The organism is Rhizobium sp. BK008 (genome assembly GCF_014197345.1).
In the GTDB taxonomy this organism is placed as follows: domain Bacteria; phylum Pseudomonadota; class Alphaproteobacteria; order Rhizobiales; family Rhizobiaceae; genus Rhizobium; species Rhizobium anhuiense.
In genome coordinates this window covers 333,642-389,624 of sequence record NZ_JACIFK010000007.1, presented here as the reverse complement: position 1 = coordinate 389,624, position 55,983 = coordinate 333,642, and the positions used below count along the sequence as shown (strand labels likewise).

53 protein-coding genes, 1 tRNA gene and 1 pseudogene (1 of these 55 cut by a window edge) are annotated in these 55,983 nt (G+C 63.3%); 26 read left to right on the top strand and 29 right to left on the bottom strand.

Features of this window, described 5'->3' with window-relative positions; translation table 11 throughout:
• The 5 genes from FHT69_RS26035 to FHT69_RS26015 form a co-directional block, all read right to left on the bottom strand.
• A protein-coding gene (locus tag FHT69_RS26035; protein ID WP_028757473.1) for a UPF0262 family protein crosses the window boundary here: on the bottom strand, positions 1-316 show its 5' portion. The gene continues 158 nt to the left of window position 1, outside the view; 316 of the gene's 474 nt are visible here — the first part of the coding sequence; its start codon is at positions 314-316; its stop codon lies off the left edge, out of view.
• 4 nt (positions 317-320) lie between these two features.
• Positions 321-1,619: a histidinol dehydrogenase gene (gene hisD / locus FHT69_RS26030; protein ID WP_097544976.1), complete on the bottom strand. Its 1,299-nt coding sequence runs from the start codon at positions 1,617-1,619 to the stop codon at positions 321-323.
• 118 nt (positions 1,620-1,737) lie between these two features.
• On the bottom strand, positions 1,738-2,169 hold the full coding sequence (locus tag FHT69_RS26025; RefSeq protein ID WP_097544975.1) for a DUF2948 family protein: 432 nt from the start codon (positions 2,167-2,169) through the stop codon (positions 1,738-1,740).
• Positions 2,170-2,264: 95 nt separating this feature from the next.
• A complete protein-coding gene (gene murA, locus FHT69_RS26020) occupies positions 2,265-3,557 on the bottom strand; it encodes a UDP-N-acetylglucosamine 1-carboxyvinyltransferase (protein ID WP_028757476.1) in 1,293 nt (430 codons plus the stop codon).
• Positions 3,558-3,664: 107 nt separating this feature from the next.
• Complete coding sequence (locus tag FHT69_RS26015; protein ID WP_097544972.1) at positions 3,665-3,859, bottom strand: hypothetical protein; 195 nt, start codon at positions 3,857-3,859, stop codon at positions 3,665-3,667.
• 153 nt (positions 3,860-4,012) lie between these two features.
• Here FHT69_RS26015 and FHT69_RS26010 point away from each other — a divergent pair.
• Both FHT69_RS26010 and FHT69_RS26005 read left to right on the top strand, forming a co-directional pair.
• Positions 4,013-4,087, top strand: a tRNA-Thr gene (locus FHT69_RS26010).
• 315 nt (positions 4,088-4,402) lie between these two features.
• On the top strand, positions 4,403-4,645 hold the full coding sequence (locus FHT69_RS26005; RefSeq protein ID WP_003545294.1) for a DUF982 domain-containing protein: 243 nt from the start codon (positions 4,403-4,405) through the stop codon (positions 4,643-4,645).
• A gap of 293 nt (positions 4,646-4,938) precedes the next feature.
• Here FHT69_RS26005 and FHT69_RS26000 read toward each other — a convergent pair whose 3' ends face one another.
• Positions 4,939-5,199 (bottom strand): hypothetical protein, encoded by a 261-nt coding sequence (locus FHT69_RS26000; RefSeq protein ID WP_132573589.1) that lies wholly within the window; start codon positions 5,197-5,199, stop codon positions 4,939-4,941.
• Positions 5,200-5,294: 95 nt separating this feature from the next.
• Positions 5,295-5,555 (bottom strand): BON domain-containing protein, encoded by a 261-nt coding sequence (locus FHT69_RS25995; protein ID WP_183906158.1) that lies wholly within the window; start codon positions 5,553-5,555, stop codon positions 5,295-5,297.
• A gap of 126 nt (positions 5,556-5,681) precedes the next feature.
• Between FHT69_RS25995 and FHT69_RS25990 the strand changes: the two genes are divergently transcribed.
• Complete coding sequence (locus FHT69_RS25990) at positions 5,682-5,957, top strand: hypothetical protein (RefSeq protein WP_132573593.1); 276 nt, start codon at positions 5,682-5,684, stop codon at positions 5,955-5,957.
• Positions 5,958-6,064: 107 nt separating this feature from the next.
• Positions 6,065-8,125 (top strand): ATP-dependent helicase, encoded by a 2,061-nt coding sequence (locus FHT69_RS25985; protein ID WP_183903785.1) that lies wholly within the window; start codon positions 6,065-6,067, stop codon positions 8,123-8,125.
• 12 nt (positions 8,126-8,137) lie between these two features.
• On the opposite strand, the gene FHT69_RS25980 is transcribed toward FHT69_RS25985, so the two are convergent.
• From FHT69_RS25980 to mscL, 5 genes are all read right to left on the bottom strand, one after another.
• The gene (locus FHT69_RS25980; protein WP_132573597.1) at positions 8,138-9,190 is read right to left on the bottom strand and encodes an enoyl-CoA hydratase/isomerase family protein; all 1,053 of its coding nucleotides are present in this window, start codon (positions 9,188-9,190) and stop codon (positions 8,138-8,140) included.
• An 85-nt stretch (positions 9,191-9,275) separates the two neighbouring features.
• Entirely contained in the window at positions 9,276-11,237 is a 1,962-nt protein-coding gene (locus FHT69_RS25975) for a putative bifunctional diguanylate cyclase/phosphodiesterase (protein WP_028756820.1), read from the bottom strand.
• Positions 11,238-11,443: 206 nt separating this feature from the next.
• Positions 11,444-12,478, bottom strand: coding sequence for a UDP-glucose 4-epimerase GalE (gene galE, locus FHT69_RS25970; RefSeq protein ID WP_183906157.1), 1,035 nt, complete (start codon positions 12,476-12,478; stop codon positions 11,444-11,446).
• Positions 12,479-12,663: 185 nt separating this feature from the next.
• Complete coding sequence (locus tag FHT69_RS25965; RefSeq protein ID WP_183906156.1) at positions 12,664-13,830, bottom strand: pyridoxal phosphate-dependent aminotransferase; 1,167 nt, start codon at positions 13,828-13,830, stop codon at positions 12,664-12,666.
• A 120-nt stretch (positions 13,831-13,950) separates the two neighbouring features.
• On the bottom strand, positions 13,951-14,388 hold the full coding sequence (mscL, locus tag FHT69_RS25960; RefSeq protein ID WP_028756817.1) for a large conductance mechanosensitive channel protein MscL: 438 nt from the start codon (positions 14,386-14,388) through the stop codon (positions 13,951-13,953).
• Between the two features lie 320 nt (positions 14,389-14,708).
• Here mscL and FHT69_RS25955 point away from each other — a divergent pair, with 320 nt between their 5' ends.
• On the top strand, positions 14,709-18,227 hold the full coding sequence (locus FHT69_RS25955; protein ID WP_183906155.1) for a hybrid sensor histidine kinase/response regulator: 3,519 nt from the start codon (positions 14,709-14,711) through the stop codon (positions 18,225-18,227).
• Positions 18,228-18,235: 8 nt separating this feature from the next.
• On the opposite strand, the gene FHT69_RS25950 is transcribed toward FHT69_RS25955, so the two are convergent.
• A complete protein-coding gene (locus tag FHT69_RS25950; RefSeq protein WP_097594915.1) occupies positions 18,236-18,793 on the bottom strand; it encodes a TetR/AcrR family transcriptional regulator in 558 nt (185 codons plus the stop codon).
• 132 nt (positions 18,794-18,925) lie between these two features.
• Here FHT69_RS25950 and FHT69_RS25945 point away from each other — a divergent pair, with 132 nt between their 5' ends.
• Positions 18,926-20,128 carry an MFS transporter gene (locus FHT69_RS25945; protein ID WP_183906154.1) on the top strand — a complete coding sequence of 401 codons (1,203 nt, stop codon included), beginning with the start codon at positions 18,926-18,928 and terminating at the stop codon, positions 20,126-20,128.
• A 9-nt stretch (positions 20,129-20,137) separates the two neighbouring features.
• Here FHT69_RS25945 and FHT69_RS25940 read toward each other — a convergent pair whose 3' ends face one another.
• Together FHT69_RS25940 and FHT69_RS25935 are read right to left on the bottom strand one after the other, a co-directional pair.
• Positions 20,138-20,581, bottom strand: coding sequence for a nuclear transport factor 2 family protein (locus FHT69_RS25940; RefSeq protein WP_183906153.1), 444 nt, complete (start codon positions 20,579-20,581; stop codon positions 20,138-20,140).
• Positions 20,582-20,699: 118 nt separating this feature from the next.
• On the bottom strand, positions 20,700-21,104 hold the full coding sequence (locus FHT69_RS25935; protein WP_183906152.1) for a GFA family protein: 405 nt from the start codon (positions 21,102-21,104) through the stop codon (positions 20,700-20,702).
• Between the two features lie 58 nt (positions 21,105-21,162).
• Between FHT69_RS25935 and FHT69_RS25930 the strand changes: the two genes are divergently transcribed.
• A complete protein-coding gene (locus tag FHT69_RS25930) occupies positions 21,163-21,663 on the top strand; it encodes a MarR family winged helix-turn-helix transcriptional regulator (protein WP_183906151.1) in 501 nt (166 codons plus the stop codon).
• A 249-nt stretch (positions 21,664-21,912) separates the two neighbouring features.
• On the opposite strand, the gene FHT69_RS25925 is transcribed toward FHT69_RS25930, so the two are convergent.
• The 4 genes from FHT69_RS25925 to FHT69_RS25910 form a co-directional block, all read right to left on the bottom strand.
• Positions 21,913-22,122, bottom strand: a complete 210-nt coding sequence (locus FHT69_RS25925; RefSeq protein ID WP_003545273.1) for a cold-shock protein — start codon at positions 22,120-22,122, stop codon at positions 21,913-21,915.
• Between the two features lie 272 nt (positions 22,123-22,394).
• Positions 22,395-24,611: a 3-hydroxyacyl-CoA dehydrogenase NAD-binding domain-containing protein gene (locus tag FHT69_RS25920; protein WP_183906150.1), complete on the bottom strand. Its 2,217-nt coding sequence runs from the start codon at positions 24,609-24,611 to the stop codon at positions 22,395-22,397.
• A 66-nt stretch (positions 24,612-24,677) separates the two neighbouring features.
• Positions 24,678-25,886 carry an acetyl-CoA C-acetyltransferase gene (locus tag FHT69_RS25915; protein WP_183903776.1) on the bottom strand — a complete coding sequence of 403 codons (1,209 nt, stop codon included), beginning with the start codon at positions 25,884-25,886 and terminating at the stop codon, positions 24,678-24,680.
• 212 nt (positions 25,887-26,098) lie between these two features.
• On the bottom strand, positions 26,099-27,895 hold the full coding sequence (locus FHT69_RS25910) for an acyl-CoA dehydrogenase C-terminal domain-containing protein (protein WP_028756808.1): 1,797 nt from the start codon (positions 27,893-27,895) through the stop codon (positions 26,099-26,101).
• Positions 27,896-28,146: 251 nt separating this feature from the next.
• Between FHT69_RS25910 and FHT69_RS25905 the strand changes: the two genes are divergently transcribed.
• The 8 genes and pseudogenes from FHT69_RS25905 to FHT69_RS25870 all read left to right on the top strand — a co-directional run bounded on the left by FHT69_RS25905 (position 28,147) and on the right by FHT69_RS25870 (position 37,670).
• Positions 28,147-28,830 carry a DNA-3-methyladenine glycosylase I gene (locus FHT69_RS25905; RefSeq protein WP_097594991.1) on the top strand — a complete coding sequence of 228 codons (684 nt, stop codon included), beginning with the start codon at positions 28,147-28,149 and terminating at the stop codon, positions 28,828-28,830.
• Between the two features lie 73 nt (positions 28,831-28,903).
• Positions 28,904-29,605, top strand: a complete 702-nt coding sequence (locus FHT69_RS25900) for an SDR family NAD(P)-dependent oxidoreductase (protein WP_183906149.1) — start codon at positions 28,904-28,906, stop codon at positions 29,603-29,605.
• Positions 29,606-29,698: 93 nt separating this feature from the next.
• Positions 29,699-30,063 (top strand): annotated as a pseudogene (locus FHT69_RS25895) (VOC family protein).
• Positions 30,064-30,393: 330 nt separating this feature from the next.
• Positions 30,394-34,170 (top strand): peptidoglycan-binding protein, encoded by a 3,777-nt coding sequence (locus FHT69_RS25890; RefSeq protein ID WP_097631408.1) that lies wholly within the window; start codon positions 30,394-30,396, stop codon positions 34,168-34,170.
• Positions 34,171-34,468: 298 nt separating this feature from the next.
• The gene (locus FHT69_RS25885) at positions 34,469-35,392 is read left to right on the top strand and encodes a sulfite exporter TauE/SafE family protein (RefSeq protein ID WP_047617014.1); all 924 of its coding nucleotides are present in this window, start codon (positions 34,469-34,471) and stop codon (positions 35,390-35,392) included.
• Complete coding sequence (locus tag FHT69_RS25880; RefSeq protein WP_047617015.1) at positions 35,392-36,192, top strand: TIGR02186 family protein; 801 nt, start codon at positions 35,392-35,394, stop codon at positions 36,190-36,192. Before FHT69_RS25885 ends, FHT69_RS25880 begins: the two co-directional genes overlap by 1 nt.
• A 193-nt stretch (positions 36,193-36,385) precedes the next feature.
• The gene (locus tag FHT69_RS25875) at positions 36,386-36,943 is read left to right on the top strand and encodes a dihydrofolate reductase family protein (RefSeq protein WP_183906147.1); all 558 of its coding nucleotides are present in this window, start codon (positions 36,386-36,388) and stop codon (positions 36,941-36,943) included.
• A 145-nt stretch (positions 36,944-37,088) separates the two neighbouring features.
• Complete coding sequence (locus FHT69_RS25870) at positions 37,089-37,670, top strand: transglycosylase SLT domain-containing protein (RefSeq protein WP_025570306.1); 582 nt, start codon at positions 37,089-37,091, stop codon at positions 37,668-37,670.
• 44 nt (positions 37,671-37,714) lie between these two features.
• Here the strand turns inward: FHT69_RS25870 and pdeM are convergent, their stop codons facing one another.
• Genes pdeM through FHT69_RS25855 form a run of 3 tightly spaced genes read right to left on the bottom strand, consistent with a single transcriptional unit; the run spans position 37,715 to position 41,674 of the window.
• Positions 37,715-38,440 (bottom strand): ligase-associated DNA damage response endonuclease PdeM, encoded by a 726-nt coding sequence (pdeM, locus tag FHT69_RS25865; RefSeq protein ID WP_029875848.1) that lies wholly within the window; start codon positions 38,438-38,440, stop codon positions 37,715-37,717.
• Between the two features lie 43 nt (positions 38,441-38,483).
• Entirely contained in the window at positions 38,484-40,994 is a 2,511-nt protein-coding gene (locus tag FHT69_RS25860) for a ligase-associated DNA damage response DEXH box helicase (RefSeq protein WP_097544959.1), read from the bottom strand.
• Between the two features lie 47 nt (positions 40,995-41,041).
• Complete coding sequence (locus FHT69_RS25855) at positions 41,042-41,674, bottom strand: YitT family protein (RefSeq protein ID WP_025570301.1); 633 nt, start codon at positions 41,672-41,674, stop codon at positions 41,042-41,044.
• 133 nt (positions 41,675-41,807) lie between these two features.
• Here FHT69_RS25855 and FHT69_RS25850 point away from each other — a divergent pair, with 133 nt between their 5' ends.
• The gene (locus FHT69_RS25850) at positions 41,808-42,308 is read left to right on the top strand and encodes an RrF2 family transcriptional regulator (protein WP_025570300.1); all 501 of its coding nucleotides are present in this window, start codon (positions 41,808-41,810) and stop codon (positions 42,306-42,308) included.
• Positions 42,309-42,331: 23 nt separating this feature from the next.
• Positions 42,332-42,793, top strand: a complete 462-nt coding sequence (locus FHT69_RS25845; protein ID WP_025570298.1) for a carboxymuconolactone decarboxylase family protein — start codon at positions 42,332-42,334, stop codon at positions 42,791-42,793.
• Positions 42,794-42,860: 67 nt separating this feature from the next.
• Here the strand turns inward: FHT69_RS25845 and FHT69_RS25840 are convergent, their stop codons facing one another.
• From FHT69_RS25840 to FHT69_RS25830, 3 genes are all read right to left on the bottom strand, one after another.
• Positions 42,861-43,028: a hypothetical protein gene (locus tag FHT69_RS25840; RefSeq protein ID WP_155295742.1), complete on the bottom strand. Its 168-nt coding sequence runs from the start codon at positions 43,026-43,028 to the stop codon at positions 42,861-42,863.
• Positions 43,029-43,125: 97 nt separating this feature from the next.
• Entirely contained in the window at positions 43,126-43,761 is a 636-nt protein-coding gene (locus tag FHT69_RS25835; RefSeq protein ID WP_183906146.1) for a YitT family protein, read from the bottom strand.
• Positions 43,762-43,972: 211 nt separating this feature from the next.
• Positions 43,973-44,905: a class I SAM-dependent DNA methyltransferase gene (locus FHT69_RS25830; RefSeq protein ID WP_183903771.1), complete on the bottom strand. Its 933-nt coding sequence runs from the start codon at positions 44,903-44,905 to the stop codon at positions 43,973-43,975.
• Positions 44,906-45,045: 140 nt separating this feature from the next.
• On the opposite strand from FHT69_RS25830, the gene FHT69_RS25825 reads away from it, so the two are divergent.
• From FHT69_RS25825 to FHT69_RS25815, 3 genes are all read left to right on the top strand, one after another.
• Complete coding sequence (locus tag FHT69_RS25825; RefSeq protein WP_183906145.1) at positions 45,046-45,312, top strand: DUF6460 domain-containing protein; 267 nt, start codon at positions 45,046-45,048, stop codon at positions 45,310-45,312.
• A 1-nt stretch (position 45,313) separates the two neighbouring features.
• Positions 45,314-45,811 carry a CAP domain-containing protein gene (locus FHT69_RS25820; protein ID WP_047617023.1) on the top strand — a complete coding sequence of 166 codons (498 nt, stop codon included), beginning with the start codon at positions 45,314-45,316 and terminating at the stop codon, positions 45,809-45,811.
• Positions 45,812-45,898: 87 nt separating this feature from the next.
• Complete coding sequence (locus FHT69_RS25815; RefSeq protein WP_025570289.1) at positions 45,899-47,245, top strand: MATE family efflux transporter; 1,347 nt, start codon at positions 45,899-45,901, stop codon at positions 47,243-47,245.
• Here FHT69_RS25815 and FHT69_RS25810 read toward each other — a convergent pair.
• Together FHT69_RS25810 and FHT69_RS25805 are read right to left on the bottom strand one after the other, a co-directional pair.
• The gene (locus FHT69_RS25810) at positions 47,221-48,309 is read right to left on the bottom strand and encodes a quinone-dependent dihydroorotate dehydrogenase (RefSeq protein ID WP_183906144.1); all 1,089 of its coding nucleotides are present in this window, start codon (positions 48,307-48,309) and stop codon (positions 47,221-47,223) included. The genes FHT69_RS25815 and FHT69_RS25810 overlap by 25 nt on opposite strands.
• Complete coding sequence (locus FHT69_RS25805; protein ID WP_183906143.1) at positions 48,306-48,659, bottom strand: DUF952 domain-containing protein; 354 nt, start codon at positions 48,657-48,659, stop codon at positions 48,306-48,308. The genes FHT69_RS25810 and FHT69_RS25805 overlap by 4 nt, the downstream gene beginning before the upstream one ends.
• Positions 48,660-48,836: 177 nt before the next feature.
• Here FHT69_RS25805 and FHT69_RS25800 point away from each other — a divergent pair, with 177 nt between their 5' ends.
• The 5 genes from FHT69_RS25800 to FHT69_RS25780 all read left to right on the top strand — a co-directional run bounded on the left by FHT69_RS25800 (position 48,837) and on the right by FHT69_RS25780 (position 52,006).
• Positions 48,837-49,235: a hypothetical protein gene (locus FHT69_RS25800; protein ID WP_097544955.1), complete on the top strand. Its 399-nt coding sequence runs from the start codon at positions 48,837-48,839 to the stop codon at positions 49,233-49,235.
• A gap of 92 nt (positions 49,236-49,327) precedes the next feature.
• Complete coding sequence (locus tag FHT69_RS25795; protein WP_097544954.1) at positions 49,328-49,975, top strand: response regulator; 648 nt, start codon at positions 49,328-49,330, stop codon at positions 49,973-49,975.
• Positions 49,976-50,098: 123 nt separating this feature from the next.
• Positions 50,099-50,773, top strand: coding sequence for a helix-turn-helix transcriptional regulator (locus FHT69_RS25790; RefSeq protein ID WP_183903769.1), 675 nt, complete (start codon positions 50,099-50,101; stop codon positions 50,771-50,773).
• Positions 50,774-50,784: 11 nt separating this feature from the next.
• Positions 50,785-51,492, top strand: coding sequence for a thermonuclease family protein (locus tag FHT69_RS25785; protein WP_183903768.1), 708 nt, complete (start codon positions 50,785-50,787; stop codon positions 51,490-51,492).
• Between the two features lie 100 nt (positions 51,493-51,592).
• Positions 51,593-52,006 carry a tellurite resistance TerB family protein gene (locus tag FHT69_RS25780; protein ID WP_025570278.1) on the top strand — a complete coding sequence of 138 codons (414 nt, stop codon included), beginning with the start codon at positions 51,593-51,595 and terminating at the stop codon, positions 52,004-52,006.
• 24 nt (positions 52,007-52,030) lie between these two features.
• On the opposite strand, the gene FHT69_RS25775 is transcribed toward FHT69_RS25780, so the two are convergent.
• A complete protein-coding gene (locus tag FHT69_RS25775) occupies positions 52,031-52,906 on the bottom strand; it encodes a transporter substrate-binding domain-containing protein (RefSeq protein WP_047617030.1) in 876 nt (291 codons plus the stop codon).
• A 437-nt stretch (positions 52,907-53,343) separates the two neighbouring features.
• Between FHT69_RS25775 and FHT69_RS25770 the strand changes: the two genes are divergently transcribed.
• Positions 53,344-55,341, top strand: coding sequence for a methyl-accepting chemotaxis protein (locus FHT69_RS25770; protein WP_047617034.1), 1,998 nt, complete (start codon positions 53,344-53,346; stop codon positions 55,339-55,341).
• Between the two features lie 60 nt (positions 55,342-55,401).
• On the opposite strand, the gene FHT69_RS25765 is transcribed toward FHT69_RS25770, so the two are convergent.
• A complete protein-coding gene (locus FHT69_RS25765; protein ID WP_183906142.1) occupies positions 55,402-55,782 on the bottom strand; it encodes a VOC family protein in 381 nt (126 codons plus the stop codon).
• Positions 55,783-55,983: the final 201 nt, after the last annotated feature.

Sequence of the window (55,983 nt, the reverse complement as noted above, 5' to 3'; positions counted from 1 at the left end):
TCGCCGAACGGATCGCTTCGTAATAGCTCTCGCAGATCATGAAGTAATCCTTGACGATCCGCCGGAAAGGGGTGAGCGACAGGATATGGGTGGCGACGCCGCCGCCCTCGTCGGTGGTGATGGCGAAGACCAGCTTCGAATCGACCAGCGAGATGTTCAGCCGGTAAGGCCCGCCGGCGTGGCCGAGCGGCTCGAAGCTATTCTCCTCGATCAGATCGAAGATGGCGACAGCGCGTTCATGCTCGACGTCGGGCGTCGAACGGCCGATCGTATCGTCAAGGACGACGTCGCAAAGCCGGAATTCGCCCTTCGCCATGCCCTCACCTTTCGAGGTTGAGGCGGATCGCGACCGACCGCGCATGGGCATCGAGGCCTTCGGAAACCGCAAGCGCGATCGCCGCCGGGCCGAGGCTGCGCAGCTGCTGCGGGCCGAGGCGCAGGATCGAGGTGCGCTTGACGAAATCGAGCACCGAAAGACCGGAAGAGAAGCGCGCCGAACGCGCCGTCGGCAGCACATGGTTCGAACCGCCGACATAATCGCCGATCACTTCCGGCGTATGGGCGCCGATGAAGATCGCGCCGGCATTGCGGATGCCATCGAGCAGCCGGTCCGGATCGGCGACGGCGAGCTCCAGATGCTCGGCGGCGATACGGTTGGCCAGCGGAATGGAATCCTTCAGATCGGCGACCAGGATGACCGCGCCGAAATCGCGCCAGCTCGCCGCCGCCGTCTCGGCGCGGTTCAGCGTCTTCAGCTGGCGTTCGACCGCCTGTTCCACCGCCTTGCCGAACGCGGCATCGTCGGTGATCAGGATCGCCTGGGCGCTGACGTCGTGTTCGGCCTGCGCCAGGAGGTCGGCAGCGATCCAATCCGGATTGTTGTCCTTGTCGGCAATGACCAGCACCTCGGAGGGGCCGGCGATCATATCGATGCCGACGGTGCCGAAGACATGGCGCTTGGCGGCAGCGACATAGGCATTGCCGGGGCCGGTGATCTTGGCGACCGGGGCGATCGTCTCGGTGCCATAGGCAAGAGCCGCGATCGCCTGGGCGCCGCCGACACGATAAATCTCGGTGACGCCGACGAGCTTGGCGGCGGCAAGCACAGCCGGATTGACGGCGCCGCCGGTGGCGGGAACGGCGATGACGATGCGATCGACGCCGGCGACCTTGGCCGGCACGGCGTTCATCAGCACCGAGCTCGGATAACTCGCCGTGCCGCCCGGGACATAGAGCCCGACCGCTTCGATCGCCGTCCAGCGCGAGCCGAGGCCGACGCCCATGTCGTCCTCGTAGATATCGTCCTTCGGCAGCTGCCGGCGATGATGGGATTCGATGCGCAGTGCCGCAAGCTTCAGCGCGCCCAGCACTTCCGAAGGCACCGCCTCGACGGCGGCGTCGATCTCCTCTGGTGTGACGCGCATCGGCACGGTGGCGAAATCGATGCCGTCGAATTTCAGCGAATATTCGGCGAGCGCCACGTCGCCGCGGGCTCTGACATCATCGATGATGGCGCGAACGACGGTGTTCACATCCTCGGAGATTTCACGCTTGGTCGTCAGAAAGGCGGCAAAATGCTGCTCGAAACCTTCCGATGCCTGATCCAGCCAGATTGCCAAGGCCGATATTCCCTCTCAACTCGAAACTGCGATATTCAAACTTCAGGCGTCAAGCACTGAAGCTCTTTTTCTGCATGCCGTTATCCCGGAACCACTGCACACTTCCGGGCGACATGCACTAGCGGTGACGCGGCTTGGAAGAGGCCTCCCAGGCGCCGCCGATATCGGCCATCTGGACCTCGATGCATTCGACATCGAGCGCGATCGAGGCCGTGCCGGACAGCGACAGCTCGACGGTGCCATCCGGCCCCTCGCCTTTCGGTTCGAATCGCAGCGCCAGCAGTGACAGCACCTCGTCGCGTTTGCCACGATCGATGCCGAGCGACCGGACGGCCAGCACGCGCTTGAAGACCAGGGCAGCACGGCGGCGCTCGAAACCCCGGCGCTTGCGCTCGGCACCTTCCCAGACGAAACGATTGACGGCAAGCGCGAACTGCGCGTCGCGCGGCGACCAGTCGATGTCTCCGACCTTGAAGACACTGTCCTGCATATGCGCGGAAACGACCGCAAGGTCCTCGTCATCGAGCGCAACAAGCTTCAGGTCGGTCATTCAGCCTCATCCCCCGCGGGCACCGCCGGAATGGCGATGCGTCAGAAGGGAAATAAGATGCCGCAGCGGATTACGCAACCGGGATAAGGGCGCGTTTACTCGCTGATGCGCTCGACGATGGCGCCACAGCGGGTCAGTTTCTCCTCGAGCCGCTCGAAACCGCGATCGAGGTGGTAGACGCGCGACACCGTGGTTTCGCCCTCGGCGGCAAGGCCGGCGATGACGAGCGAAACCGAGGCACGCAGGTCGGTCGCCATGACGGGCGCGCCGCGCAGGCGCTGGACACCTTCGATCTTCGCCGTCTGGCCGGAGAGCGAAATCCTGGCGCCGAGGCGGGCAAGCTCCTGCACATGCATGAAGCGGTTTTCGAAGATGGTCTCGGTGACGTGCGAGACGCCGGAAGAACGGGTCATCAGCGCCATGAACTGCGCCTGCAGATCGGTGGGGAAGCCGGGGAAGGGATCGGTGACGATATCGACCGGCTTGATGCCGGCGCCGTTGCGCTTGATGCGCATGCCGTTGTTGGTCGACGAGATCTCCGCGCCGGCCCGGCGCAGCGTTTCCACCGCGGTCTCGAGCAGCGCCACATCGGTATTTTCGAGCACGACGTCGCCGCCGGTCATGGCGACGGCCATGGCATAGGTGCCGGTCTCGATGCGGTCCGGCAGGACGCGGTGACGGGCGCCGGAGAGCGAGGTGACGCCCTCGATGGTGATCGTCGCAGTCCCCGCGCCCGTGATCTTGGCGCCCATGGCGTTCAGGCAGTTGGCGAGATCGGCCACTTCGGGCTCGCGGGCGGCATTGCCGATAACCGTCGTGCCGCGGGCAAGCGTTGCCGCCATCATCATCACATGGGTGGCGCCGACGGAGACCTTCGGGAAGGTGTAGCGCGCGCCGATCAGGCCGCCGGCCGGCGCCTTGGCGTTGATATAACCGGCATCGATGTCCATCGTCGCGCCGAGCGCCGTCAGACCCTCGATGAAGAGATCGACGGGGCGGGTGCCGATGGCGCAGCCGCCCGGCAGCGACACGCGGCAATGGCCTTCGCGCGCGAGCAGCGGGCCGATGACCCAGAAGGAGGCGCGCATCTTCGAGACCAGCTCATAAGAGGCTGTCGTATCGACGATGGTGCGGCAGGTGAAATGGATCGTGCGGGCGTAGGAATCTTCCTGGCGCTCGCGGCGGCCGTTGACGGCGACATCGACGCCATGATTGCCGAGGATGCGCATCAAGAGTTCGACATCGGCCAGATGCGGCACGTTTTCGAGCGTCAGCGTATCGCTGGTCAGAAGCGAGGCGATCATCAGCGGCAGTGCGGCATTCTTGGCGCCGGAAATCGGAATGATGCCATTCAGCTCATTACCGCCGACGATTCTGATACGATCCATGTGCGCTTACGGGCCGCGCCCGCCTTTCCTGAAAGTTCTGCCTTGGAATAAGGAGTGGAGTGTTTAGGGGATTTCTGACGACGCTTCAATTCGTCCGGGACGGAACATTACGATTCGTCCATTTTTGCGGCGGGCAGTCCATTTGTTTCGTCGGCCTGGCCCGAACGGCGGGCGCGCACCTGCTGTTTGCGTCGCCCCAGATTTTCCCTGAGCTTTTCAGCGGCGCGCTCGCGACGCAGTTTCGCCTGTGCCTCGATTGCCTCTTTGCGGCTCTGCTGGCCGGTTTCGGTCTTGTCGTTCATGCCAAAAGGATTAGCCGAATTCGCGCGGATCCAAAAGGCCCTTGCATGGCAATCCACGCGAAGTTGGAATTTGCTGCTTGCGCTTGCCGTCAAGCTGTGGCAATAGCCGCCCCGTTCCCGCGATTGAGCCCCGGCTCGCGCGGATCTGGTCCTGCTGCCGTAGCTCAGTGGTAGAGCACACCCTTGGTAAGGGTGAGGTCGGTGGTTCAATCCCACTCGGCAGCACCAGTTTTCTTTCAGTATTAGGAATCATTTTGCTCACTCGGCGAGGCCGGCCCCTCATCCGACTGCCGCCACCTTCTCCCCGTAAACGGGGCGAAGGGACCCGGCCGCACGCTCTCCGTTTCACCAACCTCTCGCAGGGCAGCCATCTGACGAGAGCCGGGAAGGCCATGCAGGCTGACATTTCGTCTCATCAGCAATAATCGATTCACCATTGTTGACCGCAAAAATCGCGCTAGAATGCCTATCATAGCGGAGTCTCCCCGGAGGAACTGGGAGATACTGCACGTCGTTTCTGTCGACAATCGTGGAGGAGTATCGATGGCAACTGAAAGATGGAACAGCCCGGTCAAGGTCGGTTTCGAAGGTGCCGATGCGCGAACGGTCAATGGTCCGTTCGATGCGTTGAAGTGCCTGGCGGATCTCTGGCCGAGTATGCGCGGGCTTCGTTACATCAAGGCCCGCAGCACCTGCCGGGCAGCGCTCGACGGGCGCAAGAGCGTGGAAGAGGCAAGAGCCGAGTTTCTGGCGGCAGCCGAAGAGGCGAAGCTGAAGCTGCATTGAACCGGCGCAAAATCCTTTTTGAAAATCGATTTCGATTTTCGGGGTTATGCGCTGCACTTCGCTCAGGATTTCCGGCCGTTCCCGGCGTTTCGGTAAACGGAACGTGCCGGAACGGAACAATGTTTTAATTTTGCTTAACCCTGCATCGAACTCGCGCCGGGTTTTGGTGCAACAGGCGTTGCGCCTGGTACAGGTGTCTTCATAGAAGATACCCAGCCATCATGATGATGGTTAGAGGCTCGTACCCTCTGCGGAGACGCAGGCGAGCCTCGTCCGAGCAAGTCCTCATGTTTTCAGCAGTCCGCGCCGCCCTCGTCCTCGACCTCGACATAACCGACGCCGATGATCGTACCGTCCGCCGCGCGGATGAAGGAAGGGAGATAGTGTGGCTCTGCCGGCTGGCAGGCGACGGCGCCGGTATATTCGTTGAGGGCGATCTGGTCCTTCGGCAAAGCGGAATAATTTGTGCCGGTTTCCAGCGAGGCATGGGCGGAGCCGGCAAGGACACCGCCTGTTATCACGGTCATTGCGGAGATGCGAAGAAGCGACTGCATGAGGTTCTCCAGCGTTTGGGTCCGGCCTTTCAACCCGCGGGAGGGCATTTTGGTTCCCGTCATGCGCCGCAAGACATGGAGGGCACGCGGGCCGGCTAGCGTCGTAGCAGGCGTCCGCGCACATAACCTCGGCCGACGATGCCCTCGGCGACCTCGACGGCCCGCTCGACATCACTCCGCCGGCGCACGAAACCTTCCAGGACGACATAGGCGCCCGATATGCTGACGATGATGTCCGCCGCTTCGATATCGCCGGCAGCATGAAGGGCGCTTTCCACCGAAGCGCGCGTCGCCGCATCGCTGTGGCCCTGCCGGCGGGACTCCTCATGGTCGGTGAATGCTGGAAATCCGAGCACCGTGACCGTCTCCTGATGTTGGTAGATATCAGTTAACGCCGCGGCGAGGCATTTCGTTGCGGCCGGGTGGCCAGCCCTTGGCGAAAGACGTGGCGATTTCCATATCTGGCTGCAGTCGAAAGAGGGATGAAGACGATGAAAGCGCTTCTATCAGCCTTGTTGACCGCGGCCTTGCTTGCCGGCTGCTCCTCGGCCGATAGCCCGGCGCTGGAGCCCATTCCCGGCAGCATTACCTATGGCGGCCAGCCGCGAACGAAGCTCACCAAATCGCCGGTCGGCAGCGCCGTCCATCACCAATTCTACAACGGGACGGGCCAGCGGGTGGAGGAAACCTATATTCTCCAGCCGGATCGCAGCCTGAAACTGGTGCGGCGCGTGGTCGGCCCGGATTTCCCCGATTGAGGCGTGCTCGACGTAGCGCGGCGCTTGACAGCGGGGGCAATCGCGAACATTCAAGGAACATCTAATCTTTCCCCAGTGATTCTGCGGGAGCCCGACCGGACGGCTGGATGTACCTCGAAAAGCTCAATCCGCAGCAGCGCATGGCCGTCGAGCACGGCACGCTCACCGACGGCAGCCATATTGCCGGGCCGCTGCTGGTCATTGCCGGCGCCGGCTCCGGCAAGACGAATACGCTGGCGCATCGGGTCGCCCATCTGATCGTCAAGGGCGCCGATCCCCGCCGCATCCTGCTGATGACCTTCTCGCGCCGGGCAGCCGCCGAGATGGCGCGGCGCGTCGAGCGCATCTGCCGCGATGTGCTTGGTGCCAATGCCGGCGTCATGGCCGACGCGCTTTCCTGGTCGGGTACCTTCCACGGCATCGGCGCGCGGCTGTTGCGCGATTACGCCCAGCAGATCGGCCTCGATCCGGATTTCACCATCCACGACCGCGAAGACAGTGCCGACCTGATGAACCTGATCCGGCACGACCTCGGCTTCTCCAAGACGGAAAGCCGCTTTCCGACGAAGGGCACCTGTCTTGCCATCTATTCCCGGGCGGTGAATTCGGAAACCGCGCTCGATCTCGTGCTGCGCGACGCCTTTCCCTGGTGCGCGGCGTGGGAGAAACAGCTGCGCGAACTTTTCGCCTGTTATGTCGAGTCCAAGCAGAGCCAGAACGTGCTCGACTACGACGACCTGCTGCTCTACTGGGCGCAGATGGTCGGCGAGACTGTCATTGCCGAGGATATCGGCAGCCGCTTCGACCATGTGCTGGTCGACGAATATCAGGACACCAACCGGCTGCAGGCCTCGATCCTCATGGCGCTGAAACCCGGTGGCCAGGGGCTGACCGTCGTCGGCGACGATGCGCAGTCGATCTATTCCTTCCGTGCCGCGACGGTGCGCAATATCCTCGATTTTCCAGCCGCCTTCAGCCCGGCCGCCGATATCGTCACGCTCGACCGCAACTACCGCTCGACGCAGCCGATCCTTGCGGCCGCCAACGCTGTCATCGATCTTGCCTCGGAGCGCTTCACCAAGAATCTCTGGACCGAGCGGCAATCGTCCGAGCGGCCGCGCCTGGTGACGGTGCGCGACGAGGCCGAGCAGGCGCGCTACGTTGCCGACATGGTGCTCGACAACCGCGAAGAAGGTCTCAAGCTCAAGCAGCAGGCCGTGCTGTTCCGCGCCTCGCATCACAGCGGGCCGCTTGAGGTCGAGTTGACCCGGCGCAACATTCCCTTCGTCAAGTTCGGAGGGCTGAAGTTTCTCGACAGCGCGCATGTCAAGGATATGCTGGCTGCGCTGCGCTTCGCGCAGAACCCGCGCGACCGGGTGGCGGGCTTCCGGCTGATGCAGATCCTGCCGGGCGTCGGGCCGTCGACGGCGCAGAAGGCGCTCGACCTGATGGCCGAGGATGCCAGCCCGTTATCCGCGCTTGCCGCCATGCCGGCCCCGCCGCGCTCCGGCGAGGACTGGACTGATTTCGTTTCGATGCTGCAGGAGCTGAAGACCGGCAAGGCCGGCTGGCCGGCGGAAATCGGTCTGGCGCGGCAATGGTACGTGCCGCATCTGGAACGGCTGCATGAGGACGCCGCGACGCGCCAGGCCGATCTGCTGCAGCTCGAGCAGATCGCCAGCGGTTATGCCTCACGCGAGCGTTTTCTAACCGAACTCACCCTCGATCCGCCGGATGCGACCAGCGACCAGGCGGGCGTGCCGCTCCTCGATGACGACTACCTCATCCTGTCGACCATCCACTCCGCCAAGGGCCAGGAATGGACGCGGGTCTTCATGCTGAACGTCGTCGACGGCTGCATTCCGAGCGATCTCGCCGTCGGCGCCACCGCCGAAATCGAGGAGGAGCGCCGGCTGCTCTATGTGGCGATGACGCGCGCCCGGGATGGCCTCGACCTCGTCGTGCCGCAACGCTTCTTCACCTATGGGCAGAATTCGCAGGGCGACCGGCATGTCTATGCCTCACGCAGCCGCTTCATTCCCGCGACACTGCTGCAGTTCTTCGAGGCCTGCAGCTGGCCGCAGGTGAAATCGCAGACCGCCGCTCAAGCGCAGGCGCGGCAGGTGCGCATCGATGTCGGCGCCCGCATGCGCGGCATGTGGCGATAGGCCCAGGACAGATCAGAGCGAAAGCGGCGGCTCGGCCGGTTTCAGGAAATGCTCGATTGTTGCGGCCTGCACGGCCTCGACTGACGCGGGCGACCATTTCGGATTGCGGTCCTTGTCGATGACGGCGGCGCGGATGCCTTCGAAGAAGTCCGGATTATCCAGCATCTGCAGGCAGGCGCCGAGTTCGCGGCCGAGGCATTCGGCGAGCGAGGCGCTGCCACGACCGGCCCTGAGCAGCCGCAAAGCGAGCTTCAGGCTGGTCGGTGACCGCGTCAGCAGCACCCGACGCGTCTCGGCGGCGAAGTCGCCTTCCTCTCCGGCAAGTGCGGCCAGGATCTCCTCGACGCTGTTGAAACGGAAGGCGCGATCGATCGTCGCCGCGTTCTGCCTGAGCCGGCTTTCTCCCGGAGACTCGGAAAGCGCCTGCAAGACGGCATCGACATCGCCGGACGAACTGCCGCGCGGCAGGGTCGACAGAGCATCGATCACCGCGCCGAGCCGCGACGAGGCGATCTGCAGGTCGGCGAGGCGGGCATGGATCGCATCGGCGGCACCGATATCGAGGCCGGTCAGGCCGAGCCATGTTCCGGCTTCGCCGGGGCTACGCGGCAGCAGCCAGGTGGCGCCGACATCGGGGACATAGCCGATGCCGGTTTCGGGCATGGCAAGCCGCGTGCGCTCGGTAACGATGCGGTGGCGGCCGTGCGACGACAGGCCGACGCCGCCGCCCATGGTGATGCCGTCCATCAGCGCGACATAGGGTTTGGGGTAGGAGGCGATCAGATGGTTGAGGCGGAATTCCTCGCGCCAGAAGCTTGCCGCCAGGCCATCGCCGGCGCGGGCGCTCTCATGCAGGGCGCGGATATCGCCGCCGGCGCAGAAGCCGCGTTCGCCCTCGCCCATGGCCACGACGCTTGCCATCTCGGAATCTCCGGCAAAAGCCTGCAACGCCTCGGTGATCGCGCGGATCATCGGCAGCGTCAGGCTGTTCAGCGCCCGCGGCCGGTTGAGCCGGATCACGCCTGCGGTGCCCCGCCGTTCAATGATGACTTCGCCGTCCTGCATGGTTTACCTCCTCGGTTACGACCATGAATAGACGACGATCCAGCTTCGCTCCAGTCGCTTTGCGACCGGTCGCGAATTTGATTGTTCAGGCAGACAGTGAATTGCGGGCGGAGGCCGCGGCATCGCACCTTGCGGCGTAGTCGATGGCAAGTTCCAGCGGCAGCGGCCGCGAGAAATGATAGCCCTGCGCCAGGCGAACGCCCATCGCCTTCAATCCTTCGGCGATCTCTTCGCTTTCGACGCCTTCGGCGACGGAGGCAATGCCGAGGTTCTGGCAGAGATTGGCGACCGAGCGGGTGATGTTCATGCAACGAGCGTCGCGATCGAAATTCATCACGAAGGCCTTGTCGATCTTCAGCTTGTCGAAGCCGAGACGGTGGATATGGCTCAGGCTCGAATAGCCGGTGCCGAAATCGTCGAGCGCGATCGAGATGCCGGCGGCGCGCAGCATCGTGATCACCTGATCGGCGGTGTCGAAATCGGAGAGCAGTGCGGTCTCGGTGATCTCGAATTCGATCCGCTTCGGATCGATGCCAGAGCGGGTGATCATGGCAAGCAGCGCCATCGAGGTCTCGTGGTCGCAGATATCGCGCGCCGAGAGATTGAAGGACAGCCTGAGATGCCTGGGAATGATCGCCAGCGCTTCGAGCGCCTTGGCGAAGAGGATGCGGGTCATGCGGCCGATGACCGCTGTGCGCTCGGCAGCGGGAATGAAGGCTTCCGGACTGATGCGGCCGAAGCGGGCGCTGTCCCAGCGGGCGAGCGCCTCGTAGCCGACGACGCGGCCGCTCCTCAATTCGACGATCGGCTGATAGTCCAGTTTCAATTCCTTGGCGAAGTCGTTCGCCTGCAGTTCGAGTTCGATCAGGTGGCGCTGCGTCAGGATCTTCTCGTGGTCGGGCGAGAAGAATTCGACGCCGCTGCTGCGCTTGCTCTTGACCTGGTAAAGAGCGAAGTCCGCTTTCTCGTAGAGATCCTCGGCCGTGTACTCGCCGATATCGGGATAGACGATGCCGCAGGAACCGAAGACGCGGACCGAGCCGTCGGGGATTTCGTAAGGTTCGCGGACCGCGGCGCAAAGCGCCTGGCCGAGATCGGCGATCGCCTGGCGCGTCATCGAACAGGGGAAGATGATACCGAACTCATCGCCGCCGAGACGGGAGACGATGCCCTCTTCGCCGACCAGCGCGACGAAGCGGCGGGCCGTCTCCTTGAGCACGAGATCGCCCGCAGCATGGCCGAAGACGTCATTGACGGGCTTGAAGCCGTCGAGATCGAGAATGCCGAGGACGGGCGGCGCGGACGGGTCCTTCTGCAGCCGTTTCTCCAGCGAGAGAAAGAAGCTGCGGCGGTTGGCAAGGCCGGTCAGCTGGTCATGCAGCGCGTTGCGGCTGTTGACGAGGTTCAGTTCCTCGGCCTCCGCCTGCTTCTGCTTCAGCTCCTCGGTCAATTGCACGAGGCCGACGAAATTCTGGAAATAGCTGTTGATCACCCTGAGGAAGGGCAGGATCAGGAACAGGCCGCTGACGGCGGTGGCGACGAAAACGGGATTACCCGAGAACATGAAGGTCGCAATCATGGCCGAGAAGGTGATCACCGTGGTCAGTGCCGCCGCCATCGGCAGGTGCATCAGGCAAAAGATGCAGGAGATGCCGGTGACGACGAGGAAATAGGCGATCTGGCCCTGCTGGGAGGCGTCGCCATATTGATAAAGCGCGATCGCCCAACCGCCGAAGGCGAAAGTCAGGACGCCGGCCCCGACCATTGTCACTTTCATCAGCTTATAGGCCCGTTCGGCGGTGACGTTTTCCTTGCCCCGGATCTCCCACCAGCAGAGACGGAAGACGCAGAGGACACTCAGGGCGACGGGAATATAGAGCGAAAGCCAGAGGGGTGCGGATTTGAGGTGGGTGATCGCCACCGCAAGGGCGTTGATGATCAGGAGCACATAGAGAATGGGAATCTGTGACGACAGGGCCCGGAACTGCGCCGTCAGAAGCGTCGGATTGTCCTTTTGCAGCTGCAATGCGGCCAGAAATTTCTTCATCTTCTCTTTTCCGTTGGCCCGAGCCAGCCAGAGAAAGCCTGATTTTTCCTTATTCACGTAACGGCATGCGACCCCGCAGGCGGGGGATATAAACAGGCTATTGCATCACTCCTTCAATCGAGATCGATTGAAGGAGTGATGCAGCAGTTCAAAGTGCTACAGCATCCTGCGCGTCTGAAAAGACGCGCGGCGCTGTCGTGCGCCGCTCAGAACGACGCGGCGGCGAGTGCCCGGTGGATGCTCTGCAGATCGTCGACGCCCTTGTTCGACAGGAACAATTCCCAGTCGAGCGAGCTCTGGACGATGGTTTCCAGCGAATCGTATCTGGGCTTCCAGTCGAGCACCTGCCTTGCCAGCGACGCGTCTGCGACGACGCTGGCCGAATCGCCGGCGCGCCGCGGCGCCATGTGGATCTTGAAGGAATGCCCGTGCAGGCGGGTGACCATGTTCAGCACGTCGAGCACGGAATAGCCGCTGCCATAACCGCAATTGGCGACGAGCGAGCCCTTGTCCTTGCGCAGATGCTGCAGTGCTTTCAGATGAGCATCCGTGAGATCGCTGACATGGATGTAGTCGCGCACGCCGGTGCCGTCATGCGTGGGATAGTCGATGCCGTAGACATGGACGCTGTCGCGCTTGCCGAGCGCTGCCTCGCAGGCGACCTTGATGAGATGCGTGGCGCCTGAGGTCGACTGGCCGGCGCGGTGGTGCGGATCGGCGCCGGCGACGTTGAAATAGCGAAGCGCGACATAGTTGAAATCATAGGCGGCGGCGGCATCGCGCAGCATGAATTCGGTCATCAGCTTCGACTGGCCGTAAGGATTTTCCGGATTGAGGGAGGCAGTCTCCTTCACCGGCAGGTCCGACTTTTGCTGACCGTAGACGGCCGCCGTCGAGGAGAAGACGAAGTTGCGGATACCGGCCTTGACCGAAGCACTCAGCAGCGCCCGGGTCTTGCCGGAATTGTTGTCGTAATAGGAAAGCGGATCGGCGACGGAGACTGGCACGACGGCGGAGCCGGCGAAATGGATGATCGCCTCGACATCGTTTTCGATGAAGATCTTCTTCAATATGTCGGGATCGGCAATGTCGCCGAGATAGAAACGCGCCGCCGGCGCCACGGCCCAGCGAAAGCCCGTCGAGAGACGGTCGAGCACGACCACATCCTCGCCCGCATCGAGCAGCGCCCAAACCATGTGACTGCCGATATATCCGGCCCCGCCCGTCACCAAAACCGCCATGTCCCACATCCCTGCTTTCGTTTTTATAAGCAGGGGCATCAGGCGCCGGTTTTTCTTTCCAATTTTCTTATCGAATGGCCGTTCGAGCGCCTTTGAACCGGTATGTTTGGAGTCGTGGTTAGAGGCCGATTTAGGGCTTTGCTAGAGTTTTATCGATCCGGCGATTCCGGCACAAAATCGTCCCGTTAGAGCTTGAGGATATAGTCGCAGAGACGCTCGGCGGCGACCGTCACCTGGGCGGGGTCACGCAGGAAACAGGCGCGCAGGAAGAGTTCGCCGCCGGGGCCGAAAGCGGTGCCGGGGGCAAGGCCGACGCCTGTTTTGTCGACAATATCGAGCGCAGCGTGACGGCTGTCAGTGACGCCGTCGATCTTCAGGAAGGCGTAAAGCGCGCCATCCGGCTTCAGCGTCTCGACGCGGTTGGTGGCAACGAGCGCATCGCAGAGAATATCGCGGGAACGGGCCGCCTTGGCGATATTGGCGAGCACGAAATCGTCGCCGTCGTTGAGGGCTGCGACCGCGCCCTTCTGCATGAACTGCGCGACGCCCGATGTCGAATACTGGATCAGGTTTTCGAGCAGCTGGCCCATCTCTGGGGGTGCGACGATCCAGCCGACGCGCCAGCCGGTCATCGACCAGTTCTTCGAGAAGGAATTGACGAAGATGACCTTGTCATCAGGCGCCATCACGTCGAGGAAAGAGGGCGCACGACCGCCTGGATAATAATAGAGCGCATAGATCTCATCCGCCATGATCCAGAGGTCGTGCTTGCGGGCCAGCGCCAGGAGATCACCAAGGTCCTTCCTGGTTGCCGTCCAGCCTGTCGGGTTCGACGGCGTGTTGATGAACAGGCCCCTGGTCTTCGGCGTGATCGCGGCTTCGATGCGGTCAAGATCGACCGCCCATTTGCCGCCTTCGAACTGCAGTTGAACGCCGACCGAGCGTGCGCCCGCGATCTCGAGGGCGGCGGCGATATTCGGCCAGGCGGGGGTGAGGTAAATCGTTTCGTCGCCCGGCGAGGTCAGAGCCTGCACGCTGATCTGGATCGCCTGCATGCCGGAGCCGGCGACATAGAAATGCTCGACCGGAAGCCGGATTCCGAAATGTCTGCTGTAATAATCCGAAAGCGCCTGGCGAAGCTCCGGAATGCCGCGCTGCCAGGTGTAGAAGGTCTCGCCTGCCGCCAGCGCGTCGATCGCCGCCTTGCTGATGAAATCCGGCGTCGGCAGGTCACCTTCCCCCACCCAGAGCGGCAGCAGGCCCTCACGGCCACGGGCATAATTGACGACTTCGACGATCCCGCTTTCGGGCGCCGCCACGGCGCGCGGGCTAAGGCTGCTCAAGATCGACATGCATATCTCCGGTTTTCGCCTTCATAGAGGATTTGCGTCGGCAAATCCCATGATATCCAGTGATGGCATATCGATTTTCGTGATGAATGAGCCCGGCCGGAACGGACGGGCTCCAGCCGATCAAGCCGTCGGGCGCTTGGCCAACAGATCGCGGATTTCGGTCAGCAGCTGCACGTCTGCGGGCGGCGGGGGCAACTCTTCCGGTGCGGCCTTTTCCTGGCGCTCGACCTGGGCACGCAGGATGTTCACGCCCTTGACCATCAGGAAGATGATCCAGGCGAGAATGAGGAAATTGATGAGGACGGTGAGGAAACTGCCATAGGCAAACACCGCTCCCTGCGCACGGGCGGCCGCAAGCGACGGCGCGTTGACGGCAGACGAGAGCGGCAGGAAATAATTCGAAAAATCGAAGCCGCCGAAAATGGCGCCGACGATCGGCATGATCAGGTCGTCGACCAGCGATTTGACGATGCCGCCGAAGGCGCCGCCGATGATGACGCCGACGGCAAGATCCATGACATTGCCACGGGCGATAAAGGCCTTGAACTCGTTAAGCATCGGATCCGTCTCCCTTCGATGCATTTCAAAGATATGCAACTGTCTATTACAGCGTCACGCCTCTCTTCAGCCTCGTGAAGGAGGCTGCAACGCTTTGAATTGACGCATAATTTATTCTTAATCAATTTCGATTTGAGGAATTATGCAGTAGCTGCACCTTCATTGCAATTCATCAATCGGCAATCGCAATTATTCGCCGATACCCTTCGCGGCCTATGACTTAAGGCCTAGACGGCCGGGAATTTTCAAAGCGTCTGAAATAACTTAAGCTGACCAATGTTGCGGGAGGTCCCGGCGGGTTTTCCGCCGGCGGAGGGTCAATGCTTCCAGGCTGGGTCATATTCGCGTCTGCCTTCGGCTATCTGCTCCTGCTTTTTGCCGTGGCAAGCTATGGCGACCGCAAGAACCGCAGCCCGGGCATGCTCGGCCCGGGCACGCTGGAAGGCGGATGGCCGGTGGTCTATGCGCTGAGCCTTGCGATCTACTGCACCTCCTGGACCTATTTCGGCAGCGTCGGGCTTGCGGCGCAGCGGGGGCTGGAATTTGCCGGCATCTATATCGGCCCGATCCTGGTCTTCACGCTCGGCATGCCGCTGCTTCGCCGCATCATCGAGCTCGCCAAGGCGGAAAAGCTCACCTCCGTGGCCGACTTCGTCGCCGCGCGCTACGGCAAGAACCCGACGGTCGCCACGATCGTCGCGCTGATCTCGCTGATCGGCGCCATTCCCTATATCGCGCTGCAGCTGAAAGCAATTTCGAGCACCGTCAGCGCCATGGTCAATCCGTCCGATTACGGCATCGGCAGCGGCAATCTCTACTTCCTCGACCTGCCGCTCCTCGCGACGCTGGTGCTTGCCTGCTTCGCCATCATGTTCGGCACGCGGCATACGGATGCGACCGAACACCAGGACGGCTTGATCCTCGCCGTCTCGATGGAATCCGTCGTCAAGCTCTTCGCCTTCCTGACGGCCGGCGTCTGCGTCATCTGGTTTCTCTTCGACGGCCCGACCGATCTCTGGCAGAAGACCGTCGACAACGAACTGGTCATGTCGGCGCTCAGCTACCATACGCCGATCAGCCGCTGGATCACCCTGATCCTGTTGTCGGCCTTCGCGATCATCCTGCTGCCGCGGCAATTCCACGTGACGGTTGTCGAAAACCGGACGCCGAAACAGCTGAAACTCGCCGGCTTCCTGTTTCCTACCTATCTCATCGTCATCAATCTCTTCGTGCTGCCGGTGGCGATCGGCGGGCTCTTGACCTTCGGCGGCGCCGGCAATGCCGATTTCTACATGCTGTCGCTGCCGCTTGCCGGTCAGATGCCCGTCATTTCGCTGATCATCTTCATCGGCGGCTTTTCGGCCGCAACGGCGATGGTCATCGTCGATTCCGTGGCGCTGTCGATCATGGTGTCGAACGACATCATCATGCCGATCTTCCTCCGGCGCAAACTCGCCGGCCGCGCCAGCCTGCGCGACAATTTCGCCAAGACGCTGCTCAACATCCGCCGCAGCGCCATCTTCGCCGTGCTGTTATTCGGCTATGCCTATTACCGTTCGACCGACAGCACCGCCGGCCTTGCCTCGATCGGCCTGCTTTCCTTTGCCGCGATCGCGCAAATCGCCCCAGCGCTGTTCGGCGGGCTGATCTGGCGGCGGGCGAATGCGCGCGGCGCGATCCTGGGGCTTTCCTCCGGCTTCATCATCTGGGTGTACCTGTTGTTCCTGCCCTCGCTCGGCGGGCCTGATTATTCCTATGTGGCAAGCGCCGTGCTCGGCTTCATCTTTCCCGGGACCACCTTGTTCACCGCAGCCGATGCCGATCCGCTGGTCAATGCGACTGTCATGAGCCTGCTCGTCAACACCGCCTTCTTCATCGTCGGTTCGCTCACCCGCAATGCCAGGCCGCTGGAGCGCATTCAGGCCGGAATCTTCGTCAAGCGGCATTCGCGCTCGCAATTTGCCACGCGCGGCTGGAAGACCCGTATCAGCGTCGGCGACCTCAAAGCGGCGATTTCGCGCTATCTCGGCGAAGAGCGCATGCAGCGCTCGTTCACCACCTATGAACAAAGCTCCGGCCGCAAGCTGGAGGACGAGCAGCCGGCCGATATGGCGCTCATCCATTTCAGCGAACAGCTGCTCGGCAGCGCCATCGGCTCGTCCTCGGCCCGGCTGGTGCTGTCCTTGATCCTGCAGAAGATCGAAGATGCCTCTTCCGATACCGCCTGGTTGCTCGACCAGGCGAGCGAGGCGCTGCAATATAACCAGGACATGCTGCAGACGGCGCTGTCGCAGATGGACCAGGGCATTGCGGTCTTCGACAGTTCCAACCGGCTGACGATCTGGAACCGGCGCTTCCGGCAATTGCTGGATCTGCCGGAAAGCGCCGGGCAGGTCGGCTTTCCCCTGTCCGAGATCGTCACCACGCTCAGCCAGCGCGGCGATATCGCGCCCGGCGATCTCAGCCAGACGGTGCGGCATTTCCTGACGCTCGACAAACCCTTTTCGCTGGTGCTTGACGGCGGCGAGCGGATCATCGAGGTGCGCTCCAACGCCATGCCGGACAAGGGCATCGTCGCCACCTTTACCGACATCACCCAGCGCGTCACTGCCGACCAGGCGCTGAAACAGGCGAACGAGACGCTGGAGCAGCGCGTCGCCGAACGCACGGCCGAGCTGACCCGCGTCAACCGCGAACTCGGCGAGGCACGCGCCGCCGCCGACGAGGCGAATATCGGCAAGACACGCTTTTTCGCGGCCGCCGGCCACGACATCCTGCAGCCACTGAATGCCGCCCGGCTTTATTCCTCGGCGCTGGTCGAGCGCATGGCGCAATCCGACAACAGCCCGATTGTGCGCAACATCGATTCGGCGCTGGAATCGGTCGAGACCATTCTCGGCGCGGTGCTCGATATTTCAAGGCTCGATACCGGCGCCATGCGGCCGCGGCTCGCCGCCGTCGCGCTCTCCGACCTGCTCAAGCGTATCGAGACCGATTTTGCGCCGATCGCGCGGGAAAAACAGCTGAAACTGGTGGTCATGCCGACGTCGCTGCGCGTCCGCTCCGACCCCAACCTCTTGCGCCGGCTGGTGCAGAACCTCGTCTCCAACGCCATCAAATACACGATCACCGGCAAGGTGCTGGTCGGCGCGCGGCGGCGCGGCAACCAGGTGATCATCCAGGTGATCGATTCCGGCATCGGCATTCCGCCATCGAAATTCCGCACGGTGTTCAAGGAATTCGCGCGGCTGGACGAAGGCGCCAAAACCGCCTCGGGCCTGGGGCTCGGCCTATCGATCGTCGACCGCATCGCCCGGGTGCTCAACCATCCGGTCGAACTGCAGTCGACCCATGGCAAGGGCACGGAATTCCGCATCGCCATGCCGCTCGACGTCTCGCGCCCGGCCGCGGCCGTAGCGGCAGTCACGCCCGCCGACCGTCCGGGGCAGCCGCTGAGCGGACTGAAGATCCTCTGCATCGACAACGAGCCGAAGATCCTCGAAGGCATGCGGCTGTTGATCAGCGGCTGGGGCTGCGAGGTGGAGGCGCTGGATTGCCTCGCCGACGTGATATCAAGCGACGGCCAGGGAGGACCGCCTGACATCGTCATCGCCGATTATCATCTCGGCGACGGCACCGGCATAGCCGCCATCCTGCATCTGCGCCGGCAGTTCGGCGCCGATATCCCTGCCCTGATGATCACCGCCGACCGGACGCCGGAGGTGCGCAGCGAGGCCGAGCGATTCGGCATCGCCGTTCAGCACAAACCCGTGCGGCCAGCGGCGCTGCGCGCCTATATCACCCAGATATCAGGCCTCAAGCGCGCCGCCGCTGAGTAAGAGACCGCTTACAGCGCCGCGCCCATGACACGGGCGACGAGATCGCGCACGCGTGCTGCATCCGGCACATCGCCGAACAGGATGCGGTACATGATCGGCGCCACCACCTGGTCCATGACCCGGTCGACATCCGGAAAGGCGTCGCCGCGAGCCTTCGCCCTCTCGGCGATGAGACCGATCTGCTGGCGGGTAAATTCAGCGCATTTACAGGCATTTGCGCCGGCCTGCGCCGCCAGCACGTCGCGGATCATCTCGCGGCCCGGCCCGGAGGACATTTCCTCGGCATATTGCTCGGCCCAGGCCTGAAGATCGGCTCTGCCGCTGCCGGCATCGACCGGCTGCATATCCGGCCGCAGCCGATCGACGGCGACATCTGCGAGAAGTTCCTGCAGGTCGCCCCAGCGGCGATAGATGGTCGACGGCGTCACCCCCGCCTTGCCGGCAATCAGCGGGATCGTCACATCGGCACGGCTCATCTCAGCCATCAACTCACGCACCGCCTTGTGCACCGACGCCTGGACCCTGGCGCTTCGGCCGCCCGGTCGGAGATTCTCTTTCACTGTCATGCGCGCAACTCTCCCCCTTTTACGCCGATGGTTCAAAATCTTTGACAGATCTATTAATGCAAATAATTTGCTTTTACAAAAAGCCGGCTCTACATAGGCTAAAGCAATGGTTTAGCTTTAAGGGGCTTATATATGGTCGCCGCCGCCAAATCCACAGAGAATTCGCCGCGCCCCGCGATCGGCTTTCATGCGCTGACGCTCGCCACCTTCTTCGGCGCCTCCGCGGCGCCGACGCCGCTCTACCGGATCTACCAGGAAAACTTCTCCGTCTCGCCGGTGCTGATCACGGTGATCTTCGCGGTCTACGCCTTCGCGCTGCTGGCGGCACTGCTGACTGCCGGTTCGATCTCGGATCATCTCGGCCGCAAGCCGGTGATCTTTTTCGCCCTGGTGCTCGAAATCATCGCCATGGTCCTCTTCGTCGTTGCCAGCGGCCCCGGCTGGCTGATTGCGGCGCGGATCGTCCAGGGGCTGGCGACCGGGATCGCCGGCGCTTCGCTCGGAGCGGCGCTCGTCGATGTCGACCGGGCCAAGGGCCAGATCGTCAACTCGATTGCGCCGCTTTCCGGCATGGCGGTGGGCGCGGTCGGCACCAGCGCCCTGATCCAATACGGCCCCTTCCCGATGCATCTGGTCTATGCACTGCTGCTTGTCGCCTTCACGCTACAGGCGGCCGCCATCTGGCTGACGCGCGAGAGCGGGGCCACACGACCCGGCGCGCTAGGCTCGCTGATCCCGCGGGTCACCGTTCCGCCGCAGGTGAAGCGGCCGCTCTCGCTGGTGACGCCGATCAACATCGCCAACTGGACGCTTGCCGGCTTCTATCTCTCCCTGGTGCCGTCGCTGGTCGCCACCACCACCGGCAGCCGGGCGCCGCTGACGGGCGGGGCCGTCGTCACCGCATTGATGGTGAGCGGGGCGGTCGCCGTCTATCTCAGGCGCAGCAAGACGGCCTCGGCCAATCTCGGTTTCGGCGTGTCGGCCAAGACACTCGGCATCCTGACCGTCGTTGCCGGCGTGCATCTCGCCAATGTGCCGCTGCTGCTCGTCGGCACGATTTTTACCGGCGCCGGTTTCGGCACCAATTTCCTCGGCTCGATCGGCACGATCATGCCCCTCGCCAAACCGGACGAGCGGGCCGGGCTGCTGTCGGCCTTCTACGTCCAGAGCTACCTCGCCTTCAGCCTGCCGGCGATCCTTGCCGGGTTCCTGGCGAAATCAGCCGGTTACGCACTGACGACCGACATTTATGCGACGGCAATCCTGCTGCTGATGGGCGCCGGACTGTTGAGCATTCGCGCCGACCGGCGCAGGGTGGCGGAGAGCGCCGCCTGAGGACGCAGTTCAGGGCTTGAGATCGAGCAGCGCCCGGCCGCTGCCATCCATGGCGAAGGGCACCGAGGCGTGCTGGTGGGCGACTAGCCAGCGGCCATCCCGTTTGACGAGGCCCAGCGTCTGGCGAAACCAGAGATCGACCTCGGCGCCATCGGTCTTGGTTCCCGTCATGCGCATGAGGCCGCTCCAGAAGGCGACATCTTCGCCGGCCGTCAGCTTGGCATCGCGCACCTCGCCGCCGATCGGGCCTTCCCAGGTATCGAACCAGGCCTGCAGACCCGCCTCGTCCTGGCCGTAATAGGCAAGCGGCGGCGCCAGCGAAAACTCGACGGAATCCTCCGCCTCGTAAGAAAGCGCGTCCTTGGCATTCTTTTCGCCCAGCGCCTTGGCGCGCATCATCAGCATGGCGATGATCGCCTCTTCCTCGATCCTGGCACTCGCTTCGTCTTTCACGATCGTTCTCCTTCTCCGTTATGGACAGAGGACGAAGGGGAGGACGACGATCCGACAGGGATGGTTCTCGGTTTGCGTAACTCCGGCAAAACTGCTGCGCAGTCTTGCTGGAATTGCTTCAGAGATAACTCGTCACTTCAGGTTCGTTCCACCAGGCATCGTGCCTGCCGTCGTAATAACGGACCGGCAGTGCTGCCAGTTCCTCAGGGGAGATATCGTCGAGGCAGGCGATGTTGATCGAGACATAGGCGCCGCCGATCGCTTCGACATAACCGTCGCCAAAGGCTGACACACCGCAGGTGCGGCAGAAGCGGTGATGACCGCTCATGGTGTTGAACTGGTAATCGGTCGTTTCCACCGGATCGCACATCAGCCGGAAATCCTCCGGCTTGACGTTGGCGCCCCAATAGCGGCGCTTGGTGCAGATCGAGCAATTGCAGCGGCCGGTGCCTTCCTCAAGGTCGATGTCCACCTCGTAGTGCACTTTGCCGCAATGGCAGCTTCCTCTGTAGGTTTTCTTCATGGCGCTCTCCTCCCTCGGCGTTGCCTTTGCCATTCCAATATGACAATATGTTGTCACTATGGATGAGATACAAAATAGACAACATGTTGTCAAACAAAATCGACCGGAGCGAACGATGGAAGGGGACGCCTTTTCCGCTTTCGCGATCACCGCCCTTCGCCTCGCCGGCCATCTGACGGCGGCCGGCGACCAGCTGGCAAAGCCGGCGGGACAGACCAGCGCACGTTGGCAGGTGCTGGCCGCAGCGCGGCGCGGCGACATGTCGGTGGCGCAGATCGCCCGCGCCCTCGGCCTCGCCCGCCAAGGCGTGCAACGGCTTGCCGATGTGCTGGAGGGCGAAGGGTTGATCGCCTATGCCGACAACCCGCAGCACCAGCGCGCCAAACTGGTGCGACTGACGGCCGAAGGGGCCGCACGGCTCGGCGTCATCGAGATCGCGCAGGCCGGATGGGCGGACGGGCTGGGTGCCGCGTTTACGGCAGCCGAGCTCGATGCGGCGCGGGCGGTGATGGCGCGGGTGATGGAGATGCTGGAGGGTGGTGAGACGGGTGGAGGTTGAGTGGTTTAGCTGCCTTGCGAGGCTTGTTGTCGCTGGCGGCGAATTCAATTGGTGGTGCGAAAGATTCTTTGAGGTCGTGCCGTGGCCGCAGAGGGAGTGTCGCGGACGCATTTCTTAGGAAAGAGCACAGCATCTGCCAGCCAGAAACAAAAAAAGGCCGGGCTAACCCGACCTCCCCTGCTATCTCAACGAACCGTGCCAGTACATCCGTGGTCACGATCCGGAGATGATATTCAAAGCCTTAAAGGCTCAGGCCGCCTGGAGGCGGTCTGCCGACATCTTGCCGGACTTGTTGTCGCGGACGAGCTCGTAAGACAGCTTCTGGCCATCCTTGAGATCGCGCATGCCAGCACGTTCAACGGCGGAGATGTGGACGAAAACGTCGGCTGCGCCGTCATCCGGCTGAATGAAGCCGAAGCCCTTGGTTGCGTTGAACCACTTTACGGTACCAGTGCTCATGACGATATCCTTTTCGAATCGTTCATAGAAGAATGCAGCCCGGACAGATGCCCAAGCGGCGATGAAAACCGATTTTGGAGGAAGTTCGCCAGGAACGACGCTAGCGCCGTTTCAAAGTTCATCTAGCAAGATCGATGCGTGAACGTTTAATCGGGAATTGTGTCCGTGGCAAGGCCGCAACAAGGAAAAGTCGAGTTCAGCGGGTCAAGCGTTCTTTAACGTTGTGCCGCGGCAGGCCAGAGCGGGCGCCGCGGCACGAGGGCAAAGGCGGCCTAAGCCGCCTGCCCCACCTTCGCATAGGGATCGAACCGCCCGTAGAAGGTCTCGCCCTTGGCGGCCATGTCCTTCAACAGCGGCGTCGGTTGGAAGTGATTTCCGTAAGCACCAGCTAACTTTTCAGCCAGTTCCACGAAGGTCTTCGCGCCCATGCCGTCGATATAGCTCAGCGCCCCGCCGGTATAGGGCGCGAAGCCGAAGCCGAGGATCGAACCGACATCCGCCTCGCGCGGATCGGTGACGATGCCTTCCTCGACGGTGCGGGCGGCTTCCAGCGCGATGGTGACGAGGAAGCGCTGCATCAGGACGTTGACGTCAACCTCATCCGCCGGCTTCTGCGGGTAGAGCGTCTTGAGATCAGGCCAGAGCGACTTCTTCGCCGGCTTCGGCGGATAATCATAGAAGCCCTTGGAATTCTTGCGGCCGAAGCGGCCCTCCTTCTCCACCATGCGGGAGATGAGGTCCATATGCCTGGGGTCGATGGCCCTTTCACCGAGATCGGCGACCGTCGCCTTGAGGATCTTCAGCGAGAGGTCGATGGCGACCTCGTCGTTCAGCGCCAAGGGACCGACCGGCATGCCGGCCATCTTGGCGGCGTTTTCGATCATCACAGGCGGCACGCCCTCGATCAGCATGTCGTAGCTTTCCGACATGTAGCGCAGCACGCAGCGATTGACGAAGAAGCCGCGGGTGTCGTTGACGACGATCGGCGTCTTCTTGATGGCGGCGACATAATCCAAAGCAACGGCCAGCGCCTTGTCGCCGGTTTCGCTTCCGAGGATGACCTCCGTCAGCATCATCTTTTCGACAGGCGAGAAGAAGTGGATGCCGATGAAATCGGTAGGCCGTTTCGAATTCTTCGCAAGACCCGAGATCGGCAGGGTCGAGGTATTGGAGGCGAAAATCGCGCCCTCCGGCAGCACGGCTTCCACGGCCTCGATGACGGCTTTCTTGACTTCGCGATCCTCGAACACCGCCTCGATGACGAGATCTGCATTGGCGAGGTCGGCATAATCGGCCGACGGCGTGATGCGGGAGAGCAGTGCGGCTGCCTCGTCTTGCGTAAGACGTCCCTTACCGACAGAATCCTTGACCAATCCTTCGGAGACGGTCTTGCCCTTGGTCGCCGCTTCGATGTCGCGGTCGATCAGCGTCACGGGAATGCCGGCGGCGGCAGTGACGTAAGCGATCGAGGCGCCCATGAAGCCGGCGCCGACGACGCCGACATGTTTCAGCTCGGTCTTCGGGATGCCTGCCGGGCGGCGGGCGCCCTTGCCGAGCTCCTGCATGGAGATGAACAGCGAACGGATCATCGAGAAGGCTTCGCGGGTCTGCAGCACCTCGGTGAAATAACGCTGCTCGATCTTCAGGCCCGTGTCGAACGGCACCTGCAGGCCTTCATAGACGCATTTCAGGATGGCAAGCGCTGCCGGATAATTGCCCGATGTTTCCCGGCGCAGGATCGCCGGCGCCGCCGGCCAGAGCTGGGCGGAGGCTGGCGTCCAGATGCCGCCGCCGGGCGCCTTGAAGCCCTTCTCGTCCCAGGGGGCAACCGGCTTCAGGCCATCCTTGATCATCTGCTTGGCGGCCGGGATGAGCTGATCCGGCTCGACCACCTGATGCACGAGGTTCATCGCCTTGGCGCGGGAGCCGGTCAGCGACTGGCCCGTCGTCATCATCTGCAGCGCATCCTGGGCGTTCGCCAGCCGCGGCACACGCTGGGTGCCGCCGGCGCCGGGGAAGATGCCGACCTTCACTTCGGGCAGCGCGATCTTGACGCTCTTGGCATTGGAGGCGACGCGGCCGTGGCAGGCGAGCGACAATTCAAAGGCGCCGCCCATGCAGGTGCCGTTGATGGCGGACACCCAGGGCTTGCCCGATGTTTCGAGCTTGCGGAACAGGCCGCTCATGCGGCCGACGAGGCCGAAGAGGTTCTGCACCGCCGTTTGCGGGCTCTTTGCCTTCTCCTCCTGATAGGAACTGAACATCGACTTGATCATCGAGAGGTCAGCACCGCCGGAGAAGGAGGATTTGCCCGAGGTGAAGACGACACCCTTGACGGCGGCATCGGCGGTCGTGGCGTCGATGATGGCGTCGAGTTCGGCCATCACCTCGGCGGTGAAGACGTTCATCGATTTGCCGGGCATGTCCCAGGTGACGAGAGCGATGCCGTCGGCGTCGGTTTCGAGCGTGAAATTGGTGTAGGTGCTCATCTTGGGAATTCCTCTCCCTGAATTCTTTTGCCGTGGAGCCCTCCCCTTGTGGAGAGGGCTATCCCATCAAACGCGTTCGATGACCGTTGCCGTGCCCATGCCGGCGCCGATGCAGAGCGTCACCAGCGCGGTGTTGAGGTCGCGGCGCTCGAGCTCGTCCAGCACGGTGCCGAGGATCATTGCGCCGGTGGCGCCGAGCGGATGGCCCATGGCGATGGCTCCGCCATTGACGTTGATCCTGTCGTGGTCGATGTCGAAGGCCTGCATGTAGCGCAGCACCACGGCGGCGAAGGCCTCGTTCAGTTCGAAGAGGTCGATGTCGGCAAGGCTCATGCCTGTCCGCTTCAGCAGCTTCTCGGTGACGTCGACGGGTCCGGTCAGCATCAGCGCCGGATCGGAGCCGATATTGGCGAAAGCCTTGATGCGGGCGCGCGGCTTGATCCCCATGCTTTCACCGCCGGCCTTGGAGCCGAGCAGCACGACGCCGGCGCCATCGACGATGCCGGAGGAATTGCCGGCATGATGGACATAATTGATGCGCTCGATCTCCGGATGGGCCTGGATGCCGACCGCCTCGAAGCCGCCCATCTCGCCGGGCATCTGGAAGGACGGATTGAGGGAGGCGAGCGCCTGCATGTCGGTGCCGGGGCGCATATGCTCGTCCTTATCAAGGATCGTCAGTCCGTTCTGGTCCTTGACCGGAACGACCGACTTGTCGAACCAGCCCTTTTCCCAGGCATGGGCGGCGCGCTTCTGGCTCTCGACCGCATAGGCGTCGACATCGGTCCTGTTGAAACCGTATTTGGTGGCGATGAGATCGGCCGAGACGCCCTGCGGCATGAAATAGGCCGGGAAATTCACCGAAGGGTCCATGAACCAGGCGCCGCCGGACATGCCGAGGCCGACGCGCGACATGCTTTCGACGCCGCCGGCGATAACGATGTCATCGGCCCCTTGCGCGATCTTGCCGGCACCGAAATTGACGGCATCGAGGCCGGAAGCGCAGAAGCGGGAGATCTGCATGCCGGGCGCCTTGGTGGAATAACCGGCTTCGAAGGCGGCGGCCTTGGGGATGACGGCGCCGGCATCCATGACCGGATCGACGCAGCCCATGATGATGTCGTCGACCGTCGATGTATCCAGCCCGTTGCGGTCGCGGATTGCTTCCAGCGTCTTTGCCGCGAGGCGGACGGATGGCACCTCATGCAGGGCGCCGTCCTTCTTGCCGCGGCCGCGCGGCGTACGCACGTGGTCGTAAATGAAAACCTCGGTCATATCTCATCTCCCTGACGGCGCGGCGGCGCCGGTGAATTCGTGTCTTTTCTCTTCTCCCCGGTGGAAGAAGGTAGCCTCGAAGAGGTCGGATGTGAGGGCCAGAGCGACAAACTCGAGCTTGCTTGCGCGCGGCTGCTCGCTCCTTTGTCGCTCACCCCCTCATCTGCCCTACCGGGCATCTTCTCCCCGCTGGGGAGAAGAGGGAATTCGTCTTAAAACGCTTCGGCGGCCAGTTCCATCATCGTGTCGGCGCCGGCTTCGATGCGGGCCTTGCGAAGGGCGGTTTCCGGCATCAGGCGTTCCATGAAGAAACGGGCGGTGACCAGCTTGTTCTTCAGGAAATCCTCGCGGGCGGCATCGCCCGATGCAAGGCCATCCTCGGCGGCTTTCGCCATCTTCGCCCACATATAGCCGAGAACGACCAGGCCGAAGAGGTGCATGTAGTCGGTCGAGCCGGCGCCGGCATTGTCGGGCTTGGCCATGGCGTTCTGCATGAACCACATGGTCGCGCCCTGGACGTCGTTCAAGCCCTTCTTCAGATGCTTGGTGAAGAAGGAGAGCTTTTCGTTGCTGCGGTTTTCCTCGCAGAAATCGCCGATCTCCTTGAAGAGGGCCATGGCGGCGCGGCCGCCGTTCAAGGCGAGCTTGCGGCCGACGAGATCGAGCGCCTGGATGCCGTTGGCGCCTTCATAGATCATGGCGATACGGGCATCGCGCACATACTGGCTCATGCCGTGTTCTTCGATATAGCCGTGGCCGCCGAAAACCTGCTGGGCCATGACGGCATGGTCGAAGCCCTTGTCGGTCATCACGCCCTTGAGGATCGGCGTGACGAGGCCGAGAATATCGTCGGCCGTCTGGCGCTCCTTCTCATCGGTAGCGCGGTGGGCGATATCGGACTTCAGCGCCGTCCAGAGCAGAAAGGCGCGGCCGGCCTCGTTGAAGGCGCGGATGGTCATCAGCGTCCGGCGAATATCCGGATGGACGATGATCGGGTCGGCCTTCTTATCCGGCGCCTTGGGGCCGGACAGCGAGCGGCCCTGGATACGGTCGCGGGCGTAGCTGGCGGCATTCTGATAGGCGATCTCGGAAATGGCGATGCCCTGCAGGCCGACCATCAGGCGGGCCTCGTTCATCATCACGAACATGGCGTTGAGGCCGCGGTTTTCGGCGCCGATCAGGAAGCCGGTCGCCTCGTCGTAATTCATCACGCAGGTGGCGTTGGCGTGAATGCCCATCTTGTGCTCGATCGCGCCGCAGGAGACGGCGTTGCGGGCGCCCGGCGCGCCGTCCTTGCCGACGAGGAATTTCGGAACGATGAAGAGCGAGATGCCCTTGGTACCCTCCGGCGCACCCTCGATGCGGGCCAGCACCAGATGGACGATATTGTCGGTCAGGTCGTGTTCGCCGGCAGAGATGAAGATTTTCTGGCCGGATATTTTGTAGCTGCCGTCAGCCTGCGGCACCGCCTTGGTGCGCAGCATGCCGAGATCGGTGCCGCAATGCGGCTCGGTGAGGTTCATGGTGCCGGACCAGGAGCCGTCCACCATCTTCGGCAGATAGGTGGCCTTCTGCTCGTCGCTGCCGTGGACGAGGATCGCGGCGATCGCGCCCTGCGTCAGGCCGGGATACATCATCAACGACATGTTGGCGGCGGAGGTATATTCGCCGACGGCGGTATGCAGCGTATAGGGAAGTCCCTGCCCGCCGAATTCCTCCGGCACCGCAAGGCCGATCCAGCCGCCCTCGCGATAGGCTTTATAGGCTTCCTTGAAACCCTTCGGCGTCGAGACGCTGGCATCGTCGTGGCGCGTGCAGCCTTCCTGATCGCCGGAATAATTCAGCGGGAAGAGCGCTTCCTCGGCAACCCTTCCGGCCTCGCCGAGGATCGCCTCGATCATATCGGGGGTCGCGTCGGCAAAACCCGGCAGATTGTTGTAGCGTTCGAGGCCCAGCACGTCGTTCAGGACGAAGAGCGTATCGTTCACCGGGGCCTTGTAGACTGGCATCTCTCGAATTCCTCCCATTCGGCTGACCGGATCGCCCCGGCCTCGGGCACTGTCTTACAAAATATTGACGTTTGCGTAAACGTCAAATTTTGCACCTTGGCCGTCTTTTCGTGAAAAAATTCACGAGCACGAACCCGTGGGCCATGACGTGCGCGGAGGAGATGCCATCTCATCTTCCTTGTCCATCTGGGAAAGGCGTATAAGCGGGGCTTCGTTCAAGCCGCAATCGGGCAATGCTTCAGGAGGGCCGCATGATCAGTTTCGAGGCGATAAGGCAGCGTGCCGAGGAACGAAAGGGCGGAGCGGCCGCGTTGCAGGCCCTGCTGCAGAATCACCGGCCGGATCACGAGCGGCTGCGCGCCATGCCCGACGATCGCATCCTGGCGGATATGACCCGGCGGGTCTTCTACAGCGGTTTCGTCCAGAAGGTGATCGATGCGAAGTGGCCGGGTTTCGAGGCGGCATTTTCCGGTTTCGATCCGGCGACGCTGAATATCGCACCCGACGATTATTGGCATGCCCTGACCTCGGATGAGCGGATCATCCGCAACGGCGCCAAGATCATGTCGGTTCGCGCCAATGCCGCCTTCGTCAGGGCGTTGGCGAAGGAATATGGCAGCGCCGGCGTCTTCTTCGCCGACTGGCCACGGGATGACCAGATCGGCCTTCTCGACCTCTTGAGCAAACGCGGCAGCCGGCTCGGCGGCATGACCGGACAATATTTCCTGCGTGGCATCGGCCGCGACAGCTTCATCGGAACGATGGATGTGCTCACCTGCCTCCGATCGGTCGGGGTGCCGCTCTCCTCCTCCGGCACGACGAAGAAGGACCAGCAACTGATCCAGCAGACCTTCAACGACTGGGCCGGGGAAACCGGTCTTTCCCTCATCCATCTCTCACGCATCAGCGCCTATTCGATCGATTCGGCGCACTGAAATTCCGGTCGAGCGGTGGCGCCGGCCGTTCGAACTTCCTACGTGATTGCGACGATCCATCGAGGACGACATCATGACCGATTTTCCCTATGAGAGTGCCCTCATCGTCGGCGCGGGCTCCGGCATCAGCGCCTCGCTCGCCCGGCAATTGTCGGCGCAGGGCGTCAAGGTCGGGCTCGCGGCCCGCAATATCGAAAAGCTGCAAGGGCTCATCGAGGAGACCGGCGCCAGCGCCTTTACAACAGACGTCTCGCAGCCGGCGAGCGTCGCAGCCCTGTTCGACGAGGCTGCCGCCGCCATCGGCGGGCCCGACGTGGTGGTTTTCAATGCCAGCGCCCGCCTGCGCGGGCCGCTCGCCGAACTCGATCCCGCCGAAGTCGAGAAGGCGATCACGACCACCGCTTTCGGCGGTTTCCTGGTGGTGCAGCAGGCGGCACAGCGGATGATCCCGCGCGGCCGCGGCGCCATCCTCATCACCGGCGCCTCGGCAAGCGTGAAGGGCTTTGCGCAATCGGCGCCCTTCGCGATGGGCAAGTTCGCGCTGCGCGGCCTTGCCCAGAGTGCTGCCCGCGAACTCGGGCCGATGGGCATCCATGTCGCGCATTTCGTCATCGACGGCGCAGTGCGCTCGCAGATCCGGCCGGATCGGGCGGAGAAGCCCGACGGCACGTTGCTGCCGGAGGCGATCGCCCAGACCTATATCGACGTGCTTCGCCAGCACCGCAGCGCGTGGTCGCTGGAGGTGGAAGTCCGGCCGTGGACGGAGAGCTTCTGAGCTAGATCAGCGCGCCGCCGCCGGAGAAGGCAACTTTCGCGGCGGCATCAAACGCACTATGTTTCGTCCTCTGAGCTGGCTGGGAGGAAACCGATGCCGCGCCTGGCCACGTCACCATCGAAACCCGCGATGCGCCTGTCATGATCAGTTTTCTCGAAACCTTGCTCGGTGTCAGGGAAGGCTATCGGCCGCCCTTCGCCTCGCCCGGCCATTGGCTTTATCTGGACGAGCGCCCGGTCATCCATCTCAGCCTGACATCGCGCAGCACCGATTTTCCGCCCGGCATCTTCAACCATGTCGCCTTCAGCCTTTACGAATTCGGGCCGGCGCTGGAACGCATCAAGGCGAGCGGCTATCGCTACGAATATTGCGATATTCCCGACACCGATCTCGGTCAGGTCTTCGTCTACGGCCCCGAGGGCGTGAAGATCGAGCTGCAATATCCGCGTCCGGCCTGATCGTGGCGGCGCCATCCGATCTGACGAATTGAACGGCAATTGCCGTCAAAAACGGCGTTTGGGCCGCAAACGTTAAAAAATTCTCAGCGACATTAACGGCTTGTTTACCACGTTTCGTGAAAGGTGCGGATTGAGCAGTAGCGATCCGCATTCCTTGCCCCAGTCTCGCGTTCCTTAAGGATGCCGCTACATCGTTCAGCTTGAGGAAAGTCTAATTGACTAACTTCTTGTGAATGGTGCGCTCCGGTTCGCGCAAATGCGCGGGCAGCAGACGGAAAAGCCAAAGATCCAGCTCTGACGAGAGGTCGAGCAGTCGAAGCGAGCAAGAAGATGAACGGATCGCGATCAAATCCTTCCCGACAGTCCGACAGGACCTCGCTCGATGCGCTGAACCGCACGATCGAAGGGCTGGAGGCGCGCATCGAGGGGCTGATGGGCAGCACCGGGCGCGAACAGCGGCCGCGCACGGCAACGCCCGAGCGCGATCCCTATGCCGGCTCCTATGCTCCCCGGCCCGCAAAGGTCCCGCCCGAGCCGCGGCCGGATCCGCTCGCCGAAATCCGCCAGCGCCAGCGCGCCCTCGAAGCCGGCCGCGAGCGGCCCTACACACGCGAGCAGGCCCCGCAGTTTCGTGAACCCGCGCCGCGGGCCGCCGCCCCAGCGCCGGCGCCCGCCTTCCGCGCCGGTGACGACACGATGACGGAGATCGCCCAGGCGCTCGTCAATCTGCGGCAGGACCTGAAGCGCGACATTTCCGAGGGTGTCACCCGCGAGATGAATACGCTGCGCGCCGAGCTGCGCGAGATCAAGGAAAATGCCGGGGACAGCCGTTTCGCCGACGACATGCGCGCCGATATGGGCCGCCTTGCCCAGAGCATCACCCAGCTGACCGGCCGCTCGAGCGGCCCGGAGGCCGCCGGCCTGCGCGAGGATTTCGAGGAGCTGCGCTCGCTGATGGACGGGCTGGCGCGCGAGGATTCGCTGCGCCATATGGAAAACCGCTGGGACGGCGTCGAGAGCCGGCTTGCGGCACTCGATACCGAGGGGCTGCAGGAAGAGCTGGTTTCGCTGGCCTACCGCCTCGACGACATCAAGCGCCACATCGGCGGCATGGGCGAAAGCCCGGCCGTGCGGGCGCTGGAAGACAAGCTCATCTCCATCGCCACGGCGATGGAGCATTTCGGCAACATGATCCAGCCGCACGACCGGGTCATGTCCGAACAGTTCGCCGCCATGGACATGCGGCTCGACGAGATCAGCCGGGCGATCGCGGCCAGCGGACGCGCGGCTGCCGCGAACGATCCGGCGCTGATGCAGCGGCTGGAAAGCCGGCTTTCGGCGCTCGCCGATCAGATCGACCTGATGAGCCATGATGCGGCCAGCCGTGCAACGCCGGCCGACGAGCTGGCGATGCGGCTGGAGGCGCTGACCGGACGCGTCGAGGAGTTGGCGAATGCGGAAGCGACGTCGCGGCTCGACGAACGGCTGGAACATCTTTCCTATCTGCTGGAGCGCACGCAGAAGGCTGCGCCCCAGCCCGACCTCACCGGCACGCTGTCGGACATTTCCCGCAAGATCGACGCGCTTGAGAACGGCGCCGTCAACGATGTGCTGGCGCAGCGGCTCGACTATCTCGCCCGGCGTATCGACGAGATGGCGCATCAGCAGCAAGTGCCGGTGCCGGCCGCTGCGGTCGACGACGGCGCCTTCCGGCGCCTCGAAGGGCGGCTGAGCGACATCGCCGCCCGACTGGAAGAGAGCACATCCGCAGCGCCGACCGATCCACGGGCGCTGAAGAACCTCGAAGACCAGATCGCCCATCTTTCTGCGCTGATGAGCGAGCCGCGCGAAAGCGCTGCGATGCCCGCCGAATTCGACCGTCGCATGGGCGCGATCGAAGACTATATGGCGACGAGCGACGAATATATCATCGAAGCCGCACGCCAGGCGGCCGAAGCCGTCGTCGAAGCCTATTCGCGCCATGGCGGCCCGCAGGGCGCCGTGGCACCCGCCGACATGTCGGCGCTGACGGCACTTGCCGAAGATCTGCGCCACCTCGAAGATCTCAGCCGCGACAGCGAGGAACGCACGCACAAGACTTTCAAGGCTTTGCACGAGACGCTGGTCCATATCGCCGACCGCCTCGACGGCATGGAAGAGCGCGGGCGGCCGCTCGCCCAGATGCCGGTGGCCGAGGTCGATTTCGATGTCGACCCCTACGCGCTGATGGTGGCCGAAGCCGAGATGAACAGGGCGGCGGAGACAGCCGCAACGCTGAAGGCCTCTCCGGTGATCCGTACGGCAGAGGTCGCAGCCGAACCTGCCGCCCCGGCTCAAACCAGCGCCATGAGCGGAACGAGCGTGATCGCCATCGAAGCCGCGACCCGAACGACGGAGGCTGCGGCAGCGGCTCCGGCGCCGTCAAAGGTCAGCCTGCTCGCCAGCCTCGGCAAGCGGCTGCTGCCGGCCAAGAAAACCGAGAGCCGGGCGAGCGAACGCCCGATGATCGACCCCGCGCCGTCGATCGACCCCGCCGACGTGGTGCCGACGGATGCCGCAAACGAACTGCTCGAGCCGGGCTCGGGCACACCTGACGTGAAGAAGATCCTGGAACGGGTTCGCGCCAGCCAGAGTGCGGCGCGCGGCAAACCTGCCGGCGAAACCGACCGGGCCGATTATATCGCCGCCGCCCGCCGTGCGGCGCAGGCGGCCGCGATGGAGGTGGACGCCAATCCGAAGCAGGCCGCCGTCAAGCCCGAGAAGAAAGGCGCGACCGCCAGCAAGGCTGGCAAGACGTCTGACAAGACGGGCAAGACCAGCGCCTTTTCGCGCTACCGGCGGCCGATCCTGCTGGCGGTCGGCGCGGTGCTGCTCGCCATCATGGCCTTTCCGCTTGCCCGGACACTGACGAGCGGCGAGAGCGCACCGCAGGCGCCAGCCGAAGTCTCGGCGCTGAGTGGGGCGACGGAAAACCCGTCGCCTGCTGTGCCTGAAGCGACACCCGCCCAGCCGGACGCCGCAGCCATCGGAACGACCGCGCCGGCAGCGGAGGCTACGCCTCCCGCTGGCGAACAGGCGCAGCCGGAAGCAGCCCCGCCGGTTGCCGGCGAGCATCTGACCGACGCAGCACCGCTCGACGGCGAAGGGGCTGCGACGTTTGCCCCCCCTGCTCCATCCGGCGCGGCACAGGAGACATCGGGCTTCGTTCCCGCACCTGCACCGCAGGCCGCCATCACCATTCCCGACACCGTCCAGCCGAAATCGCTGGCCGATGCGGCAAGCGGCGGCGATGCGCTGGCGCTGTTCGAGATCGGCGCGCGTTATTCGGACGGCCGCAACGGCATGACGGTCGATCAGAAGCAGGCGGCAAGCTGGTATCAGCTTTCGGCCGACAAGGGCTTTGCGCCTGCTGAGTACCGGCTCGGCAGCATGTACGAGAAGGGCAATGGCGTCGAGCGCGACATCGCCAAGGCCAAGGGCTTCTACGAGCAGGCGGCAAACCAGGGCAATGCCAGCGCCATGCACAATCTCGCCGTCCTCTACGCCTCCGGCGCACTCGGCCAGCAGGATTATGCGACCGCCGCCTCGTGGTTCACCAAGGCTGCGAATCTCGGCATCACCGACAGCCAGTTCAACCTGGCGATCCTCTGCGCCAGGGGCAACGGGGTGCCGGCGGATCTCGAAGAATCCTACAAGTGGTTTGCGATTGCCGCCAAGGCCGGCGACAAGGATGCGGCGCAGAAGCGCGACGAAGTGGCCAACGCCATGAAGCCCGATCAGCTCGAACGGGCGCGCGCCAAGGCCGATCTGTGGAAGCCGGAGCCGCTCGACCACCGCACCAACGCCATCGACATCCCCGACGAATGGGCCGGCACCGGCGCCAAGACGGCGACCGTCGATATGAAGAAGGCGATCCGCAACATCCAGGCGATCCTCAACAATAACGGCTTCGACGCCGGCGCGCCGGACGGCGAAATGGGCGCGAAGACCGTGACCGCGATCAAGAACTTCCAGAAGTCGGTCGGCCAGGAGCCGGACGGCAAGGTGACCGACGCAACCGTGAAGGCGCTGCTCGAACGCAACAAGCAGGGCAGCAAGGCAATCTAAGCGCGTCGCATCGACGCGGGATCGTCTCATATCTCTGCTTTGGGCAATCTGAAGGGCCTGGCGGCACAATACCGCAAGGCCTCTTCCAATTTTTCCACCGCCTGTCACAAAACCTGAAAAAAGCCGGATTATGCCCGGACATATCGATCCGCGCATCCGGCGAATCCTCTGCCGCCGATCTCTTCGCCAATCAGGCCCGATCGAAAGCCTCTGGCAACGATTTCACAGTATGGTGCGCATTCGAACGGGGACGTGACAGAAACCGCCCGGCAGGAGCGGTCATCATTCGGGGTCAGCTGTGACAATCTATCTGCCCATCGCAGAATTGTCGGTGAACATCTTCATCATTCTCGGCATGGGGGCGGCCGTCGGATTCCTGTCTGGAATGTTCGGCGTCGGCGGCGGCTTTCTCATCACGCCGCTGCTGATCTTCTACAACATTCCCCCTGTCGTCGCGGTCGCGACCGGCGCCAACCAGGTGGTGGCGTCGTCGATCTCGGGCGCGATCACCCATTTCCGGCGCGGCACGCTCGACGTCAAGCTCGGCACGGTGCTGCTGCTGGGCGGCCTATCGGGCGCCACGGTCGGCATCTGGATCTTTTCGCTTTTGCGCCGGGTCGGCCAGCTCGATCTCATCATCTCGCTGATGTACGTCATCTTCCTCGGCACCGTCGGCGGACTGATGCTGCTTGAAAGCATCAATGCGATGCGGCGGGCAGCGCGCAACGAGCCGCCGGCGCCGCGCAAGCCCGGCCACCAGCACTGGGTGCACAAACTGCCGCTCAAGGTGCGTTTCAAGAAATCGAAGATCTATCTGAGCGTCATTCCGGTCGTCGCGCTCGGCTTTGCGATCGGCATCCTCACCTCGATCATGGGTGTCGGCGGCGGCTTCATCATGGTGCCGGCGATGATCTACCTCCTGCGCATCCCGACCAATGTCGTCGTCGGCACCTCGCTGTTCCAGATCATCTTCGTCACCGCCTATACGACGATCGTGCAGGCGGCGACGAACTTCTCCGTCGACATCGTGCTCGCCTTCATCCTGATGGTGGCGGGTGTCATCGGCGCGCAATACGGCGTGCGGGTCGGCCAGAAGCTGCGCGGCGAACAGCTGCGCGCCCTGCTCGGACTGCTGGTGCTCGCCGTCGGCCTGCGTCTGGCGGTCGCGCTGGTGGTGACGCCGGCCGACGTCTATTCGGTGGTCATGGGAGCGGGCAACTGATGCGCCTGCTGGCTTTCATCATCGCACTGTTTTGCCTGCTGCCGGCGACTGCCGGAGCGCAATGGCTGCCGGGCCAGGCGACGGAAGCGGTGCGTGAAGGGTTGGAAATCGGCACCTCGACCAGCGAAATCGCCATCACTTCGGATTTCCACGGCGCCGACCTGACAATCTTCGGAGCGCTCTCGAACACCGACCAGCTGCTGCTCGCCATCGGCCAATATGACGTGGTCGTGGTGCTGGAAGGCCCGCGCGAGGATGCGACGGTGCGCAGGAAGGAACGGGTCTTCGGCATCTGGGTGAATACACGCTCGATGACCTTCGAGGCGGTGCCGCATTCCTATTCGATGTCGAGCTCGCGCATGACCGACGATCTGACGACGCCGCTCGAGCTGACCGATCAGGGGATCGGCATCGATCATATTCCGCTCACGCCGGTCGGTTTCGTCGGCGACGGCAGCAATCTCGGCGAATTCCGCGACGCCTTCCGGCGGCTGCAGCAGGGCGGCGGCCTCTATGACCGGAACACCAGCGGCGTGCGGTTCGTTTCCTCCAACCTCTTCAAGGCGAGCCTGCGCCTGCCGGCCAACATTCCGAACGGGGTGCACACGGTGCGCGCCTATCTGTTCAAGAGCGGCCTTTTCGTGACCGACAAATCGCTGCCGCTAAGGGTGATCAAGACCGGTATCGAACAGACGATCACAGATGCGGCGCACAATCAGCCGATCCTTTACGGCTGCGCGGCCGTGGCTCTCGCCGTCATCACCGGCTGGGGCGCCAGCCTGATCTTCCGTAAGGACTGATCCGCCGCAGGGCGTTCAAGATTTCTCCCCGAAAACAGGCTCGGCAAAGCGCCGAGCACGACGGCCTGCGGGCAGCAGCAGCCTGCCCGGATATTCCATTCCAAAAACCGCTTGCATTTCGCTATCAGTCATCTTAATTTTCAACCAGTTGTCAAACGCAACTGGTTTTGAGCAATCCAGAAGGAGGATGGAAATGAGAAAGCTTGTTGTCTGGAACCTGATGACGCTCGACGGTTATTTCGAAGGCACGAAGCCTTGGGATATCGACTTCCACAATCTCGCCTGGGGACCTGAGCTGCAGCGCTATGCCGAACAGTTTGGCAGGGAGGGCGATCTGCTGGTCTTTGGCCGCAAGACCTATGAGGGCATGGCTTCCTACTGGCCGACCGCCGAGGGCGAAGGTGAGATCAAAGCCTATATGAACGGTATCGCCAAAATCGCCGTATCGCGGACGATGACCGAGCCCGGCTGGAACAATGCCCGCATCGTCAGCGACCCAATCCCGGAATTGACGAAGCTGAAGCAGGAGGACGGCAAGACGATCTTCATCTTCGGCAGCGCCGAGCTTGCCGACAACCTGCTGAAAGCCGGCCTCATCGATGAAATCAGGGTCTGCGTCGTGCCTGTTATCCTCGGCAGCGGCAACCCGCTTTTCAAATCTGCGGAAAGCCAGGTGCCGCTGAAGCTGATCGAATCCTCGACGACGGAAGGCGGCGCGGTGATCCTGCGCTACGAGCCCGTCAAGGCGTAGCGGGCGCCTCTCCTTAGGCCTCCCGGCGATCAGGCCAGCATCCCCCTGGCCGCCCGGGAAAGCATCCGGGAAACTTCGTATTCGACTAAAAACCGGTCTTTAACATTTACGAGTTAGTAATCTCTCGGAAACGAGAGGTTTTGTTATGCGTACTCGTATCGTTCTGACAGCCGTCGGGCTGGCGCTGCTTGCCGGCTGCGCGACGGCGCCCAAACAGACGCGGAACATCTGCGCCGTCTTCGACGAGCGCGACGGGCTCTTCACCAGCTGGCAGCGTGCCGCCGAGCGGACGGAGAAGAAATACGGCGTGCCGGTGCCGATCCTGATGGCGACGATGTATACCGAATCCGGCTTCCAACCCTATGCGCGGCCGCCGCGCACCAAGCTGTTCGGCTTCATTCCCTGGACCCGGCCGTCGACGGCCTACGGTTATTCGCAGGCGTTGGACGGGACCTGGGATCACTATCAGTCGCAGACGGGGAACTGGGCCGCGCGCCGGACAAACTTTTCCGACGCGATCGATTTCATCGGCTGGTATCACTACCAGAACAGCGTGGAGACCGGCATTCCGCTGAACGATGCCTATAATCTCTATCTCGCCTATTATTCCGGTCCGACCGGATATAAGCGCGGCGACTGGCGCTCGAACGGGCAATTACAGCAGACGGCGCAGAGGTTCGCGCGGATGGCGGGGACGTATCAGCAGCAGCTGCGGGAGTGTGATTGATTTAAGGGTGTGCAGAGGGGTACGCGGCACATCGGGTCGTAGCGCTATCCCCGCAAATTCCCATACCGCACCGAGTAGATCCGGTCCCTGCCGAGCAGATGGGCGATCAGCGATCCCCTGTCGAAAAGACCGTGCATCGCCTGATGGCCGAGGTCGAGGCCGCCGCTCATGACGCCGAAGGCCGGCATGAGGAGGCGGGCGCCGTCGGTGGCAAAGCAGGGGCGGCGGACGGATTTGTCGCGGCGGCGGACCGTGGCCGACGGGTGCAGGTGGCCCGATATTTCGCCCTTCTGCAAGCCGTTCCTCGGCTCGTGGCGGAAGGTCAGGCCGGCATAATGCATCTCGTCGGTGGAAGCGCCCGGCAGATCGACGATACCGTCCGGATCATGGTTGCCGTTGATCCAGATCCATTCGCGGCCGCGCGCCATTTCGACGATCAGCGCCCGGAAATTCTCCGGCAGATGCTTTGAGCCGATACGGTCGTGGAAATTATCGCCGAGCGAGACGACGAGCTTCGGATCGTAACGCGAGATGACGGCGGCAAGGACGGTCAGCGTCGCCAGCGTATCATAAGGCGGCAGCATCATGCCGCGGCGGGCAAAGGCCGCACCTTTTTCCAGATGCAGGTCGGAGACGACGAGCAGGCCGGCATCCGGCAGATAGAGAGCACCGAGCGGATCGCAGACGGCGGCAATGCCATGGACCGACGTCTCGACGCCCGGCACCGTGGCCAATCCCGATATGTCGCGCGCCAGCGCCAGGCGGTTCATCACTTCTGTTATTCCCAAATACCGTCGTCAGGCCCAAGCCTCGTCAAGCAAGCGCTTCGGCGATCAGATCGTCCGCCGCTTCGGCGAGCAGCACATCATGGGCCTCGCCCGGCACCGCCTCGCGTCCGATTTCCAGCATCACCGGCACGGCGAGCGGGGAAATATGGTCGAGGGCGCGGTGGGTGATGTGGCCCCTGATTCGCCTCAGCATATCGCCAAGACGGCCAATATCCAAAAGTCCCGTCGCCGCATCCTGCCGCGTCGCCTGCAAGAGGATGTGATCCGGCTCGTGGCTGCGCAGCACGTCATAGATCAGATCGGCGGAGACGGTGATCTGGCGGCCGCTCTTTTCCTTGCCCGGGTGGCGACGCTCGATCAAGCCCGCAATCACGGCGCAATTGCGGAAAGTGCGTTTCAGCAGGAAGGATTCGTCGAGCCAGGCTTCGAGATCGTCGCCGAGCATATCCTCGTCGAAGAGGTCGGAGAGGCTGAGCCGGCCATTGCCGATCATCAGTCCCATATCCTCGAGCCCCCAGATGGCCAGCGAATAATCGGTGGCGACGAAGCCGAGCGGCTTGGCGCCGGCCCGCTCCAGCCGGCGGGTGAGCAGCATGCCGAGCGTCTGGTGGGCGAGACGGCCTTCGAAGGGATAGGCGACCATGTAGCCGCGGCTGCCGCGCGGGAAGGTTTCGATCAGGAACTCGTCGCGCTTCGGCAGCATCGACTTGTCGTTCTGTAAGGACAGCCAGTCGCGCACCTGATCCGGCAGGCGCTGCCATCGGTCGGGATCGGCGATCATCGCCCGCACCTGCTCGGCGAGATAGGTCGACAGCGGAAACTTGCCGCCATTGTAGGAGGGGATCTTCGGATCGAGCGAAAAGGCCTGCGACGCCAGGCACTCGTTTTCACGGATGCCCTCGAATCGCAGCACCTTGCCGGAGAAGACGAACGTATCGCCCGGCGACATCTGCTCGAGGAAATATTCCTCGACCTTGCCCAGCGTGGCGCCGCCACGGCCGATCCTGCCGCCCTCGCCGCGCTTGACCATGCGGATATTCAGCATCGGGCTTTCGACGATGGTGCCGAGGTTGAGGCGGTATTGCTGGGCGACCGCAGGATTGGAGACGCGCCAGCGGCCCTCCTTGGTCTTGCGGATGCGGGCATAACGCTCGTAGGTCCGGAGCGCATAACCGCCGGTCGCGACGAAATCGACGATGCGCTCGAAGGTCTCCCAGCTGAGATCGGCATAGGGCGAGGCGCTGGTGACCTCGTCGTAGAGTTCCAGCATGTCGAAGGGTTCGGCGCAGGCCATGCCGAGCACGTGCTGGGCGAGCACGTCGAGCGCGCCGCGGCCGACGGGCGGGGTGTCCTGGGCGCCGATATAATTGGCGTCGAGGGCAGCCTGGCACTCCATGACCTCGAACCGGTTGGCCGGCACCAGGATCGCCTTCGAGGGCTCGTCCATACGGTGATTGGCGCGGCCGATGCGCTGGGCAAGACGCGAGGCGCCCTTCGGTGCGCCGACATGGATGACCAGATCGACATCGCCCCAGTCAATGCCGAGATCGAGGGTGGAGGTGGCAACGACGGCGCGCAGCCGGTTTTCGGCCATCGCCGCCTCGACCTTGCGGCGCTGGCCGACATCGAGCGAACCGTGATGGAGCGCGATCGGCAGGTTGTCGTCGTTGATCGTCCAGAGCGCCTGAAACAGCATTTCGGCCTGGCTGCGGGTGTTGACGAAAAGCAGCGTCGTCTTGTGTTCGAGGAGCTTGTTGTAGACGTCGGGAATGGCATACCGGGCGGAATGGCCGGCCCAGGGAATGCGCTCCTCGGTCGACAGGATCGCGATATCGGGCTTGGCGCCGCCTTCGACGACGACGAGGCCGGCATGATGCTCCCTGCCCTCCTCCTGGCCGACCAGCCATTTCTGCAGGTCCATGGGCTCGGCGACGGTGGCCGAGAGGCCGATGGTCTTCAGGTCGGGGGCAAGGCGGCGGAGACGAGCCAGGCCGAGCGAGAGCATATGGCCGCGCTTGGAGGTAACGAGCGAATGCAACTCGTCGAGGACGATATATTTCAGGTCCTTGAAGAAGCGTTCGGCCTCGCGGTTGGCCAGCAGCAGGGCGACCTGTTCCGGCGTGGTCAGCAGAATATCCGGCGGGTTGAGTTTCTGGCGCTGGCGCTTGGCGTTCGGCGTGTCGCCGGTGCGGTTTTCTATCGTGACCGGCAGGCCCATCTCCGCGACCGGCTTCATCAGGTTGCGCTCGATATCGATGGCGAGCGCCTTCAGCGGCGAGACATAGAGCGTGTGGATGCCGGTGAAGGCGGAGCCGGGCGGGATCTTGCCGCGGCGGGTGAGATCGGTGAGCGAGGGCAGAAAACCGGCGAGCGTCTTGCCGGCGCCGGTCGGCGCAATCAGCAGCGTGCTTTCACCGGCCTCGGCGCGCGCGAGCAATTCCAGCTGATGGGCGCGCGGCCGCCAGCCCTTTTCCGCAAACCAGCGGGTAAAGGCGGCAGGCAGCAGGGCACGGGCTTCGGAATCGATCTGGTCCACGCCTGGAAACTAGTGAAATGCCTGGGAAAAAGAAGAGCCGCAGGCCTTCACATGGCGATATAGCGGTCCTTGCGGTGGTTGATGGCAATCGTGAGGTTGAGAACGATCGCACCAAGCACGGAGCAGGCGATGATGAAGGGGGTGGCGACGAAGAAGGAAAGCGCCAGGATGATGCCGTCGAAGCCGAGCTGGACGAAGCCGGCGCGCCAGCCGAAGCGATCCTGGAGATAGAGAGCGAGAATGCCGATGCCGCCGAGGCTGGCGCGGTGGCGGAAGAGCGCCAGCATGCCGGCGCCGATGACGAGGCCGCCGAACAGCGCGCCGGCTATCGGATCGACATGGGCAATGGTGATGAAGCCCGAGACGAATTCGGACAGGACCGAGGTCAGCGCGATGGCGGCAAAGGTCTTGATGGTGAAGGCGAGACCCAAACGGCGGAAGGCAAGATAATAGAAGGGCAGGTTCACGACAAAGAAGCAGAGCCCGAAGCTGAAGCCGGTCGCATAATGGGCGAGGAAGGCCATGCCCGCCGTGCCGCCCGCAAGCAGCCCGGCGCCGGAGAGAAGCGTTACGCCGAGCACGGCAAGCATGCTGCCGGCGACGATGCCCTGGGCGTCGTCGAAGAGCGAATGACGATCGGCGCTGGAATTCAGAAGGCCTGCGAAAGCGTTGGATGCCATGTTGTTCCCCTGTCGGCTTTTCCGTCTTCTATCCGGGGTCAGGATAAAGGCAAGTGGCAAGCAGCAAGCGCGCCTCTTGACATCCGATATAATCGTGGATATTTTTTATCCACGAATTGAGGAGACATCCTGCATGAAGATGAGCGACGGGGTCGAGCAGGCCATTCACAGCGTGGCGATGCTTTCCGGACTCTCCGAAGGCGGCGTGCTTTCGGCGGCTGCGTTGGCGGAATTCCACGGCGTCTCGACGAGTTATCTGTTGAAGCATCTGCAGGCGCTGTCGGGCGCTGGCATCCTCGATACCGTGCCGGGGCCGAAAGGCGGATACAGGCTGGCAAAGGCGGCAAGCGAGATTTCGCTGCTCGACATCCTGCTTGCCGTCGAAGGACCGGCGCCGGCCTTCCGCTGCGCCGAAATCCGCCAGCGCGGACCGAACCCGGTCTCCGATCGGTTCTTTGCCCAACCCTGCACCATCAGTGCGGCGATGCTCAGAGCCGAACGGGTCTATCGGGCCGAACTTGCCAAGACCAGCATTGCCGATCTCGGCATCGAACTGAATGCCCTCGACGACGGATCGATCGCAGCCAGAGGCTGCGCTTTCCTCGAAATCCATGAACGCAAGACGGCTCGCTGAGCCACTCACACAGGAGAAAGACCATGCAACCACGTTTCAACTTCGCCAAAGCCGCTCCCGATGCCTACAAGGCGGTCGCCGCACTCGAGCAATATGTCCAGTCCTCCGGGCTGCAGCGCCGCTTCATCCACCTGATCAAGCTGCGCGCCTCGCAGATCAACGGCTGCGCCTATTGCGTCGACATGCATGTGAAGGAAGCCCGCCATGACGGGCTCTCCGAACAATGGATCAATCTGATGTGCGTCTGGCGGGAATCGCCGGTCTATGACGCCCGTGAACGGGCGCTGCTCGGCTGGGTGGATTCCGTGACCAACATCGCCAAAACAGGCGCCCCGGATGCCGACTACGAGACGCTGAAGGCGCATTTCTCCGAGAAGGAGATGACTGAGATTACGGTGGCGATCGGCGCGATCAACATCTGGAACCGGCTTGCCGTCGGCTTCCGCTCGCAGCATCCGATTGATGCGGCAACGAAGGCTGCCTGAGATATTTGCTGGAGGGGAAACATCCTCTGGCAACCGACCCGAAAACTCGGGTCGGTCGAATATCGGGTCACTCGTGATCCCGGGTGGCCCGTACGGCAACGGCGTCAAACCGATTGTCCGAGAGGTCGATGCTGTTGAACAGGTCTCGGACGACTTTCGCAATTTCCTCTGCGGAAGTGCCCTTGGCGTATTCTTCCTGCATACGGCGTCTCACAAGCTTTTCCAAATCTGACATAGTTCACCTCATCAAATCCGGCGCGGGAGGAGTGTCGCGCCGGGGCCGATCTGAGGCAAGTTACGATTTGTTTAGAATGGCTTACCGTTTTGTAAGGTTACAGCGCGATGTAGCGATCGGCGCGGTGATTGATGGCGACGAAGAGGTTGAGGACGACGGCGCCGAGCACCGAATAGAAGACGACCGGCGGGGTGGTGACGAAGAAGGCGGCGGCGAGCACGCACATGTCGATGGCGAGCTGGACGAGGCCGGCGCGGATGCCGAAACGCTCCTGCAGATAGATGCCGAGAATGCCGACGCCGCCGAGACTGGCGCGGTGGCGATAAAGCGCCAGCAGGCCGAAGCCGAGCAGCAGGCCGCCGAGCAGGGCGGCCCAGGCCGGATGAATGCTCGAAATCGAAAAGAAGCGCGACTGCACATCGGCAATCACCGAGGTCAGGCCGATGGCGACGAAGGTCTTGACGGTGAAGGCCATGCCGAGGCGCTTCCACGAGAGATAGAAGAACGGCAGGTTGAGCAGGAAGAAGGCGAGGCCGAAATTGACGTCGAAGGCATAGTGCAGAAGGAAGGCCACACCGGCGGTGCTGCCGGTGAGAAGGCCGGCGCTGGCAAGCACGTAGAGGCCGAGCGCGGCAACCAGGCTGCCGGAGAATATGCCCTGCACATCCTCGATCGGGGTGTGGCGCGTCGCGCTCGTGTTCCAGACGCCAAGAGCATTGATGAGCTGTGTCATGTCGCCAATCTCCACGGAAGACGATGTTAAAAAACGCGCTGGGGAGACCCGGGCGCGACGGAATTTTGCATAATGAAAGAAGCCGGAGCGCCTCGGCGATAATTGCCGGGCATCTCTGATGATGCAGCGCAGTATCGGGTTTTTCGGTCTTTTGATCAAGCAGAATAGGTAAGCAATGCTGACCTATTAAAAAATCGCAAGAAATGTTCGCTCACGCTGGTTTGCGCGTAAGGAACAGAATGCCGGATAGCGGTTTTCCGCCATCTTTGCGAATGACCGACTTGACGGTCGCAAGGATTTGCAAGCCGTGACGGGCAAGAAGCGCCCTGACATAGCTTTCCGAATGGGCGTAACGCAGCGACGGAGCGAGATGGAAGCCCTCGCCGTCTCCCGCATCCTCGACGGAAAAGGCGATATCGGCGCCTGATGCCGCGAGTTCTCCGATGATGGCAAAGACGCTTTCGAGATTGCCGAGATACATCAGCACATCGGCCGCCGTCACCAGATCGGCGCGATGGCGGGCGGCATCGGCAAAGAGACCGGAGAGATCGGGTGCGAGCGAGAGGTCGGCCTGGGCGAGACTGTCATACACCTGTTTCTCGGCCGCCTTCACCAGCATGTTCTGCGAGAGGTCGAAGCCTTCCAGGCGGTCGACACGGCCACGGATCTCCGGGCCGAGCAGGCCGGTGCCGCAGCCGAGATCGACGGCGCGTTCGTAACGCCTGCCGGTGGAGGCGATCAGCGCTGCGAGCTTCTGCGGGACGCTGTAGTCGAGTTTTTCAACAAGGGCTGATTCGAAACGATCGGCATAGTCGTCGAAAAGGCGCTCGACATAGCGGCTTGGCGGCCGGTCGGGCGTGGCTACGTCGCCGAGAAGGGCGAGCTTCAGGGTTGCGCCGAAAATATCGTCGGGATCGAAGGCAAGCGTCCTGCGGTAGGCCTCGATCGCGGCATCCGCCCTGCCCGCCTTTTCCAGATAGGTGGCGAGGCGATACCAGCCGGCGGCCCAGGCCGGCACGAGTTCGAGCGCCTGTTCCATCAGTTCGGCCGCCGCGTCCGGCTCACCGCCTTCTTCGAGCATCCTGGCATAGTCGGCGCGGCGGTCGGCGATGACATCGCCGGAGGAAAGCTGGTGGTGCATCAACGGACCTATTGGTTGGCCCGCATTTGGCGGCGGCCACAAAAAAACTCAAGTCCTATTTCAGAGGCGAAGCGGCCAATTCCGGAAAGGGCTTGCGGGCTGAAGGCCGCGACCTTATTCCAAGGGCAAACAGGAGATGGCTTATGTCCGATCAGGCGAACAGGTTCCTCGGCGATTCAATCGGCCGCACAGTGATAAAGCTTATCGTGGTGTCGCTGATCGTCGGTTTCGTCATGACCGTCTTCGGCCTGACGCCGTGGAGCATCATCGACGGCGTGCGCGACTTCATCCTGGAAATCTGGCACCGGGGCTTTTCGGCACTCGGGCGCGTCGGCGACTATCTGATCCTCGGCGCGACGATCGTCATCCCGCTCTTCGTCATCCTTCGTCTTTTCAGCTACCGCCGGTAACATGACATCCATCGATCTTTCCCGGCGCGGGCTGCTGCGCCTTTCCGGACTTGCGCTCGCCGCCGGCATCGCCGGCTGCACCACGACCCCGCGGATCGCCGGGACGCCGTCCGACGGCGAGGACGAGACGGCGCGGGTGCTGCCGCTCGTCAACCAGCTCAGGGCCAAAAACGGCCTGCCGCCGCTGGCCGTCGACCCGGCAGCGAGTACGGCTGCTCTCTTCCAGGCGAAGCGCATGGCGAGCGCCGGCAAGATGGCGCACCTCATGGGCATGACCGACAGTTTTGGCGCACGTGTGAAAGCCAGTGGTGTCCGGCTGCCGGCGGCAGAGAATATCGCCTCCGGCCAGCAGAGCGTCGATGCCGTGGTGACGGCCTGGATCAACTCGCCGCATCATCTGGAAAACATGCTTGGGCGTTATGACGGCCTCGGTGTCGCCGTCGCCCATAATCCCTCTTCCCGGAACCTGCCCTATTGGGCCATGGTGCTTTCCAGCTGAGGCGATTCCGCCTGCAGCAATTCAGAATGTTACAGCGTCCCTAGCGCCTCTCACCAGGACGCGCGGCGCTGTCGCGGCGAGGCAGGCATGGATAGCAGGATCGACGACAACAGGCTCGCTTTCGACGTGACCCACCGGCTGGTGCTGTCGATCGCCCTTCCGATGACGCTCGGCTTCATGACGACGCCGCTGCTCGGGCTGACCAACACCGCCGTGGTCGGCCGCATGGGCAATGCGGAGGCGCTGGCGGGGCTGGCGATCGGCGCGATGCTCTTCGATCTGATCCTCGGCAGCTTCAACTTCCTGCGCGCTTCGACCACAGGGCTGACGGCGCAGGCCTATGGCCGCCGGGATCAGCACGAGCAGCAGGCGGTTTTCTCCAGGGCGATGATCTCGGCGCTCGGCTGCGGGCTGGCGCTGCTCTGTCTTTCGCCACTGCTGATGGCGGCGGGCTTGACGCTGATGGGCGCGGAGGGGGCGATCGCCGAAGCGACCAGCACCTATTTCTCCATCCGCATGCTGGCGGCACCGGCGGCTCTGGCGAATTACGCCATCCTCGGCTTCGTGCTCGGACGCGGACAGGGCAATATCGGACTGCTGCTGCAGGCGATCATCAACGGCATCAACATCCTGCTTTCCATCTATCTCGGCCTGACCCTCGATTGGGGCGTGGCGGGGGTCGCCTGGGGAACGATGGCGGGCGAAACCGTCGGCGCGCTTGCCGGGCTTGTCATCGTGCTGCGCGGCTTCAACAAGGCAGAGCGGCCGGCATGGGCGGAGATCGTTTCGCGGCATCGGCTGGCCGAGCTTTTCGCGCTCAACCGCGACATCCTGATCCGCACCTTCGTGTTGATCGGCGCCTTCACCATCATGACGCGGATCGGCACCAGCTTCGGCGCGGTGACGCTTGCCGCCAACGCCGTGGTGATGAATTTCTTCCTGCTGTCAGGCTACTATCTCGACGGGCTTGCCAATGCCGCCGAACAGATTATCGGCCGGGCGATCGGCGCGCGTTACCGGCCGGCCTTCGACCGCGGGCTGAGGCTGACGATCTTGTGGTCCTTCGGGCTGGCGGCGATCGGCTCCGCCTTCTTCTTCCTCGCCGGACCCTGGCTGATCTCGGTGCTGACGACTTCACCCGAGGTCCGGCAGGCGGCCGAAACCTATCTGCCCTGGGCGGCGGTGACGGGGCTGACCGGCGCGCTCGCCTTCCTGATGGACGGGGTCTTCATCGGCGCGACATGGTCGGCCGAGATGCGCAACCGGATGCTGATGTCCTTTGCCGGCTATCTGCTGATGCTGGCGGTCTTCGTGCCGCTCTTCGGCAATCATGGCCTGTGGCTGGCGATGAACGCCTTCCTGCTCTTCCGCGGCGTCTTCCTGGCGATGCTGGTCAAGCGGCGCGCCGATCAGACCTTCCGCGCCGCCCAATAATCCAGCCTGGTATCGCGCAGGTCGCGAATCGAGCCGGCCTTTTCGCGGTCCAGGAGTTTCGACAGGCCGCGGACGATATCGCCGGCGAGGCCCGGGCCTTCATAGACCATGCAGGAATAGAGCTGGACGAGATCGGCGCCGGCCCTGATCTTTTCCAGCGCGGTTTCGGCCGAGGAGACGCCGCCGACGCCGATGATCGGCAGATCAGGGCCGACGCGCTTGCGCATCCTGGCGAGCACCGCCGTCGACTTTTCGAACAGCGGCACGCCGGAAAGGCCGCCCGCCTCCTTCGCCTGGCGCTGATCCTTGAGCCCGTCGCGCGACAGCGTGGTGTTGGAGACGATCAGACCATCCAGCGCATGCGAGAGTGCTTCGGCGGCGATATCGTCCATGCCTTCCTCGGTCAGATCGGGGGCGATCTTCAGAAAGACCGGGATCTTCCGGCCTGTTGTCGCCGCCATCTCGTCGCGTGCCGCAAGCACGGATGACAGCAGCACCGCCAGGCTTTCGCGCCCCTGCAGGTCGCGCAGGCCGGGCGTGTTCGGCGAGGAGATGTTGGCGGTGAAATAGCGGGCGACGGAATAGAAGCGGCGGATGCCGGCGACATAATCGGCGACGCGATCCTCGCTGTCCTTGTTGGCGCCGATATTGACGCCGATCATGCCACCGCCCGTTAGCGCGGCGAGGCGCCCGAAGGCGGCATCATGGCCTTCATTGTTGAAACCGAGACGGTTGATGACGCCTTCATCCTCCACCAGGCGGAAGATGCGCGGCCGCGGATTGCCGGATTGCTGCTTCGGCGTCACCGTACCGATCTCGGTAAAGCCGAAGCCGAGCTTCAGCAGCGCCTCCGGCACCTCGGCATTCTTGTCGTAACCCGCGGCCATTCCGAGCGGGTTGTCGAAGGTAAGGCCGGCGACGGTCTGGCGCAGGCGCGGATCGGGCTTGAGCTGGCAGGCGGGCACGAGGCCGGATTTCAGCGCGGCGATCGACATGCCGTGTGCCGTTTCCGGATCGAACAGGAAGAGACCCTTTCGGGCGAGACGCTTGAAAGGATCGATCATGGCCTAAGCTCCGGGAAAATATGGGCGCCGGCTTCGTCGAGCGGCAGCGGCGCCTCCCAGAGCACGGCCGCCAGCGGCAGATCGGCGAAGAGATGCGGGAAGAGATCGCCGCCGCGCGAAGGCTCGAAGACCAGCTTGTCACCGAAGCCGCTGCCATCGACCGCAATCAACAGCAGGCCGGACTGGCCGGCGAAATGCAGGGCGGCGGTCTGCTTCACCTGGGCTGCCGTCGAGAAATGGATGAAGCCATCCGTGAGATCGATGCCGGCGCCATGAAAAGTGCCGGTTTGTCTGGCTTGCTGCCAGAGCGTGTCCGTCACGATCTTGTAAAGGGTCGGTGTCAGGGTCATCATGGCCTCGCGACTGCTGGTCCTTGGTCACGAGGCTTTGCCGGAAAGAGGCGGCGATGTCCACGCCCCGGCGCGAAAAACGGGACCGCTGGAACAGAATTAGAGCATGATGTCGTCCGAAAACCGCGCACACTTTTCGGCATCATGCTCCAGTAGCAAAATCCGGAGGATGAGACGATGAAGGCTTTGGTTCTGACACTTGGCGTTTTTCTCCTGCCGTTGGCGGCCTCGGCGGCTGAAACCGATGCCGGCCGCTTCCAGCTGGAGAAGAGTGGCGATCATTTTGTCCGGCTCGATCGGCAGACCGGCGCCATGTCGATTTGCCAGGACAAGGACGGCGCCCTCGTCTGCCGGATGGCGGCCGACGAGCGGGCGGCCTATGAGGACGAACTCGACCGGCTGGCAAAGCGGGTGACGGCGCTCGAACAGGGCAATGTCGCCCAGCGCGCGCTGCCGAGCGACGCCGAGGTCGAGCGTTCGATCAGCATCATGGAGCGGATGATGAAGAGTTTCATGGGGATGGTGAAGGAGTTCCAGGCTGAGGAAAACACCAATCCCCTTCCGCAGAAGACCTGATCTGATATAGTCATATACCAGCAAGCCAGCATGCAACGCGGAGGGACGGCGTCGCATGCGGGCATGATCGGGCTCTTGGGAGGGAGTTTTCGATGCAGGAACAGACCATCATCATTGCCGACGATCATCCGCTTTTCCGCGACGCACTGCGCCAGGCGGTGATCGGCATGGAAGGCCGGCAGGCGATCGTCGAGGCCGGCGATTTCGCGGCCGCACGCCGGGCCGCCGGCGCCCATGCGGATGCCGACCTGATGCTGCTCGACCTCGCCATGCCCGGCGTCAGCGGCTTTTCCGGGCTGATGGCATTGCGCTCGGAATTCGCCAGCCTGCCGATCGTCATCGTCTCGGCCACCGACGATGCGACGACGATCCGCCGGGCGCTGGAGCTCGGGGCTTCCGGCTTCATTTCGAAATCCTCCGGCATCGACGATATCCGCCGCAGCATCCAGACGGTGCTTGCCGGCGACATCGCCACGCCGGAAAGCTACCGTGACGGGCAGGAGCAGGATCCCGATGTCGCCGACCTGATCCACCGCCTGCATACGCTGACGCCGCAGCAGAGCCGGGTGCTGACCATGCTCGGCGAAGGGCTGCTGAACAAGCAGATCGCCTATGAACTCGGCGTCTCCGAGGCGACGATCAAGGCGCATGTCTCGGCGATCCTGCTGAAACTCGATGTCGACAGCCGGACGCAGGCCGTGATTCAGCTCGGCAAGATCAATATGGCGATGGTTGCCTGAACGTGGCACGCCTGATGTGACAGGATTTTATTCCTCCTGATCTTTACTCGGGCCGGCCGGTCGGTTAACATTCCGCCCGGTTGAAGCGCGCCGCTGAATCAGCCGCGCAGGGATCGGGCGCATATGCTGTCACACGACCAGATTTGGGAAGCGATCGACAGGCTTGCCGAACGGCGCGAGCTGACGCCATCCGGTCTTGCGCGCCGCGCCGGGCTCGACCCGACCTCGTTCAACAAGTCGAAACGGCTTTCCGCCGACGGGCGCTTGCGCTGGCCTTCGACGGAATCGATCGCCAAGGTGCTCGACGCGACAGGGGCGAGCATGGAGGAGTTTCTTGCCTTCATGCGACCGGACGGCGGGCCGAGACATCCGGCCGGACAGTCTGACGGCGCGTTTCCGCAGCAAGGCAGCTCCATTCCACTGCTCGGCTTCGCGCAGGCCGGCGCCGGCGGCTTCTTCGACGACGGCGGTTTTCCGGCCGGCCAGGGCTGGGACGTGGTGGAATTTCCGGCAGCCCCGGCACAGAAGGCGGGCGTCTATGCGCTGGAGGTGCAGGGCGAGAGCATGATGCCCCTTTACCGCGACGGCGACGTGCTGATCGTCGAGCCGGGCGCCCAGGTGCGCCGCAACGACCGCGTCGTCGTGCGCACAAACGAGGGCGAGGTGATGGCCAAGGTGCTGCTGCGGCAGAGCCCGCGGTCGATCGAACTGATGTCACTCAATCCCGAACATCCCAACCGCACCCTCGAGCTTTCCGACGTCGATTGGATCGCCCGCATCATCTGGGCCAGCCAATAGGAAGATATTCCATGCGCCCTGCCGCCATCTTCACAGGTCTCACAGGGATGGTGGTGGTGGCCGGCCTGCTGATGGCGGGCGAAGCAAGACTCCGCGGCGGCGCAGTCGGGGAAGAGACGACGTCCGCAGAGGAAACGGCAACCGCGGCGGAGGCTGCCCCCGCAGCCGGCAAAGCCGCTGCGATTTCGGACGATCAAGCCGAAATGATCGCCCGGTCAGCGGAACCGGCGGTTCCGCCCGCTCCGGATCCAGGCGGCGATGTCGCACCCAAACCCGCCAATATAGCGCAAAAAGCGGAGACGACGGCCGGGCAGGCGGCCGGCCCGGCCGCGAAAAAACCGATGGAGCTGGCGCGGCCGATGGTCGAAAATGCCGGCATGCTTTCCTTTGGCGAGCGGAAACTTCAGCTTACCGGCATCGTGCCGACGCCGGCCGACAGAATATGCGGGCCGGCGGGCCGGCAATGGCCCTGCGGCATGATGGCGAAGACGGCGCTGCGTCAGCTGCTGCGCAACCGCAGCGTCACTTGCGATCTCGAGACAGCGGAATGGAAGGAAACGGTGACGGCCGCCTGCCGGCTCGGCACCCAGGATCTCGGCTCATGGCTTGCCGAAAATGGCTGGGCGGAAGCGGCGGCGGGGTCGCCGCTTGCGGGGATCGCCGAGACGGCCAAGCAGGCGGGAAAAGGCGTCTATGGCGCCGATCCGCGCCGCAAATGACCGGCCGCCATGACAAGCGCGAACAGCCGCGGATATGGCCGATCTCTTGTAATGACGGCAACCAATTCCTAATCTGGGCAGATCGAAAAAGGAATCAGAGATGAACAAGCCGCTTTCCGCCCATGATGCGCTGATCTACGTGATGGTGATGGCATCCGCCGTCGACAGCACGATGAACGACAGGGAGATGACAAGGATCGGCCAGTTGATCGGGTTCCTGCCGGTTTTCAGGGATTTCGACGACGACAAGCTGATTTCGGTGGCGCGCGACTGCGCCGCGCTGCTGGCCGGGCCGGAAGGCCTCGACGTCGTGCTCGAAACCGTGCGCGACACCCTGCCGGTAAAGCTTTACGACACGGCCTATGCGCTGGCCGTCGAAGTGGCCTCCGCCGACCTTTCGGTCAAGGCGGAAGAATTGCGGCTGCTCAGCCTGCTGCGCGACCGGCTCGGTCTCGACAAGCTCACCTGCGCGGCGATCGAGCGCAGCGCGATTGCGCGCTTCCGCAAGGGCTGAGCGCGCGCAGTTCGGACCGCGGCGTCAATAGAGCCCGTAGGGGAAATACCGCAGATAGATTTCCTGAAGACGGCCGTTGCGCGACAGCGTGGCGAGCGCGTGGTCGATGGCCGCCGTCAGCACGCCATCCTTCTGCCGCAGCATGATCGTCATGCCCTCGCCGAGGAAATGTTCGGAGAGATAGGGACCGTCGAAAAGCGCGCAGCATTTGGCCGAAGCCGGCGAAGAGACCCAGAAGGAAAGCTGCAGCGCATCGGCGAAAGCGGCATCGACCTTGCGGTCCTTGAGTGCCGCCAGCAGGGCGTCCTTGGTGTCGAAGGCTTGCGCCTTGATCGCCGGGAAGAAGGCGGCCAGCATCGCCTCATGCACCGTCCCCCGGACGACACCGACCGGATGGCTGGAAAGGGCGGCAGCCGTCTTGCCGTCGAGCGGCACGGCGAGATTGCGCACGAAGCGCGCCGGCAGCATCAGATAGGGTCGGGAGAAGACGAATTGCCGGCGCAGCTCCGGCGTCACGGCAAGGCCGGCAATGACGGCATCGCCCTGCGAGGCGGCAAGCGCATCCTTGAGGTCGGCGAAGGGGATCGCCTGGATCTGGCACTTGTCCGAGATCTCCAGCTCGCTGCAGATTTCGCGGGCGAGGTCGACATTGAAGCCGGACAGCTTGCCGTTCTGATCGGTGAAATTGAAGGGCGGGAAATCGACCGACGTCAGGAAGCGCAGGCGCACCAGCGAGGAGAGATCGGGTCTCGCAAGACGTTCGCGCGCATCGAAAAGCAGCGGCAGCGAGGGCGACGCCTGCTGGGCGGATGCGGCAAGGCTCGAAAAGAGCGCTGGCAAGAACAGGCCGAACGCGAAGAAAACCTTCAGAGTCAGGGATGCCAGCTTGGATTGCGTCATCGTGATCTTGATCTCGGGGCTCAGTGGGAAGCGTTGCGGCGAGATGTATCAGAGTCATGCGTGGCGGGGAATATGTGTGGGAGTGGGGGAGCAGAATGACAGTCGCGTCGGCACACCCGCCTCGCCCTTCGAGGCCGGCGGAGCACCTCAGAATGAGGCCCTGTTGCATGCCGGTTCCGAGGCTTGATCCTGGGTGCCATGGCGCGCAGCTCTTGCCCCTAAAAATTGCGGGCATCCGCGCCGCCGTGTTAGCGCGGAATTAAAGAATATCGCCTTTTATTTGTTGCGACGACATCGGACCCCGCCAGCCGATCGCATGATGCACGCGTCAGTCCAAACCTATCCTTGAACCGCAATATTGAAGCAGTCCTTTCTGCAGCAATTGATTTCAAAAGCACCGGGCGCGCGACACGCCCCGTCAATCGGGTGACATTTCCATGCTGAAGCATCTGAAAATCCGCACAAAAATCATCTCGGTCGTGGCGCTGCTCGGGCTGATCACGATGGCCGGGCTGATCTACGTCATCTCCGAGTTCCGCCGTGCGGACGCCGCCTACAGCGCCTTCATCGATCATGAAGCGCAGGCCTCGATGCTGAGCGCGCGCGCCAGCGCATCGGCGGTGGCCTCGGTGCTGCAGGTAACCCTGATTGCGGACATGAAGCCCGATACGCCGGCATTCCAGACGGCGCTCGCCACGCCGAGCAAGCTGCCGCAGGCGCGTGACCGGATGAAGCAGGCGCTGGCGCTGGTGCCCAGCCGCAAAGCGGCGATCGATGAGATCCAAGCCGGCATCGACGAAATCGAAATCCTGGCAAACAAGATCATCGAACAGAGCAAGGCCAAGGACAGCGCTGGCGCGCTTTCGAATGTTGCCCTGATCAATGCCAAGCTCGATGCCCTGACGCCGAAAATGATCGCCAACAATGATGCGATGATGGCGATGCTCAATGATGGCGGCGATGCGCTCTCGGCTTCCGTCAACGGGCGGATCGTCCTCTGCCTCGTGCTCATCGGCATCGCCGTTCTCATTGCCGTCGGCGTCAGCGTGGTCGTCGCCCAGATGGGCATCGCCGGCCCGATGACGCAGCTGCGCCAGCGCATGACGCGGCTTGCCGAAGGCGATACGACAAGCGAAGTCAGCGGCCTCGACCGCCGCGACGAAGTCGGCCAGATGGCGAAGGCCGTCTCGATCTTCCGCGACAACGCGATCGAACGGGCGGAGATCGAGGCGCGCGCCGAAACCGACCGTAATGTCAGCGATAGCGAGCGGCGCGAACGCGAGGCGCAGAAGGCCCGCGAAGCATCCGAACTCGAACGCGCCGTTGCCGCACTCGGCGACGGCCTGCGCCGTCTTGCCGCTGGCGATCTCGCCTCGCATATCGACGAGCCCTTCGTCGCGCATCTCGATGCGCTGCGTGAGGATTTCAACAATTCGGTCGAGAAGCTCAACGAAACCATGCATACGGTTGGCGCCAATGCCCGGGCGATCAGCGCCGGCGCCAACGAGATCCGCTCGTCCGCCGACGAGCTTTCCCACCGGACGGAACAGCAGTCGGCCTCGGTCGAAGAGACGGCAGCGGCGCTCGAAGAGATCACCACGACGGTGCGCGACGCCGCCAAGCGTGCCGAGGAGGCGAGCCAGCTCGTCGCCCGCACCCGCCTCGGCGCCGAGAAATCCGGCGAGGTCGTCCGCAAGGCCGTTTCCGCCATGCAGCAGATCGAGAAATCCTCGGGTGAAATCTCCAACATCATCGGCGTCATCGATGACATCGCCTTCCAGACCAACCTGCTGGCCCTGAACGCGGGCGTCGAAGCGGCGCGCGCCGGCGAAGCAGGCAAGGGCTTTGCCGTCGTCGCCCAGGAAGTGCGCGAACTCGCCCAGCGCTCGGCAAATGCCGCCAAGGAGATCAAGGGGCTGATCACTAATTCCGGCACACATGTGCAGACCGGCGTCTCGCTGGTCGGCGAGACCGGCAAGGCGCTCGATGCGATCGTTGCCGAAGTGCAGGAAATCAACCAGCATGTCCACGCGATCGCCGAAGCCTCCCGCGAACAATCGATCGGGCTGCAGGAGATCAACACCGCCGTCAACACCATGGATCAGGGCACCCAGCAGAATGCGGCGATGGTCGAGGAATCCACCGCCGCCAGCCACAGCCTCGCCACCGAAGCGGCGGCGCTGAACAACCTGCTCGGCCAGTTCAGGCTGACCGGCACAGGCGGCTTCACCGCCAGCGCGCCGATCCCGGCCGCAGCACCGCGCGTGGCCCCGCGCCCGGCAGTCAGGGCAGCCCCGATCCGCGTCGCCAAAGAAGGCACGGCCCGTCCGGCCGCCTCGCCGGCCCGCGCGCTCGGCCAGAAAATCGCCAACGCCTTCGGCGCCGGCAGCAGCACACCATCGTCAAGCCCAGATGCCGACTGGACGGAATTCTGAGCCGGCCAAAACAGGCATTGGCAAGGGCGGCTGCGGCCGCCCTTTCCTTTTAGGTATCGTCTAAGCCGGCCGCCAGCCGATCTCGACGAGGATGTTTCCGGGCGCCGTGCAGTAAAACAGCCAGCCGCCGCGCATGGCGGCCGGCGGGCCGGACAGATCAGCACCGGCAGCCGCAAGCCCGGTATGGACCGCATCGACAGCCGCCCTCTCGGGCAGAATGAAGCCGATGTGATAGGTCTGGCGCCCCATTTCCACCTGATCGGCGGTGCCGAATTTTGCGATTGCGTGGCTGAGGACGATTTCGAGGCCGGTATCGTCTTCCAGGATCGCCAGGCCGTTCTGACCGCGCATATCCTTAAGCTTCAGACCGAAATGGCGGATGAAGAAATCCGCCGTGGCAGCGACATCGGGAACGTGGAAATCGAGATGGTTCAAGCGCATGACAGTCTCCGTTCGAAAAAAATCCCGGGACTGCCTTTTTGCCGTCTCCGCACGCCGCCGGGATCCCGCATCTTGATGCGGATCACGTCGCGGGTTCTCGTGCCATGGCACGGAGCAGAGCTTCCCCAGAGCGTTTAACGCGCCAACGGAAGGGACCGGGCTTACCTCAACCGATCCTGCCTTTTTCGACGATGCCGATCT

Excerpts from the sequence above, each read along its gene's own strand:
- murA (WP_028757476.1), bottom strand. The coding sequence starts at position 3,557 with ATGGATCGTATCAGAATCGTCGGCGGTAATGAGCTGAATGGCATCATT.
- FHT69_RS25935 (WP_183906152.1), bottom strand. The coding sequence starts at position 21,104 with ATGAAGAAAACCTACAGAGGAAGCTGCCATTGCGGCAAAGTGCACTAC.
- FHT69_RS25915 (WP_183903776.1), bottom strand. The coding sequence starts at position 25,886 with ATGACCGAGGTTTTCATTTACGACCACGTGCGTACGCCGCGCGGCCGC.
- FHT69_RS25980 (WP_132573597.1), bottom strand. The coding sequence starts at position 9,190 with ATGCAGGACGGCGAAGTCATCATTGAACGGCGGGGCACCGCAGGCGTG.
- FHT69_RS25800 (WP_097544955.1), top strand. The coding sequence starts at position 48,837 with ATGAAGGCTTTGGTTCTGACACTTGGCGTTTTTCTCCTGCCGTTGGCG.
- FHT69_RS25875 (WP_183906147.1), top strand. The coding sequence starts at position 36,386 with ATGAGAAAGCTTGTTGTCTGGAACCTGATGACGCTCGACGGTTATTTC.
- FHT69_RS25910 (WP_028756808.1), bottom strand. The coding sequence starts at position 27,895 with ATGCCAGTCTACAAGGCCCCGGTGAACGATACGCTCTTCGTCCTGAAC.
- FHT69_RS25855 (WP_025570301.1), bottom strand. The coding sequence starts at position 41,674 with ATGGCATCCAACGCTTTCGCAGGCCTTCTGAATTCCAGCGCCGATCGT.
- FHT69_RS25930 (WP_183906151.1), top strand. The coding sequence starts at position 21,163 with ATGGATGAGATACAAAATAGACAACATGTTGTCAAACAAAATCGACCG.
- FHT69_RS25840 (WP_155295742.1), bottom strand. The coding sequence starts at position 43,028 with ATGTCAGATTTGGAAAAGCTTGTGAGACGCCGTATGCAGGAAGAATAC.
- FHT69_RS25975 (WP_028756820.1), bottom strand. The coding sequence starts at position 11,237 with ATGAAGAAATTTCTGGCCGCATTGCAGCTGCAAAAGGACAATCCGACG.
- FHT69_RS25905 (WP_097594991.1), top strand. The coding sequence starts at position 28,147 with ATGATCAGTTTCGAGGCGATAAGGCAGCGTGCCGAGGAACGAAAGGGC.
- FHT69_RS25835 (WP_183906146.1), bottom strand. The coding sequence starts at position 43,761 with ATGACACAGCTCATCAATGCTCTTGGCGTCTGGAACACGAGCGCGACG.
- FHT69_RS25845 (WP_025570298.1), top strand. The coding sequence starts at position 42,332 with ATGCAACCACGTTTCAACTTCGCCAAAGCCGCTCCCGATGCCTACAAG.
- FHT69_RS25770 (WP_047617034.1), top strand. The coding sequence starts at position 53,344 with ATGCTGAAGCATCTGAAAATCCGCACAAAAATCATCTCGGTCGTGGCG.
- pdeM (WP_029875848.1), bottom strand. The coding sequence starts at position 38,440 with ATGAACCGCCTGGCGCTGGCGCGCGACATATCGGGATTGGCCACGGTG.
- FHT69_RS25950 (WP_097594915.1), bottom strand. The coding sequence starts at position 18,793 with ATGACAGTGAAAGAGAATCTCCGACCGGGCGGCCGAAGCGCCAGGGTC.
- FHT69_RS25870 (WP_025570306.1), top strand. The coding sequence starts at position 37,089 with ATGCGTACTCGTATCGTTCTGACAGCCGTCGGGCTGGCGCTGCTTGCC.
- FHT69_RS25820 (WP_047617023.1), top strand. The coding sequence starts at position 45,314 with ATGACATCCATCGATCTTTCCCGGCGCGGGCTGCTGCGCCTTTCCGGA.
- FHT69_RS26015 (WP_097544972.1), bottom strand. The coding sequence starts at position 3,859 with ATGAACGACAAGACCGAAACCGGCCAGCAGAGCCGCAAAGAGGCAATC.
- FHT69_RS25775 (WP_047617030.1), bottom strand. The coding sequence starts at position 52,906 with ATGACGCAATCCAAGCTGGCATCCCTGACTCTGAAGGTTTTCTTCGCG.
- FHT69_RS26000 (WP_132573589.1), bottom strand. The coding sequence starts at position 5,199 with ATGCAGTCGCTTCTTCGCATCTCCGCAATGACCGTGATAACAGGCGGT.
- FHT69_RS25880 (WP_047617015.1), top strand. The coding sequence starts at position 35,392 with ATGCGCCTGCTGGCTTTCATCATCGCACTGTTTTGCCTGCTGCCGGCG.
- FHT69_RS25815 (WP_025570289.1), top strand. The coding sequence starts at position 45,899 with ATGGATAGCAGGATCGACGACAACAGGCTCGCTTTCGACGTGACCCAC.
- galE (WP_183906157.1), bottom strand. The coding sequence starts at position 12,478 with ATGGCGGTTTTGGTGACGGGCGGGGCCGGATATATCGGCAGTCACATG.
- FHT69_RS25805 (WP_183906143.1), bottom strand. The coding sequence starts at position 48,659 with ATGACCCTGACACCGACCCTTTACAAGATCGTGACGGACACGCTCTGG.
- FHT69_RS25825 (WP_183906145.1), top strand. The coding sequence starts at position 45,046 with ATGTCCGATCAGGCGAACAGGTTCCTCGGCGATTCAATCGGCCGCACA.
- FHT69_RS25780 (WP_025570278.1), top strand. The coding sequence starts at position 51,593 with ATGAACAAGCCGCTTTCCGCCCATGATGCGCTGATCTACGTGATGGTG.
- FHT69_RS25900 (WP_183906149.1), top strand. The coding sequence starts at position 28,904 with ATGACCGATTTTCCCTATGAGAGTGCCCTCATCGTCGGCGCGGGCTCC.
- FHT69_RS26005 (WP_003545294.1), top strand. The coding sequence starts at position 4,403 with ATGGCAACTGAAAGATGGAACAGCCCGGTCAAGGTCGGTTTCGAAGGT.
- FHT69_RS25920 (WP_183906150.1), bottom strand. The coding sequence starts at position 24,611 with ATGAGCACCTACACCAATTTCACGCTCGAAACCGACGCCGACGGCATC.
- mscL (WP_028756817.1), bottom strand. The coding sequence starts at position 14,388 with ATGCTTAACGAGTTCAAGGCCTTTATCGCCCGTGGCAATGTCATGGAT.
- FHT69_RS25955 (WP_183906155.1), top strand. The coding sequence starts at position 14,709 with ATGCTTCCAGGCTGGGTCATATTCGCGTCTGCCTTCGGCTATCTGCTC.
- FHT69_RS25810 (WP_183906144.1), bottom strand. The coding sequence starts at position 48,309 with ATGATCGATCCTTTCAAGCGTCTCGCCCGAAAGGGTCTCTTCCTGTTC.
- FHT69_RS25990 (WP_132573593.1), top strand. The coding sequence starts at position 5,682 with ATGAAGACGATGAAAGCGCTTCTATCAGCCTTGTTGACCGCGGCCTTG.
- FHT69_RS26025 (WP_097544975.1), bottom strand. The coding sequence starts at position 2,169 with ATGACCGACCTGAAGCTTGTTGCGCTCGATGACGAGGACCTTGCGGTC.
- FHT69_RS25985 (WP_183903785.1), top strand. The coding sequence starts at position 6,065 with ATGTACCTCGAAAAGCTCAATCCGCAGCAGCGCATGGCCGTCGAGCAC.
- FHT69_RS25850 (WP_025570300.1), top strand. The coding sequence starts at position 41,808 with ATGAAGATGAGCGACGGGGTCGAGCAGGCCATTCACAGCGTGGCGATG.
- FHT69_RS25945 (WP_183906154.1), top strand. The coding sequence starts at position 18,926 with ATGGTCGCCGCCGCCAAATCCACAGAGAATTCGCCGCGCCCCGCGATC.
- FHT69_RS25965 (WP_183906156.1), bottom strand. The coding sequence starts at position 13,830 with ATGTCGATCTTGAGCAGCCTTAGCCCGCGCGCCGTGGCGGCGCCCGAA.
- FHT69_RS25795 (WP_097544954.1), top strand. The coding sequence starts at position 49,328 with ATGCAGGAACAGACCATCATCATTGCCGACGATCATCCGCTTTTCCGC.
- FHT69_RS25890 (WP_097631408.1), top strand. The coding sequence starts at position 30,394 with ATGAACGGATCGCGATCAAATCCTTCCCGACAGTCCGACAGGACCTCG.
- FHT69_RS25925 (WP_003545273.1), bottom strand. The coding sequence starts at position 22,122 with ATGAGCACTGGTACCGTAAAGTGGTTCAACGCAACCAAGGGCTTCGGC.
- FHT69_RS25765 (WP_183906142.1), bottom strand. The coding sequence starts at position 55,782 with ATGCGCTTGAACCATCTCGATTTCCACGTTCCCGATGTCGCTGCCACG.
- FHT69_RS25790 (WP_183903769.1), top strand. The coding sequence starts at position 50,099 with ATGCTGTCACACGACCAGATTTGGGAAGCGATCGACAGGCTTGCCGAA.
- FHT69_RS25785 (WP_183903768.1), top strand. The coding sequence starts at position 50,785 with ATGCGCCCTGCCGCCATCTTCACAGGTCTCACAGGGATGGTGGTGGTG.